48 protein-coding genes and 3 pseudogenes are annotated in these 57,671 nt (G+C 43.9%); 32 read left to right on the top strand and 19 right to left on the bottom strand.

What is annotated here, in order from left to right:
* Positions 1 to 528: 528 nt before the first annotated feature.
* The gene (locus H8S65_RS16005; RefSeq protein ID WP_186930865.1) at positions 529 to 900 is read right to left on the bottom strand and encodes a DMT family protein; all 372 of its coding nucleotides are present in this window, start codon (positions 898 to 900) and stop codon (positions 529 to 531) included.
* Positions 901 to 903: 3 nt separating this feature from the next.
* Positions 904 to 1,650 (bottom strand): tRNA 2-thiocytidine biosynthesis TtcA family protein, encoded by a 747-nt coding sequence (locus H8S65_RS16000; RefSeq protein WP_186930864.1) that lies wholly within the window; start codon positions 1,648 to 1,650, stop codon positions 904 to 906.
* 171 nt (positions 1,651 to 1,821) lie between these two features.
* Here H8S65_RS16000 and H8S65_RS15995 point away from each other — a divergent pair, with 171 nt between their 5' ends.
* Genes H8S65_RS15995 through rpiA form a run of 5 tightly spaced genes read left to right on the top strand, consistent with a single transcriptional unit; the run spans position 1,822 to position 6,403 of the window.
* The gene (locus H8S65_RS15995) at positions 1,822 to 3,261 is read left to right on the top strand and encodes a tetratricopeptide repeat protein (protein ID WP_186930863.1); all 1,440 of its coding nucleotides are present in this window, start codon (positions 1,822 to 1,824) and stop codon (positions 3,259 to 3,261) included.
* An 11-nt stretch (positions 3,262 to 3,272) separates the two neighbouring features.
* Positions 3,273 to 3,743 (top strand): NfeD family protein, encoded by a 471-nt coding sequence (locus H8S65_RS15990; RefSeq protein WP_186930862.1) that lies wholly within the window; start codon positions 3,273 to 3,275, stop codon positions 3,741 to 3,743.
* A gap of 51 nt (positions 3,744 to 3,794) precedes the next feature.
* Entirely contained in the window at positions 3,795 to 4,787 is a 993-nt protein-coding gene (gene floA, locus H8S65_RS15985) for a flotillin-like protein FloA (protein ID WP_186930861.1), read from the top strand.
* A gap of 4 nt (positions 4,788 to 4,791) precedes the next feature.
* On the top strand, positions 4,792 to 5,655 hold the full coding sequence (locus H8S65_RS15980) for a nucleoside phosphorylase (RefSeq protein ID WP_186930860.1): 864 nt from the start codon (positions 4,792 to 4,794) through the stop codon (positions 5,653 to 5,655).
* Between the two features lie 52 nt (positions 5,656 to 5,707).
* A complete protein-coding gene (gene rpiA / locus H8S65_RS15975; protein ID WP_186930859.1) occupies positions 5,708 to 6,403 on the top strand; it encodes a ribose 5-phosphate isomerase A in 696 nt (231 codons plus the stop codon).
* Here rpiA and H8S65_RS15970 read toward each other — a convergent pair.
* Together H8S65_RS15970 and H8S65_RS15965 are read right to left on the bottom strand one after the other, a co-directional pair.
* Positions 6,393 to 7,136: a nitroreductase family protein gene (locus H8S65_RS15970; RefSeq protein WP_186930858.1), complete on the bottom strand. Its 744-nt coding sequence runs from the start codon at positions 7,134 to 7,136 to the stop codon at positions 6,393 to 6,395. The two genes, rpiA and H8S65_RS15970, sit on opposite strands and share 11 nt — an antisense overlap.
* A gap of 32 nt (positions 7,137 to 7,168) precedes the next feature.
* Entirely contained in the window at positions 7,169 to 8,359 is a 1,191-nt protein-coding gene (locus H8S65_RS15965) for an ATP-binding protein (protein WP_186930857.1), read from the bottom strand.
* Between the two features lie 113 nt (positions 8,360 to 8,472).
* Between H8S65_RS15965 and H8S65_RS15960 the strand changes: the two genes are divergently transcribed.
* From H8S65_RS15960 to H8S65_RS15935, 6 genes and pseudogenes are all read left to right on the top strand, one after another.
* Positions 8,473 to 9,594 carry a DUF362 domain-containing protein gene (locus H8S65_RS15960; protein WP_186930856.1) on the top strand — a complete coding sequence of 374 codons (1,122 nt, stop codon included), beginning with the start codon at positions 8,473 to 8,475 and terminating at the stop codon, positions 9,592 to 9,594.
* Between the two features lie 4 nt (positions 9,595 to 9,598).
* Positions 9,599 to 10,999: a tRNA uridine-5-carboxymethylaminomethyl(34) synthesis GTPase MnmE gene (gene mnmE / locus H8S65_RS15955; protein ID WP_186930855.1), complete on the top strand. Its 1,401-nt coding sequence runs from the start codon at positions 9,599 to 9,601 to the stop codon at positions 10,997 to 10,999.
* A 251-nt stretch (positions 11,000 to 11,250) separates the two neighbouring features.
* Positions 11,251 to 12,155 (top strand): annotated as a pseudogene (locus H8S65_RS15950) (helix-turn-helix domain-containing protein).
* A gap of 94 nt (positions 12,156 to 12,249) precedes the next feature.
* A complete protein-coding gene (locus tag H8S65_RS15945; RefSeq protein WP_186930854.1) occupies positions 12,250 to 13,356 on the top strand; it encodes a site-specific integrase in 1,107 nt (368 codons plus the stop codon).
* Positions 13,357 to 13,365: 9 nt separating this feature from the next.
* The gene (locus H8S65_RS15940; protein WP_186930853.1) at positions 13,366 to 13,728 is read left to right on the top strand and encodes a virulence RhuM family protein; all 363 of its coding nucleotides are present in this window, start codon (positions 13,366 to 13,368) and stop codon (positions 13,726 to 13,728) included.
* Positions 13,729 to 13,908: 180 nt separating this feature from the next.
* On the top strand, positions 13,909 to 14,796 hold the full coding sequence (locus tag H8S65_RS15935; protein ID WP_186930852.1) for a mobilization protein: 888 nt from the start codon (positions 13,909 to 13,911) through the stop codon (positions 14,794 to 14,796).
* 153 nt (positions 14,797 to 14,949) lie between these two features.
* Here the strand turns inward: H8S65_RS15935 and H8S65_RS15930 are convergent, their stop codons facing one another.
* Positions 14,950 to 16,815, bottom strand: a complete 1,866-nt coding sequence (locus tag H8S65_RS15930) for a nuclease-related domain-containing protein (RefSeq protein WP_186930851.1) — start codon at positions 16,813 to 16,815, stop codon at positions 14,950 to 14,952.
* Between the two features lie 229 nt (positions 16,816 to 17,044).
* Here H8S65_RS15930 and H8S65_RS15925 point away from each other — a divergent pair, with 229 nt between their 5' ends.
* From H8S65_RS15925 to H8S65_RS15900, 6 genes and pseudogenes are all read left to right on the top strand, one after another.
* Positions 17,045 to 17,410 carry a helix-turn-helix domain-containing protein gene (locus H8S65_RS15925; protein WP_186930850.1) on the top strand — a complete coding sequence of 122 codons (366 nt, stop codon included), beginning with the start codon at positions 17,045 to 17,047 and terminating at the stop codon, positions 17,408 to 17,410.
* A gap of 8 nt (positions 17,411 to 17,418) precedes the next feature.
* A pseudogene (locus tag H8S65_RS15920) lies at positions 17,419 to 18,788 on the top strand (DUF3987 domain-containing protein).
* 77 nt (positions 18,789 to 18,865) lie between these two features.
* Positions 18,866 to 19,852 (top strand): DUF6371 domain-containing protein, encoded by a 987-nt coding sequence (locus tag H8S65_RS15915; protein WP_222616304.1) that lies wholly within the window; start codon positions 18,866 to 18,868, stop codon positions 19,850 to 19,852.
* 5 nt (positions 19,853 to 19,857) lie between these two features.
* Positions 19,858 to 20,166 carry a MobC family plasmid mobilization relaxosome protein gene (locus tag H8S65_RS15910; protein ID WP_186930849.1) on the top strand — a complete coding sequence of 103 codons (309 nt, stop codon included), beginning with the start codon at positions 19,858 to 19,860 and terminating at the stop codon, positions 20,164 to 20,166.
* The gene (locus H8S65_RS15905; RefSeq protein ID WP_186930848.1) at positions 20,156 to 21,085 is read left to right on the top strand and encodes a relaxase/mobilization nuclease domain-containing protein; all 930 of its coding nucleotides are present in this window, start codon (positions 20,156 to 20,158) and stop codon (positions 21,083 to 21,085) included. Before H8S65_RS15910 ends, H8S65_RS15905 begins: the two co-directional genes overlap by 11 nt.
* 35 nt (positions 21,086 to 21,120) lie before the next feature.
* Positions 21,121 to 21,525 (top strand): hypothetical protein, encoded by a 405-nt coding sequence (locus tag H8S65_RS15900; protein WP_186930847.1) that lies wholly within the window; start codon positions 21,121 to 21,123, stop codon positions 21,523 to 21,525.
* A gap of 60 nt (positions 21,526 to 21,585) precedes the next feature.
* Here H8S65_RS15900 and H8S65_RS15895 read toward each other — a convergent pair whose 3' ends face one another.
* On the bottom strand, positions 21,586 to 23,361 hold the full coding sequence (locus H8S65_RS15895) for an SIR2 family protein (protein WP_255489269.1): 1,776 nt from the start codon (positions 23,359 to 23,361) through the stop codon (positions 21,586 to 21,588).
* A 176-nt stretch (positions 23,362 to 23,537) separates the two neighbouring features.
* Here H8S65_RS15895 and H8S65_RS15890 point away from each other — a divergent pair, with 176 nt between their 5' ends.
* The 9 genes from H8S65_RS15890 to H8S65_RS15850 are packed head-to-tail and all read left to right on the top strand — an operon-like array spanning position 23,538 to position 35,476.
* Positions 23,538 to 23,780: a helix-turn-helix transcriptional regulator gene (locus H8S65_RS15890; RefSeq protein WP_186930846.1), complete on the top strand. Its 243-nt coding sequence runs from the start codon at positions 23,538 to 23,540 to the stop codon at positions 23,778 to 23,780.
* Positions 23,781 to 23,808: 28 nt separating this feature from the next.
* Complete coding sequence (locus H8S65_RS15885; RefSeq protein ID WP_186930845.1) at positions 23,809 to 25,641, top strand: site-specific DNA-methyltransferase; 1,833 nt, start codon at positions 23,809 to 23,811, stop codon at positions 25,639 to 25,641.
* Positions 25,638 to 26,720, top strand: a complete 1,083-nt coding sequence (locus H8S65_RS15880; RefSeq protein ID WP_186930844.1) for a virulence RhuM family protein — start codon at positions 25,638 to 25,640, stop codon at positions 26,718 to 26,720. The genes H8S65_RS15885 and H8S65_RS15880 overlap by 4 nt, the downstream gene beginning before the upstream one ends.
* Positions 26,717 to 29,077, top strand: a complete 2,361-nt coding sequence (locus tag H8S65_RS15875) for a DEAD/DEAH box helicase (protein WP_186930843.1) — start codon at positions 26,717 to 26,719, stop codon at positions 29,075 to 29,077. Before H8S65_RS15880 ends, H8S65_RS15875 begins: the two co-directional genes overlap by 4 nt.
* Before the next feature lie 5 nt (positions 29,078 to 29,082).
* Positions 29,083 to 29,301, top strand: a complete 219-nt coding sequence (locus tag H8S65_RS15870) for a DNA modification system-associated small protein (protein WP_186930842.1) — start codon at positions 29,083 to 29,085, stop codon at positions 29,299 to 29,301.
* A gap of 13 nt (positions 29,302 to 29,314) precedes the next feature.
* Positions 29,315 to 31,315 (top strand): AAA family ATPase, encoded by a 2,001-nt coding sequence (locus H8S65_RS15865; protein WP_186930841.1) that lies wholly within the window; start codon positions 29,315 to 29,317, stop codon positions 31,313 to 31,315.
* A gap of 6 nt (positions 31,316 to 31,321) precedes the next feature.
* A complete protein-coding gene (locus H8S65_RS15860; RefSeq protein WP_186930840.1) occupies positions 31,322 to 32,908 on the top strand; it encodes an ATP-binding protein in 1,587 nt (528 codons plus the stop codon).
* Positions 32,909 to 32,934: 26 nt separating this feature from the next.
* Complete coding sequence (locus H8S65_RS15855; RefSeq protein ID WP_186930839.1) at positions 32,935 to 33,765, top strand: AAA family ATPase; 831 nt, start codon at positions 32,935 to 32,937, stop codon at positions 33,763 to 33,765.
* 52 nt (positions 33,766 to 33,817) lie between these two features.
* Positions 33,818 to 35,476 carry an AAA family ATPase gene (locus H8S65_RS15850; RefSeq protein ID WP_186930838.1) on the top strand — a complete coding sequence of 553 codons (1,659 nt, stop codon included), beginning with the start codon at positions 33,818 to 33,820 and terminating at the stop codon, positions 35,474 to 35,476.
* Between the two features lie 313 nt (positions 35,477 to 35,789).
* Here the strand turns inward: H8S65_RS15850 and H8S65_RS15845 are convergent, their stop codons facing one another.
* From H8S65_RS15845 to H8S65_RS15835, 3 genes are all read right to left on the bottom strand, one after another.
* Complete coding sequence (locus H8S65_RS15845; RefSeq protein WP_186930837.1) at positions 35,790 to 36,065, bottom strand: hypothetical protein; 276 nt, start codon at positions 36,063 to 36,065, stop codon at positions 35,790 to 35,792.
* 136 nt (positions 36,066 to 36,201) lie between these two features.
* Positions 36,202 to 36,831: a hypothetical protein gene (locus H8S65_RS15840; RefSeq protein ID WP_222616303.1), complete on the bottom strand. Its 630-nt coding sequence runs from the start codon at positions 36,829 to 36,831 to the stop codon at positions 36,202 to 36,204.
* Positions 36,832 to 36,850: 19 nt separating this feature from the next.
* A complete protein-coding gene (locus tag H8S65_RS15835) occupies positions 36,851 to 38,242 on the bottom strand; it encodes an ATP-binding protein (protein ID WP_186930836.1) in 1,392 nt (463 codons plus the stop codon).
* Between the two features lie 680 nt (positions 38,243 to 38,922).
* On the opposite strand from H8S65_RS15835, the pseudogene H8S65_RS15830 reads away from it, so the two are divergent.
* Positions 38,923 to 39,487, top strand: a pseudogene (locus H8S65_RS15830) (excisionase family DNA-binding protein).
* 144 nt (positions 39,488 to 39,631) lie between these two features.
* On the opposite strand, the gene H8S65_RS15825 reads toward H8S65_RS15830, so the two are convergent.
* From H8S65_RS15825 to H8S65_RS15805, 5 genes are all read right to left on the bottom strand, one after another.
* Positions 39,632 to 40,783 carry a PepSY-associated TM helix domain-containing protein gene (locus H8S65_RS15825; RefSeq protein ID WP_186930835.1) on the bottom strand — a complete coding sequence of 384 codons (1,152 nt, stop codon included), beginning with the start codon at positions 40,781 to 40,783 and terminating at the stop codon, positions 39,632 to 39,634.
* Positions 40,780 to 42,183: a DUF4374 domain-containing protein gene (locus H8S65_RS15820; protein WP_186930834.1), complete on the bottom strand. Its 1,404-nt coding sequence runs from the start codon at positions 42,181 to 42,183 to the stop codon at positions 40,780 to 40,782. The genes H8S65_RS15825 and H8S65_RS15820 overlap by 4 nt, the downstream gene beginning before the upstream one ends.
* Positions 42,184 to 42,226: 43 nt before the next feature.
* Positions 42,227 to 44,524, bottom strand: a complete 2,298-nt coding sequence (locus H8S65_RS15815) for a TonB-dependent receptor (protein WP_255489273.1) — start codon at positions 44,522 to 44,524, stop codon at positions 42,227 to 42,229.
* Between the two features lie 228 nt (positions 44,525 to 44,752).
* Entirely contained in the window at positions 44,753 to 45,082 is a 330-nt protein-coding gene (locus tag H8S65_RS15810) for a hypothetical protein (protein WP_186930832.1), read from the bottom strand.
* Positions 45,083 to 45,388 carry an FtsB family cell division protein gene (locus tag H8S65_RS15805; RefSeq protein ID WP_186930831.1) on the bottom strand — a complete coding sequence of 102 codons (306 nt, stop codon included), beginning with the start codon at positions 45,386 to 45,388 and terminating at the stop codon, positions 45,083 to 45,085.
* 71 nt (positions 45,389 to 45,459) lie between these two features.
* Between H8S65_RS15805 and H8S65_RS15800 the strand changes: the two genes are divergently transcribed.
* A complete protein-coding gene (locus H8S65_RS15800; protein ID WP_186930830.1) occupies positions 45,460 to 47,232 on the top strand; it encodes a DNA polymerase III subunit gamma/tau in 1,773 nt (590 codons plus the stop codon).
* A 71-nt stretch (positions 47,233 to 47,303) separates the two neighbouring features.
* Here H8S65_RS15800 and H8S65_RS15795 read toward each other — a convergent pair whose 3' ends face one another.
* The 3 genes from H8S65_RS15795 to queC form a co-directional block, all read right to left on the bottom strand.
* Positions 47,304 to 48,083 (bottom strand): 3-keto-disaccharide hydrolase, encoded by a 780-nt coding sequence (locus tag H8S65_RS15795; RefSeq protein ID WP_186930829.1) that lies wholly within the window; start codon positions 48,081 to 48,083, stop codon positions 47,304 to 47,306.
* A gap of 137 nt (positions 48,084 to 48,220) precedes the next feature.
* Entirely contained in the window at positions 48,221 to 48,688 is a 468-nt protein-coding gene (gene queF, locus H8S65_RS15790; RefSeq protein WP_186930828.1) for a preQ(1) synthase, read from the bottom strand.
* A 35-nt stretch (positions 48,689 to 48,723) separates the two neighbouring features.
* Positions 48,724 to 49,383, bottom strand: a complete 660-nt coding sequence (gene queC, locus H8S65_RS15785) for a 7-cyano-7-deazaguanine synthase QueC (protein WP_186930827.1) — start codon at positions 49,381 to 49,383, stop codon at positions 48,724 to 48,726.
* A gap of 268 nt (positions 49,384 to 49,651) precedes the next feature.
* On the opposite strand from queC, the gene H8S65_RS15780 reads away from it, so the two are divergent.
* A complete protein-coding gene (locus H8S65_RS15780) occupies positions 49,652 to 51,079 on the top strand; it encodes an OmpP1/FadL family transporter (protein WP_186930826.1) in 1,428 nt (475 codons plus the stop codon).
* 315 nt (positions 51,080 to 51,394) lie between these two features.
* On the opposite strand, the gene glgP is transcribed toward H8S65_RS15780, so the two are convergent.
* Together glgP and H8S65_RS15770 are read right to left on the bottom strand one after the other, a co-directional pair.
* Positions 51,395 to 53,965, bottom strand: coding sequence for an alpha-glucan family phosphorylase (glgP, locus tag H8S65_RS15775; protein WP_186930825.1), 2,571 nt, complete (start codon positions 53,963 to 53,965; stop codon positions 51,395 to 51,397).
* A gap of 108 nt (positions 53,966 to 54,073) precedes the next feature.
* Positions 54,074 to 55,732, bottom strand: coding sequence for a glycosyltransferase (locus tag H8S65_RS15770; protein ID WP_186930824.1), 1,659 nt, complete (start codon positions 55,730 to 55,732; stop codon positions 54,074 to 54,076).
* 127 nt (positions 55,733 to 55,859) lie between these two features.
* Between H8S65_RS15770 and H8S65_RS15765 the strand changes: the two genes are divergently transcribed.
* From H8S65_RS15765 to H8S65_RS15755, 3 genes are read left to right on the top strand one after another with little or no spacing between them, the layout of a single operon-like run.
* Positions 55,860 to 56,144 (top strand): hypothetical protein, encoded by a 285-nt coding sequence (locus H8S65_RS15765; RefSeq protein ID WP_186930823.1) that lies wholly within the window; start codon positions 55,860 to 55,862, stop codon positions 56,142 to 56,144.
* Between the two features lie 10 nt (positions 56,145 to 56,154).
* Complete coding sequence (locus tag H8S65_RS15760) at positions 56,155 to 56,700, top strand: lysophospholipid acyltransferase family protein (protein WP_186930822.1); 546 nt, start codon at positions 56,155 to 56,157, stop codon at positions 56,698 to 56,700.
* Between the two features lie 4 nt (positions 56,701 to 56,704).
* Positions 56,705 to 57,487: an amidohydrolase gene (locus H8S65_RS15755; protein ID WP_186930821.1), complete on the top strand. Its 783-nt coding sequence runs from the start codon at positions 56,705 to 56,707 to the stop codon at positions 57,485 to 57,487.
* Positions 57,488 to 57,671: the final 184 nt, after the last annotated feature.

Genomic DNA, 57,671 nt, shown 5'->3' with positions numbered 1-57,671 from the left:
TAAATCGTGTAATCCGTGCCTAAAATACAGGTTCAGTTTTTCTTAGATTATCCTCTAAATACCCCCTGGTTATTTTATTTAATTAGGGTTCACACTGTTCGGGGGACTCTGTAGATCAGCATGTTGCTGTGAACCCTGTGAATGCAGGATAAAAAAAGGCGGGATCGACCGATAGGATTGGCTGATCGTAAACAGGTTTCACAGCCTTCACAACCTTCACAACAAATCGCTGGCCATTAGCCTTTTACCGCCGTGAACCCTGTTTTCTGTTTTTGTCATATAAGGGATCTGATTGGTTCCTGTCCCGTAAAATATAGGTTATAGGCTAAAAAATACAGCCTTTAGCCTGTCCGGGAAAAGCCTATAGGGTAGCAGCAAAAAGGTAGGCATCTATCCGGCAACCGATACCTGTCTTTTCGGAAAGCGACAGGCATCTATAGGAACAACTTCACAGACTCATATCTTGGCAGATGTGAATCATAAATGATGATTTATCATTCAGACAAAAGACAAAACCTCTTTCCCTCCCTATTTCTTAAACACCAGATAAACCGCCGCCACCAGAAACAGAAAAGCCAGCGCATGGTTCCACTTAAACGACTCGCCTTTGAAGGCAATCGAACTGAAACCGACAAAGACAACCAGCGTAATCACCTCCTGGATCACCTTCAACTGGATCAGGTTAAACGGCCCGCCATTATCGCGAAAACCCATCCGGTTGGCCGGGACCTGGAAACAATATTCGAAAAATGCTAAAAACCAGCTGAACAAGACAACGCCGATCAGCGGCAGATGCTCGAACCAGCTGAACTGCTGCTTCATCTTCAGATGCCCGTACCAGGCACACGTCATAAAGATATTGGATACGACCAATAACAGAATAGTATAAAATCCTTGCATAATTTATTTGAGTTTACGAGGAAGATAATCCTCCTGAATATTCGACATACTGTTCCAAAGGCTATAGCGCGCCTCAGGATTGATCGCCTCCAGACGCGATAACACCTCCTTCATGTCCGAACGGCTGGAGCCGGATTCGTACGGGCAATTCTTGATCTGTTTCCGATATCCCCTCCACACAGCAATCCGGGTCAAGTCTTTCTCCTCCACCAGGCACATGGGGCGGATAATCTCCATATCGAACTTGTCCATCTTCAGGCGCGGCGGCATCGTTCCGATCGCTCCCTGGTGGATCATATTCATCAGAAGGGTTTCGAGAATATCATCCTGATGATGTCCGAAGGCAATCTTGTTGCAACCGTGCCTCTTTGCGATATCGAACAAGGCTTTCCGCCGTGTCCAGGAGCAAAGGAAACAAGGGGATTTGCGGGTATCGGTCGAAGCGTCGAAGCTCGTCTCGTGCACGAAAAAAGGAAGGCCGTGCTCGTCGGCCCGGCTTTTCAGGTAGCCGATATCCGAACGATAAGGAATATTCGACATCACGATATGCGTCACGACCACCTCGAACCGGGGCCGGAATATCTTGGAACGGCGTCCGAGCAGATCCACCAGCGCCAGCGAATCTTTTCCACCCGACAATCCGACCAATATACGGTCGCCATCTGCGATCAGGCCGTATTCGAATATCGCCTTCTTGACTTTCTCTTCTACTTTACGAAACAGGAGTTCTTCTTCTGTCAACTTTGCCATACTTTACTAATTAAGAATTAAAAATTAAGAATTAAAAAATAAGGGTTTTGATTCTTGATTTTAATTCCTATTTTTGTAATCGGACACAAAAGTAATGATTTATGATTTTAGATTTATGAATTATAAACCATAAATCCGAGTCATAGATCATAATTCATAAATCTAAAATCGATGAATTGGTTATCTAACAAACTGTTTTACACAATAGGAATTACGTTACTCTGCGGCGGACTGCATGCACAAAGTCTGGCCGAAGCAAAGAAATTATACAATGAAGGCAAGTATGCGGAAGCCAAGCCCGCCTTCGAAAAACTGGTCAAACAAGCACCAAGCAACTCTTCCTATAATCATTGGTATGGCGTCTGTTGCTACGAAACAGGCGATCTGGTCGGTGCGGAAAAGCATCTGAAAGTAGCCGTCAAGCGCAAAGTGCAGGAAGCATACCGCTATATGTCCGAAGTCTACTACAAGACCTATCGTTTCGACGAAGCCGGTGAAATGTTGGAGGAATATATCAACCTGCTGGCAAAGAAAAAACAGGACCCGCAATTGTTCGAAGCCAAGCTCGACCTGGCAAACAATGCACAACGCATGATGGAAAAGGTGGAAGACGTGCAGATCATCGATAGCCTGGTCGTGGACAAAGACGATTTCCTTTCCGCTTATATCCTGAGCGAAGAAAGCGGCACGCTCGATTCCTACAAAGATTTCTTCCAGACAAACGAACCAGTGAACTCGACCGTATACAAGAACCAGAAAGGCGACAAGATTTATTATGCCCATTCGACGGACAACGACCGCTATTGCCTCTTCAGCCAGTCCATGCTTATGGACGAATGGGGAGACGAAAAACAGTTGCCGATGAATATCAACAGCAACAACGACGACAACTATCCGTTTGTCCTTTCCGATGGCGCCACAATCTATTATTCCTCCAAAGGGAACGGTTCGATAGGTGGTTATGACCTCTTCGTCACCCGTTACAACACCAATTCCGACACGTATCTGGCGCCGGAACAATTGGGTATGCCTTTCAATTCGCCCTACAACGACTATATGATGGTCTTCGACGAAGTGAAAGGATTGGGTTGGTTCGTCTCCGATCGTTTCCAGCCGGAAGGAAAAGCCTGCGTCTATCTTTTCATCCCGAATCCGGAACACAAACGGGTGGAGAGCGAAGACATCGAAATGAAACGGACCCGTGCCGCGATCACTTCCATCCGGGATTCCTGGAAGGAAGGTTCCGATTATGCCGACCTGATTCGCCTGTCCCATACGGAAATTCCCTATGGGGAAGAGAAGATCGAAAAGGATTTTGAATTCATCATAGGCAATGATATCGTCTACTACAAATTGGATGAGATCAACAGCCCGGAAGCAAAGAGCTACTACGAAAAAGTGGTTGCCCTGAACAAGCAGATCAAAGAGCTGAATGAAAAACTCGACGGCCTGCGCACTTCCTATGCCGAAGGCAACAAGGCCCGCAAAGAGCAGTTGAAGCCGACCATCCTACAAGCGGAAGAACAACTGAATGCTTTGTTGGAACAGCCCGGCGAACTGGAAAAGAAAGCTCGTAATGCTGAGATCAATTATCTGAAAAACAAACGATAAAACAAGTGTTTATGATATTCGAAACGCTCATCATCGCTTTCCTTATGGTTGTAGCCATCGTGCTCATCCTGCTGGAAATATTTATGTTACCGGGTATTACGGTGGCCGGTGTCGGAGGATTCCTCTTTGCTGCCGGCGGTTTGATCTACGCCTACTCGGTCAGTACGCCGGTGGGAAATGTGACGTTGGCGGTATCATTGCTTGTGTTCGTGGGCTCTTTCGTCTGGTTGTTGCGTTCCAAATCTTTCAACCGGGTGGCTTTGAAAACCGACATAGATTCCAAACTGGTGTCCAGCCGTGACTTGGGAATCGTGCCGGGCGACGAAGGTTTGACGCTTTCACGCCTCGCCCCTATCGGGAAGGCTCGTATTAACGGGATTACCGTGGAGGCCAAATCGGTGGACGAGCTGATTGACGAAAACACACCGGTCGAAGTTATACGTGTCGACGGTTACAATGTAGTCGTAAGAATTAAAAATTAAAATTGAGAATAGAAAAATAAATCATAATTCATAAATCGTAATTCTACTCACATGGAAATGACCTTTGTGCCTATTGCCCTTTTGGGAGCAGCGATATTGCTGCTGGTAATTTTCTTTTATTATGTGCCGTTCCTCCTGTGGATCTCGGCAAAAGTTTCAGGTGTCAACATCTCACTGATACAGCTTTTCCTGATGCGTATCCGTAATGTGCCGCCTTATATCATCACTCGCGCCATGATCGAAGCCCACAAAGCCGGTCTGAAAACGTTGACCCGTGACGAACTGGAAGCGCACTACCTGGCAGGCGGACATGTCGAAAAGGTTGTCCATGCCCTGGTTTCCGCATCGAAAGCGAATATCGACCTCCCTTTCCAGATGGCAACCGCTATCGACCTGGCAGGACGTGACGTATTCGAAGCCGTACAGATGTCGGTAAACCCGAAAGTCATCGACACGCCTCCTGTTACAGCCGTTGCCAAAGATGGTATCCAGCTAATCGCCAAAGCGCGTGTGACGGTTCGTGCCAATATCAAGCAATTGGTCGGAGGAGCCGGCGAAGAGACAATTCTGGCCCGTGTCGGCGAAGGTATCGTTTCCTCTATCGGTTCGTCCGAAAATCATAAGACCGTACTGGAGAATCCTGACTCTATCTCCAAACTCGTGCTCCGCAAAGGACTGGATGCCGGAACAGCTTTCGAAATCCTGTCTATCGACATTGCTGATATCGACATAGGCAAGAACATCGGCGCATTCCTCCAGATGGACCAGGCTCAGGCCGACAAGAATATCGCCCAGGCAAAAGCCGAAGAACGTCGTGCCATGGCCGTTGCCGTCGAGCAGGAAATGAAAGCCAAAGCGCAGGAAGCCCGTGCGAAGGTTATCGAAGCCGAAGCCGAAGTGCCCAAGGCTATGGCTGAGGCATTCCGTAGTGGCAATTTGGGTATCATGGATTATTATAAGATGAAGAATATCGAGGCAGACACTGGCATGCGCGAAGCAATCGCCAAACCGTCAAGTGCGCCTTCGAAACCATTAAAAGACTAAGACAATGATCGCTCCTTCTGAACTTATCATCAATCCCGATGGCAGTTGCTTTCACCTGCATCTGAAACCGGAACAGCTCGCCGACAAGATTATCATGGTCGGCGATCCCGATCGTGTAAATACCGTCGCCTCCTACTTCGATACGAAAGAATGCGAAGTGTCGAGCCGCGAATTTCACACCATCACCGGTACTTATAAAGGAAAGCGCATCACAACGCTTTCACACGGCATCGGGACGGATAATATCGACATCGTCCTGAACGAACTGGACGCACTGGCAAATATCGATTTTGCCTCTCGTACCATCAAGCCGGAATTCCGGCAACTGACAATGGTACGTGTCGGCACTTCAGGAGGATTGCAGCCGTTCGTTCCTGTCGGGACCTATGTGGCGGCGGGGAAATCGGTCGGGTTCGACGGAGTCCTGTATTTCTATGCCGGCTCCGAGAAGGTGCGCGACAGGGCTTTCGAATCGGAACTGATAGGGCAATTGGAATGGAAGCTGAGCGGCATTCAACCCTATGTCGTTTCAGCCGATCCTTCACTGATCGAACAGATCACGCAAGACGATATTATCCGGGGAGTAACGATTGCGGCTAACGGTTTTTACGGTCCGCAAGGCCGTCAGCTACGCCTGCCACTTGCCGATCCGGAGTTGAACCGGAAGATAGAAGCCTTCGAGTTCAACGGTAGTCGGATTACCAACTTTGAAATGGAAAGTTCGTCCCTCGCCGGACTGTCCGCCTTGATGGGACATCGTGCTATGACCGTGTGTTGCATCATTGCCGGACGGGTGGCCAAAGACATGAATACCGAATACAAAGGTTCCATGACCGGTCTGATCGAAACGGTATTAGACCGGATCTGAGAACCGAAGCCCCTTGCCGGTTGTTCTTTATATATATTAAGGTATACGAATCATGGAATGGGGAAAGACAATATTATCATCTTTAGAGTGGGGAAAAAACATCTCCAACAGAGAAGAGAAAGAGAGAGTGGCGGATATCATTTCCTCGATGGTAAAAGAGGGAGAGATCATCGGGGTAGGTTCGGGCTCGACTGCTTATCTGGCCTTATTGAAAATCGCCGGACGGGTGGAAAACGAACAATTGCATATCCGCGCAATCCCGACTTCGCAGGAAATCCGTATGGCATGCGCCCGTTTGGGTATCCCTGTCACCAGCCTGTGGGAACACAAACCGGACTGGACATTCGACGGGGCTGACGAAATAGACACGGAACATAATATGATTAAAGGGCGCGGAGGAGCGATGTTCAAAGAAAAGTTGTTGATCAGTTCCAGTCCCCGCACCTACATTATTGCCGATCCGTCCAAGATCGTAACCAAATTAGGATCTCGCTTCCCGATACCCATAGAGATATTTCCCGAAGCACTTACCTACGTCGAAGAAGTGCTCCGGGCTTATAATCCTAAAGAAATCAAATTAAGAATGGCCGAAGGGAAAGACGGTCCCGTGATCACGGAGAACGGGAACCTGATTCTCGATGCCTGGTTCGATAATATCCCCAATAACCTGGAAGAATCGATCAAATCGATCACCGGGGTTATCGAATGCGGGCTGTTCATACACTACAACGTGCAGATTATTTCATAAAGCCCTGATCTTTCAAAACTTTCAGTAATACGTCGGAGAAATATTCATTGTTGGCCTTTGTATAACGTACATCCGTAAACACTTGGGCTAATGTTTCCTTATCATTCTCCCGTACGAATTGCTTATTTACTTCCAATTCTTCTTTATCGTGATACAACGCATCAATAGAGGCTGGCGTATAATCCGTATAAACCTCCTGGTGGATAACCGCTCCGAGCGGCAGGCGTTCCACCTGGGCGGGTATTCCGTCGGGATAGCCGACCGTGACCGTCACGATAGGGACAACCAGGCGTGGAAGCGACAAAGCGTCGATAATCTTATCCGCATTATAGGCCGTCGTTCCCAAATAGCAGATTCCCAATTCTTTTTCTTCGGCCGCCGTACAGAAACTCTGGGCAAACAGCATCGCATCGATAGTCGAAGCGATAAAAGTCTGGAAATTGTCGAAACCAGCCACGGCATCGCGCTGCTCCGCCCATTTCACAAAACGGTTGGCATCGGCACAGAAGGTGATCACGACTGGGGCTGTTGTGATCATCGGCTGATTGAAATGGGCGGGAGCCAACTTTTCCTTATTCGCCTTATCGCGGGTAATAACCACGCTATACAACTGCATATTCCCCGTATTTGATGCACGGGCGGCAACTTCCAGCAATTCTTTCAATAAGGCATCCGGAATGTCCTGAGCAGTATATTTACGGATCGTCCGTCTGTTTTTCATATTCTCCAACATAACTCACATATTTAGTTTTACGACAAAATCTATCAATAACAAAGGCCAAGCGCCCAGATAGGCATCTTGTTTCCTACGCTCTTAGGCTGTCCGTGTATGGCGGCAAACGTATTTTCCACATTCTTGATACGTTCATAGTCCATCAGCGGATCACCGATCACGAACGTGTATTTTTCATTCACACGATAATCTCCATTATGCAAAAGTTCTACCGTCCCGCAATTAGACATCTGATCGACAAAGAATGTCTCGCCCAAGTAAATCCGCTCCATCTCCCGGAAAAGGCTTGCCATCAGATTCGTGTTCGCCAGAAAAGAACGATACGAACGGGCCAGTCCGCCGTCTTCTTTCCTGACCTGTAAAAAGCGGAGCGCTCCTATCTCTTTTACATAATCCAGTAACTTGTGCATCTGCGTGTTATCCATCTCGTACTTGGATGTCAACGTTTGCATGCGGGGAAATTCCGGAGCCTCTTTAGCAAGCTGAATCAGCAATTGTTTCATCTTCCGGAACATGGCATTGTTCATCTGGCGAATGGCAGGCAGGTCCACATCGACCGAATCCCGTACCAAATCCTGCAAACGGAAATTGAAGGCATCCGGATCTTCCCAATAGAAAGGATAGCAACCATGTTCCAGATAATTCCGGAAAATGGGGACTACGTTTATTTCGTCCATCACCTGTTGCGTCACTTCCGCATGGTTAAGCAAAAGCTCGTCCAACGGGACCGGTTTGAGATCCAGCGCACCTTCATAGGACAAATATTCACGGAACGACATGGTATGCAACGTATACCAATCGCCTTTCTCACCAAAAGACGGCTCCATCGTTTCACCTTCGACCAGCAAAGGTGCGGCAAACACAATCTGCATATCAGGATAATTCTCTTGCAAACGCTCTATCGCCTGTGTCCAGCTTCCATACCGATGGACATTATCCAGAAAAAGATGTCTGCCCCCCTTTTCATAGAATTGCTTGACCGTTTCGGACAACATACGCCGTTCCTGAAACCATATATTATCGAGCGGCAAATACAGGGCTTCATGAGAATCGCCATAAGCTGATTTGATATGTTGCAACAAAAGCATAGTTTTTCCCACACCTTTCGCACCAAAGATACCGATCAATCTCCTGTCCCACTTGACCTGCCGGGATAAGTAACGTTGGAAACTCAGATTTACGCCTTTAAGTAATTGCTCATGGTTTAACCGAAACATGTCCATAATTTAACTGATTTGACACAAAAATACTATATAAAAGCCAATCTACAAAACCAACAACTCGCAGGAAGAATAGTTTTTTTCGTACCTTTGTCCACATAAAAACCAATAAACAAATGGAAACGTCTAAAGTTTACTTTACCAATCTCCGTACGACCCCATCCAGCAACCTGCTGGACAAGATGGAACGTCTTGTAAAACGTGCGGGCATAACAAACATTGATTTCCAAAATCAGTTTGTAGCGATTAAGATCCATTTCGGCGAACCGGGCAACCTGGCTTATATTCGTCCGAACTATGCTGCCCGAATAGCTACGTTGCTTCGCGGCTTAGGGGCAAAGCCTTTCCTGACGGATTGCAACACCTTGTATTCAGGTCGCCGCGCCAATGCTGTAGATCATTTGGAGAGTGCAATGGAAAACGGTTTCAACCCTATTTCCGCCAAATGCGATGTGATTATCGCCGACGGCCTGAAAGGGACCGAATACCGTGAAATCGAAATCGACGGTGAATATTGCAAAGCTCCTAAAATCGGTTCCGCCATTGCAGATGCAGACATTGTCATTACCATGAACCATTTCAAAGGACACGAGCAGACCGGATTCGGCGGCGCTTTGAAGAACCTCGGCATGGGATGTGCCAGTGTGGGTGGAAAACTCGAACTTCACTCGGCATCGCAACCCCGAATCGACATCGAAAGTTGCAAAGGTTGCAATATATGCGTCAAGCATTGCCGCCACGATGCCATTCATTTGAACGCTTCGCGTAAAGCGGAAATCGACTACGCTAAGTGTGTCGGTTGCGGCCAGTGCGTCGCTCTTTGCCAATACGACGGAGCCGTCATGGGGGAAGGCGACACGTCAGAACGTTTGAACTATAAGATTGCCGAATATTCCAAAGCTGTCTTGTCGGGCAAACCGAATTTCCATATCAGTTTTATCATGAATGTCTCGCCTGAATGTGATTGCTGGAACCATAATGATGCGGCGATTGTGCCTGATTTGGGTATCGCCGCCTCTTTTGACCCGGTCGCATTAGACAAGGCTTGTGCCGATATGGTGATCAAAGCTCCGATCCTGGAGACAGGCAATCGCCTTTCCGACTCTCCCCATCACGAGCACCTGGAAGGTTGCGACAAATTCCATATCATGCACCCCGATACAAACTGGCAGGCAGGGTTGGAACATGCTGAAAAGATCGGCCTCGGAACACAGAAATATGAATTAATAACCGTATAGACTAATGGAAGATACTATCTGCGCCGTATCAACAGCCCCCGGAGCCGGGGGGATTGCCGTCATCCGCGTTTCCGGACCGAAAGCAATCGCAATCTGCAACACGATATTCGTACCGAGTACTGCAGGGAAAGACCTGTTGTCACAGAAGGCCTATACATTGCGTTACGGTAGTATCAGGCGTGGTGAAGAACTCATAGACGAGGTGTTGGTCGCCCTTTTCCGTGCACCTCACTCTTTTACCGGCGAAGATACGGTAGAGATCACCTGCCACGGTTCCGTCTACGTCCAGCAACAGATCATGCAGCTTTTGATTGAAAGCGGTTGCCGATCCGCCCTCCCCGGCGAATATACGCAACGCGCCTTCATGAACGGCAAGATGGACTTGAGCCAAGCCGAGGCGGTTGCCGACTTGATCGCCTCGACCTCAGCCGGCCAGCACCGTTTGGCATTAAACCAGATGCGCGGTGGTTTCAGCCATGAACTAAGGAACTTGCGCGAACAACTTCTGCATATCACTTCTTTGATGGAACTGGAACTGGATTTCAGCGACCATGAGGAATTGGAGTTCGCCGACCGTAGTGAACTTAGCACGTTGGCGGCCCATATCGAAACGGTCATATCACGCCTGGCCAACTCTTTCAGTGTAGGAAACGCGATCAAGAATGGCATTCCGGTTGCGATCATAGGTGAGACGAATGCCGGAAAATCGACTCTGCTGAATGTCTTACTGAATGAGGACAAAGCGATTGTCAGCGATATCCACGGCACGACTCGTGACGTCATTGAAGACACGATTAACATCGGAGGAATCACTTTCCGTTTCATCGACACCGCCGGCATCCGCGAAACGCATGATGTGATCGAAAGTATCGGTATCGAACGAACCTTCCAAAAACTCGACCAGGCAAACATTGTCCTCTGGATGATAGATGCCGCCGATGCATCCTTGCAGATCGCCCAATTATCCGAAAAGATACTGCCCCGCTCAGAAGGGAAGCAGCTAATCCTCGTTTTCAACAAAGCCGACCTGCTCACCGGCACATCCGATGTCATCTCTGTGAGACGCAACGTTGCGTCTCTTCCCGAAAACGTAAAATCCATCTTCATCTCGGCCAAGAAAAGAGAGCATATCGACGAGTTGCAAGATCTTCTGATCCAAGCCGCCCATATCCCTTCTTTATCCCAAAACGACATCATCGTCACCAACATCCGCCACTACGAAGCCCTGACCCACGCCCTCGAGTCCATCCACCGCGTCCAGGAAGGCTTATCCGCCAACCTTTCCGGTGATTTCATCTCCCAAGACCTAAGAGAATGCATCTTCCACCTCTCAGATATCGTCGGAGAGGTCACGACAGACCAGGTGTTGGGGAATATATTTGAGAGGTTTTGCATCGGGAAATGACAGGTGATTACCATCGATTAGCATATGTCATCAACAATTATTAAGGCGTTCATTTTGAACGCCTTTCTTTTTAGCCTTATAAGCGATAGTCATCGTTTATAGAGCTTTTTCAGCTCATTTTTGTACCGCATTTGTTGCTCGCTTATTTGATGCTCGCGATGCCGATGGAAAGGTAATAGAGGGACTTTACGCCATTTTACACGGTTTTACGGGAATTTACAGAAATAACGGAGAAATAAAGGTGAAATAAAATGAGTAGCAACTTGAAAATTAAGCGGATTTGCGCTTGGTGCGGTAAAGAGTTTATCGCCCAAAAGACAACTACTGCGTGTTGTTCCAAACAATGCGCCAACGCTCTTTACAAAAAGAAGAAGCGTGACGAAGCGATTAAGGCAAACAATCAAATCGTGGAGAAGAAGATTGTAGAAAAGCCTATCGAAAAAATCAAAGACAAACCGTTTCTAACAATTACCGAAACTGCAATCTACCTCGGAGTAACCCGACCTACCGTTTACAGTTACATAAAACGAGGTGAATTAAAGGTCATTCGATTAGGCTTCAAATACCTTTGAATAAAGAGGATATAGATGAACGATTCAATAACCCAGTAGAGTTTCATGCTCCAACAAAAGAGAAAGCCCCTATCACTGACTTCTACACCACTGCCGAAGTCAAAGAGAAATACCATGTCCATGAATCGTGGGTATTCGCCATAGCCAAGAAACAAAACATACCTCGCACTTTCAATCGTGGTAAAACCTACTGGAGTAAGAAGCACATAGACTCTTACTTTGCCAAGAAAAAGCCTAATGCAGACATCACAGAATGGTACAGCACCCAAGAAATGCAGGACAAATTCGGCATGACCCTCTCCGCTATCTACACTTTCGTTTACAAGAATGCCATTCCGAAGAAGAAAGAAGGCATCATGGTGTACTATTCTAAGAAGCACGTGGATATAGCCAAAGGAGTTGCTGCGCCCGAAGAACCGCAATATTATACGGTAGCCGAAGCGATGAAGAGGTTCAATCTTACCCGTGACCAGCTCTACCATTATGTGAAATATCATAATATCCCGAAGGTCAAGAAAGGCAAATACACGCTCATTTCCAAGCCCGAACTGGATAAGCTACTCGCAGCTCCAAAGATAGAATAATCCGATGGATGGTTTTTTCTCGGTGAATGTAGCCACCATTGAATCACCCTTTTCCTTTGCACCAAACAATTGTAAAACTCTAAATATAAACAGTATGGCACACACGTGTACAAAAGTAACAGTTCGTCAGAGAGCGATTCGGAATAATCGCATCTCCTTGTATCTGGATTATTATCCGGCAGTCCGTAATCCTGAAACCATGCAGATGAGCCGCCGCGAATATCTCGGTATCTACATCTATGCCCACCCGAAGAACGAAATGGAACGGGAGTTCAACAACGATATGCTGAACAAGGCAGAGGCTATCCGTTGCATCAGAGTTCAATCGCTTATCAATGAGGAGTTCGGCTTCTTGGATAAGACCAAGCAGAAAGCTGACTTACTTGCCTACTTCAAGAAGATGTGCCGGAACAAGGACCAGAAATGGCAGTTTGTCTATCAGCATTTCCACAACTTCGTCAAAGGGCAATGCACCTTTGGCGATGTGAATGTGGATCTGTGCAAGAAGTTCCGTGAATACCTGCTGAACGCCAAGCAACTCAAACATAGTAATCGCCCTATATCCCTCAATTCGGCATCCGGCTACTACTCCACTTTTAGAGGATTGTTGAAGATTGCCTATCGGGACAAATGGTTTCGGGAGAACATCAATGACTACCTTGATAAGATTGAGCCGCAAGATGTGAAGAAGGAGTATCTGACACTGGACGAGGTAAAGCAACTTGCCGCCACTCCTTGTGACATCCCGGTCTTGAAAGCGGCTTCTTTGTTCGCTTGCCTGACCGGATTACGTATCAGCGACATTCTCAACCTGCAATGGGAAGACTTCGCCCTCGCTCCCGACCAAGGCTATTGCCTGCGTATCAGAACACAGAAAACCCAGACGGAAGCTACACTCCCCATCAGCTACGAAGCCTACGAACTGTGCGGCACACCCGGAACGGGTAAAGTATTCAAGGATTTGAAGCGGAGCATGATTAACTATCCGCTGAAAAACTGGCTCAAAAAAGCCGGAATCACCAAATCAATCAGCTTTCATTGCTTCCGACATAGCTACGCAGTTATCCAAATTTCTTTAGGTACAGACATTTACACCGTTTCAAAGATGCTAACGCATAAGAACGTGTCCACGACTCAGATATATGCAGACCTCGTAAATGCCAAGAAACGAGAGACAGCCAACAAAATATCACTCAAATAAATTGTAGCCATGAAGCGAGGAATCATAATAAACTACGAACAAGGCATCCATATTTCTGATGGTGAAGTATGGATGACTGCTTGGGAGATTGCCGACCTATTCTATACAACAGCTGGTGTAATCAACTCCCGAATAAAAGCGATATTGAAAGCCAATATCTTAAAGGAATATGAAGTCTGCCAATGTATAAGGTTAGAGAATGGAAACAATGCCGATGTGTATAATCTCAACATGATTATAGCCCTGTCCTATCAAATAAATACAGGACATTCCATAGCATTCAGAAAATGGCTTATCAGTAGAGTTGCCTCCAAACAGAAAGGCACATCTCTTTTTATTCCAAAAAACGCAGCTAACACATACAATTGTTGATACCCACTCTAAAAGTCCGACTTGGTTTTACTCTATGTCGGACTTTTCTTTTCTATTGTATCACAGTCAACCTGGAATAATGCTACCTATCAGTGCCAAAAGCTGCCACTTCCATGGAAATGTATCTATACACCTTGCAAATGATATATATTTGCACACAAACGATTAACATACATCACTATGGAGCAGAAAAAGATAGAACATATAACTTTGAATCTGATTGTTTTCGGGACAATCGTTATCATTAGTGTTTTAGCCCGTCAGACCGTACTACACTATGGTTGGGATGAGTTCAGCAGCAATCTTATTTTCGTGGTATGCTCCATTATCATAGGAGCAATCTATTTCAATCTTCAAATGATATTCGGACAATTCCTTTCACCAACAATAGAGAAGTACTTTATGAGATTTGAATGCTACCGCAATAAGGCTGTGGTCGTAGAAGCTCCAGCAGTAAACTCGGAACTTGCCGAAAGTGCTATAAATTCAGAACCTATCATTTCTGAACCAGAACCCGAAATTGAAATCGAAACTACATCTGACATAACAGAAGAAGTTTATACTCCATCATGTTCCGAACTCAACGAAGACGTGGCAGAACTTCCAAAGGAAGAAGCCCCACCTTCTACTATCAATAATATACCTATCGAAGAATCCAATCTGCCAACAGAATACGAGGTGTTCCGCGCCAACGCTATGGCTAAAAAGGAACGAGCATCACAAGAAAAGTTAGATAAGGTTCTCACATATACGAAACAAAACTTGGTTCTTTATCTTAGCGAAACTGACCTCAATCGTTTATGTGGATATATTACGGAATACTATCTATCCGATTCCCTGCCTAAAGTAGAACAAATAAAGGTTGATGCTCAATTAAAAAACATTGACATCATGCACTTTGGTTGGAATATAGGTAAGGCATTTGGCAAACCACGCTTACAGACTGCCACATTTATAAAGAGGGTATTCGCTCATACTCTCCGTGATTCAGAAATATCGACCATTGAGCGCAAAATGTCACACACAGAATCTGAGTGCAAGATTAAACTGGATAGAAAAATTGCATAGCAGCAATACCATTAGGCATTATCCATTTCATCCCAGTAGTCCATCGTTTGAGAGTCTCTGACACAGGCTTTATCTTCTGTCCCACATTGAACAATATATCATCTATAAGATCTTAAAAATAACCTTTATGCATTTCACCGAACTCACGCAATTTTACTTCCACCTTTCAATGATATCGCCATTTAATTCATTCAATTCAAAACTTCGTGGATAGTCCGGTATCTTATAATACTTTTTATACTCCAAATCCAATTCGCTTTTAAAGCCAAGTCCAACGTGATAATAAGCATCAAAGATAGCTCCCATATTGTAATCCGTACTAATCACCGTGTCTTTATCCGCATATTCCTTGAATTGTTCACGATCATTCAAATACCAACCACAAATTTCCAATTCATCACCACACACAATGTGCTCTTGTAGTCTTTCCCTGTAATCAAGGAACTCTAAGAAACGTGATGGTGCAATACCCTTAAGAATCTTCTTCATCAATAAGAAAAACGCCTCCAAATCATCAATACAAACCGACCAAGGATATAAGGCATCCTCATCCTTCTCCAGTAAGTTACCAAGGTTGGTTTGAATTGTTCCATACTTAAAATCCGTAACAACAATAGACCATATCTCACTGATATTTCCATTTTTTAAATGGTATAACACCTTTTTCTTGTCATCTGCATCAAGAATATCAACATCTTTACCATCCAAGAGCACTTTTTCAACGCGTCTACATTGGTCATAGCCTAATTGGATAGCATTCTGATAATCCCTTTTTATCCTATCATATGCCTTTAGTGGATCTCGAAATGGTTCACGAAATTTACAATCCTTTATCTCTACTATAATGCACGTGTTTCCGATAATAACCAGCAAATCATTCTCCGAAATACCATCAAGGCTATAGTTGGCAAAAATTTTGGCCTTTTCTGGAAAGAAAGTTCTAAATACTTCTGCAACCTTCTTTTCAAAGGCAAAATCCTTGTTCTGCTTATATTTTTTCGTAGGTACATCTTTAATTAGCATATCATCCAGTCTGAAGAACAACCCCTCAAACAAGAACTTACTACAAGGACAAATATATTTTCCACCCACAGGAATAAGTGGATTTGATTCCGAATGATGTTTGCCGGCATAATAAACAGTCTTACCTTTCTGTGAATCCTTGTCATAAGAAAAGAACTTCAGGATCTGGCACAAACTTTCTGCAGCTATATCTACATTCATCAATTCCTTTGATTCATGAACTGCGACTTCCCCTGGATTTGTAGTTAAACTATCCAGCATGCCCCTTAATTCAGGTTGATGCCACCAATCACGTGGATCATCCAATCCTCTTTCCTCAAACTTTTGAGTCAATTTGTACCATTCCTCAGGATGAGCACTGTAAAAATGTAAGTTATCAGCGAACGGTTGGCAAATACTATTTAATTTACCATTATTCAATTCTCTCACATGCATAATAAATTTCAATGCCTCATCTATTCCAAAACCGCAACGTGATTTGATATATCCGTCATACGGTTTGAGATATCTGACAATTCTATCCAACGTCTGCTCCTCATAACTTAACACAGCATTACTAAAATAGCCCATGAATGTTGGTAATGATACTTCTATCTTTTCATCGCGCTCATCATGGTACAAATCTCCATCATTGGGGAAGCCGATATTAACAAAATAAGTCATTTCTATTTCATCTAGCAAAATGGCAATTCTCTGCCAACGTTCACCATCCATATCAACAGATTCTTCCCGCATATCAATTGAGTAATACACATCTATCAGGTAAAGTGTCTGCCTCATAGGTGATTGCAGATGTGTATATAGAGGCGAATCCTTTTTAGCATCCAGTTCAAGAATCAGCCGCATAGCGTGAATCAGGAAGGATTCCTCCTTCACTGGCACGAGTTCCTTCTTAAGATCGCAGACGATTTCCTCAATTGTTCGATGATGCTCTTTTGCCTCCATCATCTTCAGATAAGCATCCTGAAAATTATAATTATCATCTATCTTCTTCATTATATGTCAGTTTTTACAAAGCCCTCCATCATCTACCTCTAATATATTCAATCAAAGATAAATTATAGCTTAAATAGCCATTGGGTATTCCGTACAACAAAGGTACTTAAATTCCTCGTAATCATCTCTTATTACCTTCAAAAAGTTATCTATCGGTTATATTTTAGTGAATGATTCCACCATTGAATCACCCATTTCCTTTGCACCCGAACAATTAAAAAAGTCGCGTATGCAACAAGAAACAATCACTTTCGATAAGCTGCCGCAAGCGGTGACTTATCTGACCGAACAGGTCGCGGAATTAAAGCAAATGGTATCGGCTCTCCAACCCTCTACACAGGACAAACACGTGTTGGTAGGGATTGAAGAGGCTTGCCGCATTGTCAAGAAAGCCAAGCCTACCGTCTATGCGTTGGTGAGGAAAGGGCTGCTCCCTGCCTACAAGAAAGGCAAGCAACTCTATTTCTATGAGGACGAACTTCTGGTATGGATTGAGAACGGATGCAAGAAAACATCTGAGCAGAATTATGAGGAAATGCAGAAAGCCATGCAAAGCGGTGTGCGCCATAAGCCTAAAAACCGAATCAATTTATAATGCCGCCTATGGAAACATTGTCTATAAATCCGGCATCCATCATTGACAAGGCGATTGACATGAGCAACAGCCTGACGGGTACGCAATTCCCCATCAGCGTATTCCCTGCCAAGATTCAGCGCATTATCAATGAAGTGCATGAATGTCACAGCTATCCGACCGACTACGTGGCCGCATCTATCCTGACTGCCTTTGCAGTGGGGATTGGCAACACGCACCTTGTGCAAATCAAGCAAGGGTGGTTGGAAAGTACCATTCTCTACATGGCACTGATAGGAAGACCAGGAGCGAACAAGAGCCATCCGCTCAGTTTTGCCATGAAGCCGTTCCTCGATTACGACAATGAGCAGAACCAAGAGTTTGAGAAAGCGTATCAGAAGTACGAAATGCAGATGAGCATGAGCCGCAAAGAACGTGCGGAAAATGGAGAAGAGCAGTTTCCACAGGAACCGATACGCAAACGGTTCTTGGTGTCGGACGTAACGCCCGAAGGTTTGAGTTTCATCCATGCGCAGAACAAACGGGGATTGTGCCTGTGGGCAGACGAACTATCCGCTTGGTTCAAGAACTTTAACCGCTATAACAACGGTTCGGAAGAACAATTCTGGCTATCGGTATTCAGTGCCAAGACCACCATCTCCGACCGCAAGAGTACCAAGAGTTCCATCTTCATCAAGCGACCGTACATATCGGTACTATCCAAAAGAAAATACTGAACGAACTGGCAAAAGGCGAGCGTTCAAGCAACGGTTTCATTGACCGTATCCTATTCGTGATGCCTAACCTTCAGCAGAAGGCGAGGTGGAATGACAAGGAGTTGCCCAAAGAGGTGGAACAAGAATGGCAGCGTATCGTTGAGAAGCTCATCCGATTGGAATGCAGCTACAACGAGAATGGAGAGATAGAGCCTTGCATTCTTCTTTTTGCTGACGATGCACGGCAGAAACTCTACGAATGGCAACATCGGTTCTCCGAGCTTTGCGACCGTGAAAGCAATGACACCATCGTGAGCATTTTCTGTAAGCTGGAAATCTACATCATCCGCTTCTGTCTGATAATCCAAATGGCGAGATGGACTTGCGGAGAATGTGAGAAGACTTGCATCGACTTGCTGACGGTGGAACGAGCCATCCGGCTGACGGAGTATTTCAAGGAATCGGCTTTACGGGTGCAGCACATTCTGAATGATGCGACCTTCAACAGCCAGCAACAGGCTGTGGCAAACCAATTACCCCATTCGTTCACCACAGCCCAAGCGATACAGATTGCGGAACAGAACGGCATGAAGGAGCGGACATTCCAACGCTTCTTGAATGACAATATCGGCATCCTGTTCCGCAAAGAGAAACATGGAGAATATTCAAAGATTAACCCGTGACGTTTTTGTCGCTTTTGACACTTTCACCCATGAAAACGACAATAGTGACAATAACGATACATCAAAAATAGAAAGGAATGAATACACATAGATTCATATTAGAGCCGTACAAGGACATCGGCACTCGGAACACCTGTCCGGCTTACCATCGGAAAAGAAGCTTCTCCCGATATATCGACACGGAGAAGAAGATAACGTTTCCCGATTATGTAGGGCGGTGCGACCGTGAACAAAAGTGCGGCTACCATCTTACGCCACGTGAGTTCTTTGAACGGAATCCAATGGAGAAAGAGAAGCTGACCAATGAACAAAGTTTCATGCAACAACCAATGATGGAGATGAGAACGATAAAGGCAAATTCCATTTCATACATCGACACGGGAATAGTCTATCAGTCATTAAAAGGCTATCCGAAGAACAGGCTGTTTCAGTTCCTGACCTCACAGTTCGGAGAAGCCGCTGCCATGAAGTTGATGAAGAGGTATCGTGTCGGTTCTTCCAAACATTGGGACGGGGCTACGGTATTTTGGCAGATTGACCGTGACGAGCGTGTGAGGACGGGTAAGATAATGCTTTACAATTCAGAGACAGGCAAACGAGTGAAGCATCCCTTCAATCATGTCACGTGGGTACACTCGCTTCTGCATAAGGATGGCTTCCATTTGAGGCAATGTTTCTTTGGCGAACATCTGTTGGCAAGCGACCCAACTCGCCCAGTGGCACTTGTCGAAAGCGAGAAGACCGCTCTCTTTGCCTCCTACTCTTTGCCGCAATATCTATGGATTGCTTCGGGTGGAAAGAACGGATGCTTCAACGAATATAGCCTTTCTGTTCTTGTCGGAAGAAACGTTGTCTTATTCCCGGACTTGGGGGCAACCGAATATTGGAAGGGCAAAATCGGACTGATGAAAGGGTACGGAATAGATGTCCGGCTTGGAGCTGGTAAAACGATGGTTTTTGAGATAAGCAAGTTAATGTCGGCGTATTACATTCCCCGACCACTTGCCACCTCAATCCTATCGTTGGCGGCTCCCGATGGTCACGATTATTCAAACTTAAAATGATTCAAATGGAAAAGAAACATACGATTACATTACGCCTTTCAGGAGAGCAATTCGGTTGGCTGGAGGCATTATGCAGACGAAGCAAACAGAGTAAAAGCGAAGTGATCCGCTCACTGCTCGAACAAGGTTCGGTCAGGGAACGGATATCAAAAGAGCACCTGCACATCATACGGCAATTGATTGGAGAAAGCACGAACCTCAACCAGTTGGCAAAGCAGGCAAACACTTACGGCTTCCTTTCGGTCGTAAAGGAATGCAGGGAAATGGCGAAAAGTATTTCTCAACTTATAAGGCGGTTGAAGGATGATAAGTAAAATGACAAAGGGCACTTCGTTCAGCGGTTGCGTCTGTTACGTTCTTCGGGAAGACAAGGCAAGACTGTTGGAAGCCGTTGGCGTGGAAGGCTCTCCCAACCAAATGGCAGAGCAGTTCGAGCTTCAATCCTTACTCAATGATAAGGTAAAGAATATTGTCGGACACACTTCGCTGAACTTCTCTCCGAAAGATGCTGACAGGTTGAGGAATGATGATGCGCTGATGCTTAAAATCGCCCGTGAATATATGGAGAAGATGGGTATTCGGAACACACAATATATCGTTGCCCGACATACCGACCGCAAGCATCCGCATTGCCACATCGTGTTCAACCGGGCGGATAATGACGGTAAAACGATTTCGGACAAGAACGACCGTTATCGAAGTGAGAAAGTATGCAAGATGCTGACGGCTAAATATCGGCTGCATTTTGCCAATGGCAAGGAGAACATCAACGAGGAACGCTTACGACCGTATGACCGTGCCAAGCATGAAATTTACAAGGTACTGAAAGAAGAATTGCCAAAGGCTTATGACTGGAATGAGTTGAAAGAGGCACTTGAAGGTCATGATATTGGCATGAAATTCAAAGTCAACAGGAAAACACGGGAGGTTCAGGGCGTGAAGTTCGAGTATGGCGGATTCACGTTCCCCGGCTCAAAGGTTGGAAGGGAGTTCAGCTACCTGAACATCGAACGGCAGTTTGAGGATAACTCGATTGACTACTCTTATTGCGAACAGCCCAAGCCGCAACATGAGGAAAAACAGATAGAACCACAATCTGACGAATCTAATTTTGGAGGATTAGGATTGTTCATGCCTTCTTCTGGTACTGCTTACGATACCGCAGAACAGGCTTTTGAGAACGAACTGAAAAGGAAGAAAAAGGCTAAGCGCAAGCGAGGCTTTCATTTATAATTCACTATTTATTAACTTTTTAAATTCAATCATTTATGTTACAAAACGATTTGATTCTTGATTTCAATCTCTACTTGTGTGAGAAGTTCGGCTACAGAAACAGTTGTAGCGTGATGCAAAATGCCAATGGCTTTTGTGTGGATGTCCGTGAACGTGAATTAGACTGCTACATCCGCTTTTGGGAGTACAGCAATGGCGTGAACGGTTTTCCTGATTGGTGTATCATCATCGTGCGCAGTAACTTCAAGAAGAACCAAGCCGAAAACCTGAAAGACTTGGCTCGTTTCTTCAAGGAATACATGCCACGCTACGGTTACAAATACCTTGCAACCGAACAGGATGATTACAAGTATTACCAAACTCTTGGTTTGAAAGTTATCCATCAAGACCTGTTCGGACAGTATAATTATGGATTAGCGATGAAAGATTTGGATATCTGATATTCTTGCAACGATACGGAGAATGTGTCAAAATAGGGCACACTCCCCGTATCATTTCTATTAATAACGAGCATATTGAGCAATAAAAGCAGTCGCTTGCTCATTTATCTCTTTATAATTTTCATATCGTCCACCAAACATTCCCTGTTTTATGGGAGGCCATTCATTTTTGAGAGAGTCTGCACTCTCCCAAAATATGATATATGGTTCTTCTCCAGCTCCTCTGAATTTGCATTCTCTTTCACTTCGCACAAATTGTCCTAAAGGTATTGAAAACTCTCTTAATATGTAGCATTTATTATAACCATACACTAACGACTTCAAGCGTTCCCATATATAAAATGTATTTTCATACTCCGAATTAACAACGAAATAATTCTTGAATAAAGGGCGCAGTTCTTCAAGTAAAAAGTGACTGATTGGATAGTAGTATCGTTGCCCAATTAACTCGTTCCATGTTTCATAATTCCAATGAGTACTCCCTAACAAGTATAACAATGGTTCTCTATATGAAACCGTTATAAAATTAGGTGCAGGTACAGATAATTTTAGAATGCAGTCAAGTTCCTTATACCTATTGTATTTTACACAAGTAACACCGATTACATTTAGCAGCAACATCGGAGCAAGTGCATGCAAATACTGAGTTTCTTCACGGGTAATCTCCCCATTCTTAAAAGGCTTCGTACACAATTTTATCAATAAATCACCCAACGGCTTAATATGATACCATTTCCCCCATCTGACCACCAATATCGCTATTTCTAATAGAGGTGTGATTGCACCTTTGTGGATTTTCAAATATCGGGAAAAAGTATCTTGCGTTAGGGAGAAAGCATATTGAGCATGAGCATTTATTTCTTTATAAGCATCATTCCCCAATCTTTCTATTAAATCGGCATATTCTATATCATATTGATTGGATGACAGATATTTTTTACACTTCGCTATCATCATATCATAGCTCATAGTTTTACTGATATGATTCTCATTCAGGGCAGAAACCTGTTCCCATAACTCAGAAAACATCCCGTCAGCACCATTTATGGGTAATAATTCTCCGTTTCTTGAACTAGACAAATCTTGTACAATCTCCTTTGCCGCACCAACTGTTGCAAAAAACGAATTATACCTAGACATAGTTGCTTCGGACATTATTCTAATAAGCCCTTTATCCCATTCTCCAGACCAACCACAAGTTATAAGTCCATAATCTTCAAAAATCCGTTTCAAATATTGCTTCATAACTGGTGGGTATTCATCTAATTCCTCTGAAGTATTCCTAAATTGGCAATCAATGTAATCTCCATTGATTTTCACAATTGTAGGAATTTGACAATGAGCAAGAGGGGTTGCCTGAGAAATAGCGGCTTCACAAGAAATCACTTGTGGGGTTATTCCTTCCATTTCAAACGCTTGTTCCAACAACCTGTCAAAGTTTGTCGTCAAAACAACACGTATATAACCTGCTTTAGCCAACTTAGCAATGGCTTTATGTGCTTTTGTTGGTTGTTTCCAACCTAAACTTTTCTCATCATCTGTAGGTTCAAAAAACTGTTTCATTAATTGTACCCGCTCGGTTGGGGTCTTTACCAACTCTTCCAACAATAATGAGTATGAGGCATCTTTCTCATATTTTTCTTTAAACCATTGGTGAGCATCAGTATTTATCATTTCTCTAGTCGAAACAGCCAACTGTTCTATCAAATTCGTTTCAACTTCCCACCCTGTCGGTATATGCGCCGAACGTGATATCCCAGAACCAAGCAAAAGAGCGTAAGCACCTTTGTTTGAATACATGGAAAAAGCTAATGTCGTCAGTTTTTCTATTTTCATAATTTTACATTCAAATGGTAAGTGCAAAGTTAGTCCTTTTTATTGAGTTCTTGAGCTTGTTTTACCATATATTTGGTGCAATTCGCAATTCTAATGGAAAATCACGTAATCTGAATGATGTTTGGTTGAAATAAATTCATTACTTTTGCAGCATAAGATGAATAATATAATCCAAAATGGAAACTACAAAGGATATAAATCGGATTAAGGTGGTGCTTGTGGAGAAGAAGCGGACTAACAAGTGGTTGGCTGAACAGTTGGGAAAAGACCCTGCCACGGTATCGAAATGGTGTACCAACACTTCGCAACCGGGATTGGAAACATTATTGCAGATTGCCAATGTACTTGAAGTCGATGTTAAAAAGTTGCTGAACTCCTCTTTGGACGAGAATATTCAGACAGTCAGACTCGTTAAATGACAATACCAAACTTTAATTCCCCCTGATAATGAACAAGAAAGAATTATACAATAAGATATTGCAACTTGATGGACTGACCAACGAAGAGAAGTCGGAACTATTGGGATTGCTGCGCAAGCAAAAGAAATATGGTTTGGTGTGGGAAGACAAGCCGGAAAATGTAGAGGAACGTTTGCGAGAGGAACTTCCTGTATTAGTCGAAGACACATCAAAAGCAATCATCAGTACCGAAGCCGATGTACCCAATCATATTCTGATTGAAGGAGACAATCTCGAAGCTCTTACAGCTCTTGCCTATACCCACGAAGGTAAGATTGATGTCATCTATATAGATCCTCCGTATAATACGGGGAACAAAGATTTTATCTACAACGATAGTTTTGTGGATAAAGAAGATTCGTACCGACACTCTAAATGGCTTTCTTTTATGAGTAAACGGTTGCGTATTGCCAAACAGTTGCTTTCAGATAAAGGGGTTATCTTTATTTCTATTGATGATAACGAACAGGCGCAATTGAAGTTACTCTGTGATGAGATTTTTGGGAATAATAATTTTATAACCAATATTATATGGCAATCAACAGCTGGTTCTAATACAGGAAATGAAATCGTAACAATAACAGAATATGTCTTAGTCTATACAGCAAATCGGTCCAAGGCGCATTTTGATGGACAACCCCCTTCAGATGATACGTTTAAACTTTCGGATGAATATGTCAAAGAGAGAGGGCGTTATACGTTAGACAAACTTGACCGAAGACGAGTAGGAGGACATTATTCAGAAGCTCTTAATTTTCCAATTGAAATGCCGGATGGAACTTTACGATACCCCGGTGGGGGAAAACAGCAAAATGAAGGGTGGAACTATTTATGGAGTAAAACAAAAGTTCAATGGGGAGTAGACAATGGTTTTATCGTTTTTAAGAAAAGTAAGAATGAATGGGCCGTATATTGCAAACGTTATCAAAAGGTGGATAATTCTAATAAACCTGTAGATAGAACAACACCATATCGAAATCTAATCACATCTGATTTATTCAATACGGCTCAGGGAACAGCTGAATTAGCTAATATATTCGATATTAGACCTTTTGCTTTTCCTAAGCCATCAATATTTGTAAAATTCTTACTATCTTCAACAGTAATAACAACCCCCAATGCCATCATCCTTGACTTCTTTGCCGGGTCTGGAACCACTCTTCATGCCACCATGCAACTCAATGCTGAAGATGGCGGTCATCGCAAGTGCATTCTCGTCACCAACAACGAGAACAACATCTGCGAAGAAGTAACCTATGAGCGAAACAAGCGAGTGATTAACGGTTATAGCACTCCAAAGGGTGAGGAAATGGCAGGATTGAAAAATAACACCCTGCGCTACTATCGTACAAGTTTTGTTGGCAGAAGCCGAAGCATGAAGAACATGCGCCAGTTGATGAACCTTTCTACCGATATGCTCTGCATCAAGGAAGACCTTTATGCCGAGCAGTCGAAGTTTGGCGAGCAACCGACTTATAAAAATGTGTTCCGTTACTTCGACGATGGCAATAAGCGTATGATGATTATCTATAAAGAAGATGCCGTGCTGTTGTTGGCAGACCTTATCCAAAAGACCGACTATGAGGGCAAGATGCGCGTGTATGTGTTCTCGCCAAGCGAAGACCCGTGGGAAGGTTCGTTTGAAGAAGTGCAGGACAAAGTAGAACTCTGTGCCCTTCCGCAAGCCATATATAATGCCTATCGCCGCATTCTGCCCAAGAAAAAAGAGGAAGCTATCGCGAATGAAAGTACAACCACCGACAACGCGAATCAAGCATTTGACGGTTTGCTTAACTTTGACGAAGAGGAGGCAGCGGAATGAACAAGCAAGACAAGAGCAAGAAAAAAAAGGAACAAGTGACTGTGCGCAGCAGTGCGGCGGAATACTTGAACTATGTGGCAAGCGTGGGCGATGACGAACAACAGATAGAGATTCGTTACGAAGACGAAAATATCTGGCTCACACAGAAACTGATGGCGATGCTTTACGGAGTAGAGGTACACACGATTAATTATCATATCAAAAAGATATTTGCAGACAGCGAGTTGCAAGAAAACTCAGTTATTCGAAAATTTCGAATAACTGCCCAAGACGGCAAACAATATACCACGAACCATTATTCATTGGAAATGATTATTGCTGTCGGCTTTAAGGTAAATTCGGAGAAGGCTGTGCAATTCAGAAAATGGGTAAACGGCATAGCCAAAGAGTACACCATCAAGGGATGGGTGATGGATTCGGAAAGACTGAAACGAGGAACGTTTCTCACGGACAAATACTTCGATGAGCAATTAGAACGTATCCGCGAGATTCGTACCAGTGAACGCCTGTTCTATCAGAAAATAACAGATTTATATGCTACAGCCATAGACTACGATAAAACAGCATTGGCTACACGCCGTTTTTATGCTACAGTGCAAAACAAAATGCACTATGCCGTTCACGGTCATACAGCAGCAGAGTTGATATTAGAACGCGCTGATGCTGCAAAAGAACACATGGGACTGGCCACATGGGCAGATGCTCCGGACGGAAAAATAAAGAAAAGCGATGTGGTGGTAGCCAAGAACTATCTTTCGGAAAACGAAATGGGACAGCTCCAACGTATGGTGACTGCCTATCTTGATTATGCCGAATCAATGACCCTGCGTCATATTCCCTTAACAATGGCGGATTGGGAGCAACGTTTGAACGGCTTTATAAATCTCTTCGAATATGGTCTTCTGAATGATGCAGGACGTGTGAGCGCGGAGATTGCTCGCTTACATGCAGAAACGGAATTTGAAAAATACAGGATTATACAAGACAAATTATTCTTGTCGGACTACGACCGCTTCTTGTTGGAGATGAAAGACGTCGAGAATAAAAATCAAGACAGCAAGAAAGGAAGTGAACAATGAAGAATTTAGAATATCAGCAGAAGGCAGTATCCGAATTGATAGACAAGACCATCCGTCTGTTGAACTTAGGAGAACAACGCAATAAATTAGTATTTGAAGCTACTACTGGTGCTGGAAAAACTGTAATGGCTTGCCAAATGCTGGCAGGTCTGATGGATGAATTGCGCAACAGAGGCGGAAGCCGCTATCAGGAAGTGGCTTTTATCTGGTTCGCTCCACGCAAACTGCACTTGCAGAGCTACAAGAAGTTGAAAGGGGCATTTGAGGAAACACGCACACTACGTCCGATGATGTTCGACGAAATTGACCAAAACGAAGGTATCCGTCCGGGTGAAATACTGTTTGTAAACTGGGAAAGCGTAAACAAGGAGAACAATGTAATGGTGCGTGAAGGTGACAGCTCCCTTTCATTATATGAAATAACGGATAAAACGAAAGAGGAATTCGGACTGCCTATCGTAGCCATCATTGACGAGGAACACATGTTTTGGTCAAAAACCGCAGACAAATCGGCAGCGGTGCTCGACAGAATCAATCCTACTGTTGAGATTCGCATTTCAGCAACCCCGAAAACATCCAACCCCAAAGAAAAGGTCACAGTCTATCGTCAAGATGTGATTGCGGCTGAAATGATAAAGAAGGAAGTGGTACTCAATCCTGAAATAGAACTGAATTTTAGTGACGAACTGGAGCTAAACGCCAACCTTATCAAAGCGGCTCTGGCTAAGCGAAACATGATAGCCGAAGCCTATAAAGAAGTAGGAGCCAATATTAATCCACTGTTGCTGATTCAGTTGCCTAACGATACTAAGGAGACGATGACCGCCGATGATACAGCCGTAGCCGAACAGGTAAAAAAACATCTTGAAGTGATATGCGGTATCACCACCGACAATCATCGGCTGGCTGTATGGCTCGCTAATGAGAAAGAGAACCTGACAGACCTTGAAAAGCCGGACAACCTGACCGAAGTATTGCTCTTCAAAGAAGCTATCGCTTTAGGTTGGGACTGCCCCCGTGCTGCTGTATTGCTCATCTTCCGCAAACTGCAAAGTGACCAGTTCACCATACAAACCGTAGGTCGCATTATGCGTATGCCGGAACAAAAACATTATCAAAAAGAAGTGCTGAACTCCGGCTATGTATTTACTGACATTGCAAAGGACAAAATACAAATCGTAACAGCAGATGCCAGGTATATTCTGAACAATACCATCACTGCACACCGCTGGGAAAATTTGAATAATGTAAACTTACCTTCCAGCTATACAGAACGACCCAATGTGGAGCGTAACTATTTGGGACCGGATTTTCGTAAAGTGCTTTTTGAGGAGGCTCGCAGGTTTTGGGACTTCATACAAGGAAATCTTTTGTTCTCCCTCGAAGAGCTTGCCCAGTTGGATAATGAAGATAACAGCAAGCCATTACCAGATAGCGAAGACCTCCAAATAAACGAAAATCGTAGAAAGGTGTCAAACTCCTTGCGGTTGGATGTAAAAAATATCAATATCGAAATACCGCAAGACGTGCATTTCCAAAACGAAGAACAGACATTGGAAGCCGAGACTATCAAATATGCAAGAAAGGCCACAGAGATAGACCGGGTATTTATGGCCTACATCGCCACTAAAGGACATCAGTTTGAGAACAAAGGAAGAACTGACAAAATAGCAAGTTACCTACTTGAAATACTTGCCGACCTCTTTGGTATCTATGGTACTGATGCCCAAAAAGTAGTACTCTATCACCTGAACCGTCCTAAGTTCGATCGCATCATCGATTCAGCGTTAGAACGATATGCCCGGATTCGTGACAAGGCACGAAAAGAATCGGCTGCAAAAAGGGTGTTCAAGAAATACGGTTGGGAAGTACCCGAAGAACGGACATACGACAACGAAACAAGTCATATAGAAGATTTTGACAATCATGCATTATTGCCTTTTGTACAACTCAATCAGGCTTCTAATCCGGAAAGAGACTTCGTGATCTATTTGGAGCAGAATAGCCAATACATAGATTGGTGGTATAAGAATGGTGATAAAGGCAAGCAACACTATGCTATTGAATACAATGCAGGAGATGAGCTGGCTAAATCGCTCTTCTATGTTGATTTTGTAATCCGTATGAAGAACGGCCACATCTATCTATTTGACACCAAAAGCATAGGCAGTGATGTTTTTGCACCAGATAAGCACAACGCACTGTTGCAATACATCAAGGAGAACACAACGGAAACGCAACCTCTTTATGGCGGTGTTATCCTGCAAAAAGGAGGAAACTGGCTATTCTCTCCCCTTCCCATTGAGAATACCACCGATACGCTGAATTGGAACTGTTTTTACCCACAAAACGCATAAAGATTATGGCAAAAGGAATTGACCCTAAGTTTGTACATTACGGCATCCGAAAAGATGACCTAGCAACGATAGAAGCCATTTGCGAAGTTGAAAAAATCGACTTTGACTGGTTGAGTGAGGAAATATTGAAAGCCTACCACGCAAAGAAAGTGGATGTGATTGAGATGAGTGACAGCGATACGGAAGAGATAATCCGTAACGCGATACAGAAAATACGTCAATAAATGATTATACGCCATGCTCATACAGAGAATTAAAATAAGCAATTTTAAGACCTACTTGTCTCTCGACCTTGATTTGACAGTAGATGACGACCGCCCTATTATACTCATAGGCGGATCGAATGGCGGCGGTAAAACAACACTGTTTGAAGCCATAAGCGGAGCTTTATATGGATTGAAAATTGAGAGCAAGGAGCATTTCTTGGAATTGCTCAATCAAGGTGCCATCAACAAAGTGAAGCCGGAAATCAGTCTTCAAATCACTTTTGTCGGTAAGGTATTGGGGCAACAACAGAAGTACATCTTGAAAAGAATTTACCAGTTGAACCCGCAAGGCCGTCCTTTGGAAAGCGTATCCTTGAATATGAATGGCAATATGTATGTCTATGGCACCATGACTGCCGCAAAGGAGAGGGTTAGAGCTGAACAGGAAATCAGTAAAATCATTAAAGCCAATCTGCCGCAGGAATTGAGTCAGTATTTCCTATTTGATGCCATGCAGTCAAGTGAATTGCTGAAAAAGAATGTATTTCAACAGACCATTCGCGATAATTTTGAGAATGTACTTGGCTTCAAGAAATACTTGCAACTGAAGCGTGCATCGGAAAAATTACAGCAAGAATGGGCGCAGCAACGCCTTGAAGCCGAACAAGAGGCTAAAGAGTATAATGCCTTATGCAATCAAAAGGAACAACTGGTAACTGAAATGAATGCTTGTCTTGCAGAACAGGATAGGTTATACAAATATATGTCGTCAGTTGAAAATGAGTATCAGCGAGCAAAAGAGGGTGCGCAACAGGCAGCCAATCTTAGCAAACGCATACAAGATGTTGACGGAAAAATCCGTTCAATAACGGACGAGGCTGCTAATTATGTAGAAAATCTGAAAGCATTCATTGACAATATTGAAATCAATGTATTCATGCCCAAACTGGCTGCAAACCTATCACAAGAAATTAGCAATATATTACGGGTGAAAGAACAATTACGAAAGCAAAATACCGGAGCATATCCGATAGAAACGCTTCGTGATGTAACGGCAAAGATCATTGAATACCTAAAGGAGCTTTCATTGTGCAGCCAAGCTGTGGACGAAGAAAATGTTGTTGCCCACATGATTGCTTTACAAAATACGACTAATGCCAAAGACCCTTATGATTATTTGGACGATGCCGAGGTGGATGCACTTCAAGAACTCCCCCAAAAGGGTGGTGTCAACCAGTTCGTATCTCTCGATCGCAAAAGGCAAGATATGGAAATACAACTTGCTAATCTTGAAAACCTCAGAACAGAAAAGCGTACATTGGAACAGACACAAGTCGGTGGTAACGGTTTGTTGATTGCAAATTATGAAGAAGCAAAGCGCACCGTGGAAAAACTGACAACACAAGAAGAAACTCTTAAAGGAGAAATTCTACGTCTGGAAAAACGCATACACCAATATGACGTACAGATTCAACAAGAACCGGATGTCAAGTTTGATACGTTGGTAAAACTTCGTCCTTTCTTTGATAAAGTGGCAGACAGTTTACTGAAAAAGAAAAAAGCACAAATTGAGGCGGAAATGCAATCGCAACTCAACCGTCTTCTAGTATCCTATAAAGGGCACATTGGCAAGGTAGAGTTGTCGGACAGTATGGAAAACTTCAATATAAAGCTTTACCACAGCGCCGGGAATGAAATATCATTGAACCAACTGAATGCCGCTTCCAAACAGATATTCATACAAGTGCTGCTCAAAGTTTTGCGCAACCTCGGAGACTACAATCCGCCTGTGATGATAGATACCGTGATGGGGGTACTCGACAATGAGAGCCGTGATGCGTTAATGGAGGAGTATTTCCCCCAGCTGGCAGAACAGACTATTCTGCTCTGCACCACATCTGAAATACGCACGGACAGTGACTATATAAAATTGGAGCCGTTTATTTCAAAGACATATACGCTGCACCGTAATGTAGAGGAACAGAATACGACCATTGAAGATGGTTATTTCGGAATACCACTTAATCAGTAAATAGATATGAGCATAATAAATTTTTCAAATACTCGGCAGATGGAGGGATTACTGGATGAAATTAGTCCGGTAAAAGATTTTGTGGAGCATAAAATCAACTTATCGCGCTGTGCAGACAGAGAGAAGCGGGTAAGCCTGACCCTCAACAAAGTAATGCGCATCTGTTTTATCGTTGGTTTGAGCATTACAACAGAACGCAAAGAAGAGGATTATAAAGATATACAACTTTCCACCAATTCAACACGTATTGTTCCGAGTTTCTTTACAATGCACGATTTATCCACCCTGTATTCGGCATTGTTGAAGTTACGTTATGCCAAATTGAATATAGACTGGTCGCAGAATGCCATCCTATCACGTATCATTGCTGCTGAAATGCTACGTGGGCGTAACTATTTGTTGGAAGAGAATAATTTGGATTCTTTCCTGTATGCAGTTAGCAATAAAGTGGCTATGGCTAAAGACATTCCAGCTCTTAATCTGCTTATCGGGAACTATGGCGATGCTGAAATGGAGGCTACTCTTGATATTAATAGTCGTGAGATAACCAACTCGCAAATCATCATTGCAGGAGCAACTGGTTCCGGAAAAACAAATCTGCTTGCAGTGTTGATGCAACAGTTCAGAGCATTGTCTTCGGAATCCCAATATCCTGTAAACTTCCTATTGTTTGACTACAAGGGTGAATTTAGCGACATACAAAACAACCATTGGTTGTCACATTTCGATGTTGATCGTAGTAGTATATTAGATCCTATAGAACGTCCGTTGCCATTCACTCCGTTTAAAGATTTTTCCGGTCGCCCTATCAATGAAATAAACCTCTATTCCTCGGAAATGGCTTCGGCTCTTTGTTCAATAGACCGGGTGTCAGCCAGTGCAAACATGAACAATAGATTGAGTGAGGCTATAGTGGAAGCATACAAGAAAACAAATGGTGGACCCATCACATTCACCATGATGTTGGAAGAGTATCAAGCTAAGATGACAGATGCAGGAAAAGATGATAGCATTTCATCTGTATTGAAACAGTTGGTACGTGCCAACATCTTTGAGGAAGAAGATAAAGCCGACCTTATCGGAGACTGTTACATCATAAAAATGGACGGTTACCCAAAGGACGGACCAATCGCAAAGGCTATTGTCTATTTTATCATCTCTAAATTGAACAACATCTACGAACAGCTTGAAAAGCAAGCTACGAATGATGATGTGGTACAGATTCGCCACTTCTCCATCATTGACGAAGCCCACTACATGCTGGACTTTGACAACCGTCCTTTGCGGAATCTGATTGCCGTGGGCAGAAATAAAGGATTGAGCATTATCCTTGCTACTCAAAACATGAGTAGTTTCAAGAGTAAAGGATTTGACTTCTATGCCAATGCCCAATATCCTCTTATAATGAAGCAGCAAACAATTGATGACAAAGTAATCAAAGACTTATATGGCGTTAGCGGACAAGAGCTGCAAGAGGTACGTACTGCCATAGCCGGGCTTCAGAAAGGGGAGTTAATCATCAAAGACCAAATGGCCTTTGCGTTGGGTATGGGCAAGAAATATAAGAAGATTAATGTGACACATTTGATATAATCTAAGTCTGACAAACAGATAATGTAATGGAATATACTCATGCAAAAGATTATTTAATAGAGTTGGCAAACGATGCTCAAACTCATGGCTGGTTAAAGGATCTTATCATTAAGATTATTAACACGAATGGACATCTTTCAGATGAAGATATGTCCACTACTACAACACAGTTGAAATCAAACAGTGCAAGTATTTTATCTGCACCAAGTACTAAAAATACAAATAGCCATTCTGACATCCGTTTTATTTCATTAATACATAATGCAGGTGTATGCGCTTTAGCTAATGACCAAAAGATTATTTTTTCCAAAGATATTACACTATTGTATGGGAATAATGGTTCTGGTAAAAGCAGTTACTTTCGTATTTTAAATGAAATTATTGGAGGAAACCAGAAAACGGAGCTTCGTCCTAACATTTATGCAAGTACAGATAATCCTATAAATATACGATTGACCTATGCAGAAGGAGACTCTATTAAAGAACTATTGTGGGATGGAACGACAAGAGCCGTAAGTCCCTTGAACTTATCAAGCGTATTTGATTCAAACTATACGATGGCCTTTCTTCAAAAGAGAAGCGCAGACACTGCGATTGTACTGCCATACGGATTACATTTATTTACTTCCCTAACTACAGCTATGGATAATATTAAGGGAAGGATACAAACTGAAATAGACGGAATTTTAAGCTCTTTACCGCAAATTAATACAGAAGGATTGTCTGATGATGTTAACACAAAGAACATATCGTACATCTCAGAAAAAATATATCCAAGAACGATATACACTTTCTATAGAACAGGAAGCGGAATTAAAGCAGCAAAAAGAACGATTAAAAGCATTGTAAGAAACTAATTTTGAAGACAGAATTAAAATTATATCCAATGAATTGTCTCAATATGAATCTTTGAAAAAACATTTATCAGAAACAAAAAATCTTCTTCAAAAATACGAGTCAGAAATAAAATCAATTACAAATTTAATTCTAACAAGTAAGAAAAGATGCGAGGAGGTTAAGCTTAAAATAGCCGTTTTAAGTGAAATTGGCAATACTGATTCGAAAGAGTGGAAAGCATTTATAGAAACTGGAGCAACTTTTATTCAAAAGACCGACTTTAATAAAAAGATATGCCCATATTGTCGTCAACCACTCATAGACAATGCTGTCCGTATTCTATCCGCTTATGAAACATATTTGTCTGATAAAAGTCTCTCTGAATTAAAACTGGCATTAAAATCAAAAGAAAATCTTCGCCAGAAGTTGTTGACCATAACGACTAATTACACAATTTCAGAGCAATTCAAGGCACTTATAGATGCAAACACAAGTATTCCTGTATTTTTCGACAAAGTTTCAGGAATACTTCAAATGCAAAGCGAACAAAAAAAATCACTCATTAGCAGTATAGATGCAGAAACAGATAATGCCCCACTGCTTTTTAAATCAACAGATGAGCTGATATCTTGTATAAGCTCTATATGTGATGAATACCAAAAGAATATAGTCCATCTTCGTGATGAACAAGCAAAGAAAAACCAAATGATTGCAGAGTTATCATCACAAATGAAGTCATTAATTGAACAGAAAGCTATCTCAACCCAGAAAGAATTATTTTTCGACTGGTTTGAGAAAATGAGAGTTGTAGATGAATTAAAGAAATGTCAAACAGAATTATCTACTAGAAGTATATCTATATTAGCTAAAACAGCAAGTCAAACTCTTGTGACCGAAAACCTCAAAACCAAATTTCAAGAAGAATTGGATGCTTTAGGATTAAAAAAATTAAGCGTTGATTTATCGGAGGCAGGAGTATCACGTGGGCAATCTTTTATGCAACTAAAGCTCATAAATAACAATTCTGTAACTGAGATATTAAGTGAGGGAGAACAAAAGGGAGTTGCATTGGCCTTATTTATTGCAGAAAGAAGAATGCAAATATCGAAAAATCCTATTATTTTAGATGATCCCGTTAATAGCCTTGACCACTTTATTACAGCAAAACTAGTAGAACGTTTATCTTCATTAGGTAATCAAATAATTATTTTTTCGCACAATTTATTATTACAAACATCTTTGACCAGCCTTCGAGGTCTTCATGAGTGTGGAGCAAATCAAGTATCTTCTTGTAAAAAGTCAACAAAACACCTATTTATGTATTCAGTAAACTCCCACGGACGTGATAAAAAAGGTGTAATAGTGGAGATGAAGCAAGATAATGTTGCCAATAATTTATTGGTTGCCCATAAACGTCTTAAAGAAGAACCATTTAATAGGGAATGCAGTATTATGGTAGGTGCCATCCTGCGACATACAATTGAACTCATTGTTGATGAGACAATTTTTCGCAATCAGATTCCAGTTAAATTCCATGGGAAAAAGAATTCCATTCAGTGGGATCAATTAAAAACACTTAATCCCGATGTGACCATCATAGATAAATTGAATAACCTTTTTAGTCGTCTTTCTGGTGGCGATTTGCACTCTGGTGTTGAACAATCAGATAATCCTATGGATTATGAGGAATTGGAGGGTATCTATAATGAATTAGTCACATTAATAGCATAATATCATATTTATATGAACATATTCAAAAATACCTAAATGACGAAAATACAGAAAAACGTGAACGTGCCCAGTTATGGAGAACCTCTATTGGATTACAGGCGGTTGATAATTTATGTGTGTCTAACTTTCTTGTTGAAATAGCACGTAAACATATAGAAGGAGAAATATCAATGGATGAAGTTAGCAGAATGATAGATGAACATTATAGGAAGCCTAAAGAACCATAGTTCTCTATCACTTTGCTAAACAAAAATTTATACGAAATTTGGGACTGAATCCATGTTATTAATACACAGATTCAGTCCCCATTAAATTAGTCCATTGATTCCCGAATAATACGCAAAGTTTCTTTCTTATACTCCTTGCGGTCATATTCAAACCCTCTACACATCCAACAGCTACATGGAGTACCTGTAGTTTTGTAAACTTGCGCCCATTTGTCTTTTGCCAACTCAAACCAATGAGGATGCTCATAATAGCTTCCGTCTTCACGGATAATACAATGTCCATAAGCGGCATAAAGAATCATACGAGCCTTAAATACACGAGCCATTTGCTGGCGTCTCCAAAATTTGTTTCTTTTGTCCATCGTCTCTTTCTATTAAAGCTAGGATGAACAATGATACTATTCTGGCGAAACTTAATGTGTCCATAGAATTTTAAATTAAAGTAAACTATTATCTATCACTCTTTATTCTAATCTTTCCATTTTTAAGCATATCTGATTAGAGAGATTCCTCGTCTTCTTCCTCCTCAAACCCTTCCGAAGCATTTGCTATCAACGCTTTCCCAATCTCCAACTGTAAGAACTTAGGAAGACGAAGCAGCTTCGCCATAAGCTGGCTATAAGTGAACTCTACTTTTGTATCCAGTATGGGTTCTTCTTCAATGCTCGTATCAATCTTCTCAACGGTTTCAGAATCTTCAATGAAATCGGAAAAGTCCGGACTTTCAGGCCAATTCTCTATTGTACCATCATGATGGATTCTTAGACGGATATAATCGCCACAATCATCTGATTCTGGAATTAAACCGTTAGGTACATAATCGGCAATTTTACATATTACCCGTTTATCTTTATCAAGCAAGAAATATGTTCCGCTATCACATACTTTGGCTTGAAGATACATATTTCCGTATTTCGGCTTCCAATTTAGAAGTGTACGAGTATTCAGATTGATTATTCCCGACCACATTCCTTTTGAAACCAACGGGTACTTGTTTTCGTATAGTTCACCCAGCCATGCATCGGTATAGCTACACATTTCTTCGTTGTACGGAAAGTATATCATAAGGTAGTGAGCCACCTCATTCAAATTCTGTTCTTTGATTCCAATCAATATCTGTTTTGCCATAATACTTTTATTTATAGGTTTAAATAGTAGTTAATGAACTCAGGTCAACATCGGGAATAATAGCATCTGCGAGTTTGTCCTCGACAAGGAATCCCATGTAAAGCGGAATAGTGAGTATACCTCCCTCACGCCCTACATTATATTGACCTAATTTGATTGCATTCTTGACATGATATACATCTTTGTTCTTAAGAACCGTAGTCATGCTTTTTGCCTTACCCGTCTTTGCCTTGATTTCAAGTATAACACATTCACCCTTGAATCTGACCAAGAAGTCCAACTCAAGTCCACTATCCTTATGGAAATAATATAGCTTTTGCCCAGACTTGCATAGGAAATCAGCCATCAGGTTCTCGAAGATGGCTCCCTTGTACCCAAGAAGATTGCCCTTTAAGATATCCGCCTGAGTACCATAGTCGAGCATGGCCATAAGGATACCTATATCGGTGGTGTACACCTTGAAGCAGTCTTTAATGGAATTGCCCTCTAACGGCAGCTCCGTAATCTGCGTGTTGTAACACCTCCGGACTATCCCTGCATCCTCTAACCATTGGATGCTGCCGATGTATTGCGAAGCCCGTCCTCCTTTCTTAACTACGGAATACTGGAACTTCTTATTTTCTTTGGCCAGTTGTTTCGGAATGGACTCAAAACATTCGCGGATATGCGGTTTGTCTGCATCATCTGCATATTTGATCATGTCCTCTTCATATTCGGCTATGAGATTACGCTGTACCTTATATATAAGTTCGATATTCTTCGTTTCAAGAAAACAGTTCACCACTTCGGGCAGTCCTCCGACAATGACATATCTGTACAGCAACTCCATCATTGCCTTATGAATCCCATCTGGAACAGCTTTCTCGTTCTCGAAGGATGATTTGACAGAGTCTATGACCGTATCACTGATTCCGTTTGCCCATAGAAATTCCTCAAAGTCCAGCGGATACATATCTATCACCGTTTCATATCCTACGGGGATAGAATCCTGTCCTTCCTCCTCCTTTTTCTTCTTGCTTTTGCCGTAGCCTTTCACTCCTAAAAGAGAGCCTGTGGCGATAACATCAAAACGACCATCTATATGGAATGACTTCAAGGCTGTCCTTGCCTCCTTGCACTCCTGAATCTCGTCAAGAATAATGCAAGTGTTCCCATCGATGAAACGACTGCTTGGAATCAAAGCTGAGAGGTTGAGAATAATGGTATCTACATCTATATTGCCTGTAAAGGCGGACTTCTTATCCGGTTCAAGAATGAAGTTCATATAAACCACACTCTCGTAATTCTCCTTTGCGAATTTCTGGACAATGTATGTCTTTCCGCATTGGCGGATACCTTTTATCACAAGGGGCTTTCTGTCCTCAGACTTCTTCCACTTGGCTAAAACTGTTTCTATTTTCCTCTTCAGCATAGCTTTCTTTTATTTGCTCTTTGCAAAACTACATTTTTTCAAGCGAATAAACAAAACATTCTACATTTTTTCCAATGAAAATAACATTGAAAGCCACATTTTTCCAAGCTAATCATATATTTCGATGCAAAAAACACAGAAATTCCACGAAAACCACTACCTTTGTATCCAGCAAGCGTTCTGTAACATCCATGCGGAAATGCCCTATCATTCAACACATTGTATCTGATAGCGAACATTCCACAAAAGGGCTGAAAGAAAGCGGTACAACACGTATATGCAAAGCCATGAAACACAACGGTTTGCATTTGTTCCTACATTCTGTGTACTTGTGAAAACAGAAGTTGTACCGATTAAAATGAATTGTCGCTGATAATCAGTGATGTCAATATGCTGCATCGGCAAGTGATGGCTTGGAAACACCGTAACCAACCATAATTATTTAGAACAAAGTTGCTGTATATCAGCGACTTTTATGTTTTTAACACTTTCCAGTCACTATTTGGAAGTAACGGTTTTTATCCATATTTTTCTATCATATTTCTACCGCGACAGAAATTCACGGTTAGCTCGAATGTCACAGTGACGCATTAGTTGACGTGTGTTGACAATGGTTTACATGTGTTGACAAAAATCGGGAGAAATAAGGCGAAATTACCGCCAATGTAAACGAGGAAAATATGGAAGTAAGAAAGATTTGTCAATGATGTGGAAAGCCATTCGTAGCTCAAAAGACAACGACCTGTTATTGTAGCCACCAGTGTTCCAATCTTGGCTACAAGGAACGCATCCGAGAACGTAAGCGACAGTTGAAACGGTCGCAAGAATTATTGCAAGCTCGACAAGCTGCCGAGGGGCAGGATTTCTTCTCTTTTGCCCAAGCAGCAAAGTTGATGGGCGTAACCAGACAGTACATATATTAAATAGGTAAAGGAATCCAAACTTCGGGCTTCATGCATCAGTGGCAAGAAGTCGCTCATCCGCCGTGCGGACATTGAACTGATGATGAAAACTAAACCTTATGAGCGTGTCATGCCCAAAGAGGATTTCGACCTATCCAAGACCTCAGAGCAGGAGAGTAAGGCAGAATACTATGCCGTCAAGGAAGCGATGGAGAAATTCAAGCTCTCTCGCGATTCGGTTTACGGTATTCTGCAATTCCATCAGATCAACCGTGAAAAGAACGGACGGTTCGTCAGATTCCTGAAAGTGGAGTTTGACCGGGTGATGGGAATTCACAAATAGTCTAACTTGTCGCTATTGAGACGCATTTATATTACATAAGTAATCACGAATAATTTTCGAAGATTGCATTTTTTTATTGAAGTGTTGGGAAAGGGAAACCGTGAGGTTTCCCTTTTTGTTGGGTTCGCCCGGCACGAACATATTCTAACCTTTCCGTATCTTTTTTTTGATCCAGAAATAGTAACCCGTTATGGCAAAGACTGCTCCGAGTAATGAAACCAGGCAACTTAATATCCGGGTGGTCATGCCTCCCCAGGTCCCGGCGTGGACGGAATAAATCCACCCTCTTATTTTACCGGAATCAGGAAGATCTTTATATAACTGAGTTCCAGTGATCTTTCCGGTAGCCGGATCAAACGAGTAACGGTCACTACCCCTTGTATTTCCGTAGTCGGCAGTAGAAACGGTAGCCGCTCCATCCTGAATGGTGATTGATTTATATTCTGGATAACGGCTTTGTAAATCGGACAGGACTTCGGCCCATTGGGTATAGTCTGTCCTTTTTTGTTGTTTCCCTTTTCTTTCGGCAGAGCCGGAACGTCCCTGGGAATCCTTTTCACCGGATGTTTTGGCGGAAGGCGAAGGAGCTGCAGCATGAGCTTGCGGCTGGTTCGTGCTGACGCCGAATGCTGTGTAGAAGGCGTTACGATACCAACCGAACGACCAGGTCAGACCGGTTAACGACAGGACAAGCAGGAGCAATGCCGCGTAAAAGCCTCCGGAAACGTGCAGGTCATAGAGAAAGCGGAACCAGCCGGATTTGGTTTTTATTTTTAACCGGTTCTTCAAGACCTTCTTGTTTCGCGGATACCAGATGACAAGCCCGCTGATAATGATGATCACCAGTGCCAAAGTGGAATATCCGACAATCGCTTTTCCCCAGGCAAAACTGCCATCCCGTTTATACTCGTCGAGTAGCCAGCGATGGAGGCGCATCGTCTTCATGAAGAATCCTTTTCCATCGTCTATCCCGGTTATTCCGGCTGTATATGGATCGATGAAACAGGCCGCCTTTTTCCCCGGTAAAACGAGTTGATAAGTCCGCCTGGGATCGGAAGAAACCCGTATGCCGTTTATTTTAATGGAATCGGGCAGTTGTTGCCGGGCAGCCTCCATCAAGGCTGCCGGCGGGAGCGGTTCGCCTTTCATCTCCTTAACAAAATAACGGGAAGGGTAGCAAAGCTCCAGTATCTCCGTTTCGAATACCAGGATTGCCCCTGTCAGGCAGACGATCGCAATGATGATACCGAAAGGTATCGATAGCCATACATGTACTTTCGCAAAGAACCTTTTCATTGTACCGTCAGTTTTCCGATGCCAGTTATCTGGGTCGCTTCGACTGTAACACCTTTCGTTGCACTGGCGTTAGCCGGGTCGATCTTGTAGATGGCGGGATGGCCTTCGGTTGTCGTTACGGCCATGTAAGCCTTACCGTCTTCGACATGTATCGTGTTGCCGAAACCGGAGATCAGGTCTGTCGAAGGAAGACCGGTTACGTAAGTCAGCTTCTTGTCTTCGGCCTTGAATACGGCCAACTGGTTAGCTGTATAACCGGTTTGGCTGAAAGGACGGTCGTACATCAACAGCAGGAAATAATCTTCCGTGATATGCCAGCTGCGCAGGAAAGAGTTGCCATTGCTCTGTTCCTCCAGGTTGCAATAGTAATCGTCGAAATCTTCGCTTCCGTTCGGGATGCGTACTACACCGGCCGGCAGGTTGGTCTGCTGACGCGGGTCGGTCATTGTTTTGGCATAAGAGGGCGAAAATACATAGATGTCGCCATTGCCGGCAGCCCAGATCATCTGGTAATATTGCGATTTGAAACGTCCGCAGGCGTAACTGATTTTATCGGTCTTGACGATTTTCTTATTTGTAAATGTTTCGTCGTCGAAGATTGTTACCCAACAGGAATTCGGATATTGTGTCCACAATAGCTCGTCTTTTTCGTAAGCGCTGCTATTCGAACCTCCGGATTCCGTTTTCACCAAGTCTTCGTTGCCCGGCAGAATCCATTTCCCGTTTCCGTCTTTTGTCCCGTACTGGCTTAATCCCATCGGAACGGCTACGCTATAGATCTTGCTGTTGTGTTCCAAAATGCCTGCCAGCGTTACATATTCGCCATTGCCTAAGAAGTTTTCAGACAGGTAGGATTTGTTCTTCGTGTCGTTGTCCGTTTTTGTTTCGGCTGCAACATCTAAAAGAGAAACGAGGAATGACTGGGGAACGTAGCCGTTTTCGTCTGCCCATTCCGTTGGACCGTCACCTGAAGAAAGAGTCATGATATATTTGTCGTAAATGCCGTAAGTTGTGAAACGTTTAACCTTATAGCTCTGTGAACGGGTTTCGAGTTCGCCGTTTGCATTCTGGATATACGAACGTGTATCTCCTGCATTTCCCTGATTGTAGGTCAAGCCGTACAGATATTGATCTTTATAGAATACCCATTGTGTTGCCCCGTCATTTACAAGACCGTTATTCAATGTTGTCACGGTTCCTTCGTCCACGCGTTCAGCTGTAAGCAGCACGTTGGTCGTATTTCCGGATGCTGTGGTCGATGCCGGGATTACGAATGTACTTTTTACATCGTTTGTCCCACCCCCGTCCGGTGTCGGGATATCGTTGTCGCTACAGGAAGTAAACAGTCCACCCGCCAGCATAGCTGCGGCAATGCCGGTTAATAAATGATTCGTTTTCATTTTGTAATGCATGTATTTATATTTAATAACTATGATAATTGAATTAATTTCCGAAATAAACTCTCACTTTGCCGTAGAAGGCGCGTCCTGCCTTCTGTAAGCTAAAGTTGTCGTACAGGTCTTCATCTGTAAAGTTGCGGCACTCGAACGACACGTTGTACCGTCCGTTCTGAAGACTGTAAGAAAGAGATAAGTTATGAGAAAACTGGTTCGGTACGACATAGTCGTTATTTTTCGATCCGATAGCAGACGAATAATAAGTAAAGCTATGTAGGTACTGATTGTCGTAAGTCACGGTCAGCACATTGCCCTTTTTCCAGAGGTTGCGCCAGTAGAACGACAGGTCGGAATCTGCAAACCGGTAGGGGAGGTTCGGCATCCGTTCTCCATAGGCCAGGTTTTCGGCACTGCTGGTAATAGAGGTCTTCATTTTGTCGCGTACGTCCATCTGGGTAAAGTTACCGCCTACGCTCATCCAGTTTGCAAAGTTGTACCGGACGGACAGGTTAAATCCTTTTGTCTCGACTTTACCGTAGTTGATATAGGTTGCAGCCTGTTTGCCGCCACTCAGATCGGTGATGTTGCGCTGTATGTAATCCTTCGTATTGCGATAGACCACTCCACCTTCCACATACAAGGTATGCTTCCCGAATGTCTTGTTGTAGCTCAAATTGAAGTTTATGTTGTCGCTGTTTTCCGGACGGATGCTCAGTTCACCCATTTCCAGGTCTTCGTCACCAAACATCTCTTCAATTGTCGGCAGGCGATAAGCCTTTTCGTAAGACAGCTTTGCTTGCAGGTCTGTCAGGATGAAATAGGTCCCGGCTGCCCCGTATCCGAACGAGTTGACAGAACGTGTTTTGCGTACATATTCGTCCTGCGTGCTCGAAGTTGCCATCGGGCCTGCTACAAACTGGTTGTAGTATTTTCCGAAAGCGGAAAAGTTCCAATGTTCGGATGGCATCAACCGGTAGGAAAGGCCTGAAATGTTTTTACGGGTTTCTTTGGCAATGGCGCTTTTCATCTCTTCGGCTGCAAGCAGGGATGTATTGGAACGGTGGAAAGTGTTCAATACATGATTGAAGGTGAATGTGTGCATTTTACCGACCCGGTAATTGAGTGTCAACGTGCCGTTCCAGTTATTGTTGTCTGCCCGTGAATGTTGTCTTGACTGTTCTCCGGCAGAGTTCATCAGGTGCTTTTCTCCACGCCAGTTATATTCATAAGAAGAGGTGTCCACGTTGGTCGTAAGGTTTTTATTGTAGTTGGCGGTCAGTACCATGTCCAGGTTTTGGGTAAACAGGTCGCGTTTGCCATATTCCAGCGAAGGCATCAGCGAATGCCCTTTGCGGTGCTTTTGACCGTACACGATTTCCTGGCGTACGCCTGTCTGTATGTCCTGGTACATATTGGAATAGGTGAAACCCAGCAGCAGGCGGTCTGCCCATTTCTTGTCTACGATACCTAATTTACCGATGACAGCTTCGTTGTGGTAGGTATCGTTAAAGCGTTTCACACGTTCTTTCTTGCTTCTGTCGATACTTCCTGTTTCGAAGTTTTCCACCGGAGCGTTCACATGGTAGTCATTGTCCGAATAGTTCTGGAAAGCATTGATTTCGTAGGTAAAGCCGTTCTTGAACGTCTGTCCGAAGTTCACGTAAGATTTGTGCGTATTGAAGGAACCATACGAATAGGATGCGTCTAAAAACCATCTGTTCCGTTTCTTTTTAGTGATGATGTTGATCACGCCTCCGATCGCATCCGTACCGAAGCCTACCGGGACCACTCCTTTATAGATTTCGATGCGTTCGGCAAAGTTTACCGGGATGTTGTTCAGCCCGAACGAACTTCCCACACCTTCCTGCGGCACACCGTCGATAAATATTTTCACGTGCTTGCCACTGAAGCCGTCCAGCGTAAGTTGCATATCCGAACCGACACCGCCGGATTCACGCACTTTCATCCCCGGAGCTTTAGCCAGTGCCTCGCTCAGGCTTCTGTTGGAATTTTGCAGTTCTTTCGTATCGAGTGCTACGGCATTGAATGCCGAACGCTTCAAACGGCTTATTCCGTTTGAGACAACGACCACTTCGTCCAGCTCTGTCGATTGCGGAGTAATGGTTATATTCTGCTTGGTCCTTTCCCCTCTGGTAAGTTTAACCGGTTTTTCGACAGTCTTATAGCCGATGGCTGATACGACTAATGTATAGTCGCCTGCCGGAGCTTTCAGATGGTAAATGCCTTGTTCGTTGGTTGTTCCGCCGTACGTGGTTCCTTTCAGGTAGACCGTTGCGAAATCAACGATTTCTTTTTCCGTAGATATTATTTTACCTGAGATCATCGCTCTGTCCTGTGCAGAGGCGGATATCGCAGCCAAGAGGAATATGAATAAACCGGAAATTTTAAGAATAGTCGCTTTCAATTTATAAAGAGTTTTGTATCGTTAGTAAAACGATGCAAAGGTCTTTATAAATGGAAAGCGCATCAATCGCGGATTTTAGGTAATTTTATTGTCCCTGTAATTGTAATATTGACAATACCTCTAACTATATGTAGGTATTTTTCATCTTTAGTTTTCTTTTTTAGGAGCGACAAATGCCGTGTATAACTGGAGCAAGGCTGAAATGGTCAGGCAAATCACCCATTCTTTCCGTCCGCTGAACATCAGGGCGGAGGCGAATATGCACAGCAATCCGGCAAATATATTGTAGCGGTGCAACCTGCGTCTGCGGAAATCCATTTCTTTGGTAGGCATCGTCAGGTAACTGACTGCGACGCCGGCTGCTCCGACGGCAAACAGGTAAGGGGCTACAACAGGCAATGCCAGATATAATCCCGCACCGGCGAGCAACAGCAGGGCGGAGATATTGAAAACTATCGTTCTTGCTTTTTCGTTCATTTACTTGTTCTTAATAATGTAAACATCTTCGTTCGGCTTTTTCATGAAATATTCTTCACGGGCAAAGCGTTCGAGACCTTCCTTGTCCGTATGCAGGTCGTTCAGCTTCTTGCTGTTGACCTCGATCTCTTTCTGATAATGCTTGATCTCTTTTTCCAGGCTGCGAATCTTTTCATCGTATGTATAACGCTTGTACAGGCTGCTGTCGCCCAACACGAAAGTCAGAGCGAAGAACACTATGGTTACCAGCCAGTAGGCATTGATCCTGGACAGATACTTGTTGTAAAAGTCTTTTATGCGTGACATCGGAACTTCGTTTTTGCAAAGGTAAATGAATTATTTTGTTTATCTTTGTCTTGTTAATAAAAAAGCAGAGAATGGATAATTATATTGTATCGGCAAGGAAATACCGTCCTTCTACTTTTCGTAGCGTGGTGGGACAGAAATCCTTGACAACTACACTTAAAAATGCAATACAAAGTAACAAGCTGGCTCATGCCTACCTCTTTTGCGGTCCCCGTGGAGTGGGTAAGACCTCTTGTGCCCGTATCTTTGCCAAGACGATCAATTGCCTGAATCCGACTGCCGACGGGGAAGCCTGTAACGAATGCGAATCCTGCAAGGCTTTCAACGAACAGCGTTCCTATAATATCCATGAACTCGATGCCGCCTCCAATAACTCGGTTGACGACATCCGTGCCCTGATCGACCAGGTGCGTATTCCGCCTCCTATCGGAAAATATAAGGTCTTTATTATCGACGAGGTGCATATGTTGAGTTCGGCGGCTTTCAATGCGTTTCTGAAAACGTTGGAGGAACCGCCCCATCATGCCTTGTTCATCCTGGCTACGACGGAGAAGCACAAGGTGCTGCCGACCATCCTGTCCCGTTGCCAGATATACGACTTTTCGCGTATCTCGATTGCCGATATGGTGGAACATCTGGAATACGTCTCTTCCTGCGAAGGGGTGACGGCGGAACCGGAAGCCTTGAATGTGATTGCCCAGAAAGCGGATGGCGGTATGCGCGACGCGTTGTCCATCTTCGACCAGGTGGTCAGTTTTACGAATGGGAATATTACCTATCAGGCTGTTATCGATAACCTGAACGTCCTTGATTACGAATATTATTTCCGTCTGACGGATGCAATGCTTTCCGGCAACGTAAGATCTGCCATCCTGATCTTGAACGATATATTGGGCAAAGGCTTTGACGGGCAGAATATCATAACCGGCTTGGCGTCGCATTTCCGTGATTTGCTGGTATGCAAGGATGAGGCTACTTTGATCCTGTTCGAGGTAGGAGCTTCTATTCGTGAACGATATAAGGAGATGGCGAAGCGTTGCTCCGACGGACTGTTGTTTAAGGCGATCGAATTGGCAAATACATGTGACCTGAATTACCGGGCCAGCCGGAATAAACGCCTGTTATTGGAGCTTACGCTTATCCAGCTTTGCCAGTTAAGCAGCGCCGGGCAACCGGCTGATGATAAAAAAAAAGGGCTGATTGAACCGATCGCATCCAACGGGCCGGGACAGGCTCCTGCCCAACCAGGGCAGGCCGTAGCGACTCAGACTTATACCGTACAGTCCGCTCCCCCTTTGCAACGCCCGGTACAATCTCCGCAGGAAATGACAGGTGCGACTGCTATTCCGCAGGCTCCTCCGGCATCGACGCCTAAGAGAGTGGCGCGTCCGCCCCAGTTCGGCACTTCCATTAAAGAGATAGGAGTGGAGCACCCGAAAGCGCAGGCTACGGCGCAAGCTGCTACCGTGGTACAGGAAATACAGAGTCCTTTTAGCCAGGAAGCATTGGTGCATTACTGGGATGCTTATGCATCTGCGATCGATAAGAAGGTATATCTGAAAAATACGATGATCAATTGTAAGCCGGCCTTGCAGGATAATTATTGTTTTGAAGTCTGTGTGCATAACCCAGGCCAACAGGATGAATTGACGAATAATTGTATCGATATATTGAGTTATCTGCGGGTGCAGTTGAAGAATACCCGTATTCAGATGCGTGTCCGTATAGATGAAACGAATCAGAAACATTTGGCCTATACGTCGACAGAGAAGTATGAACACTTGCTGAATATAAATCCGGTTTTGGCCAAGTTGAAGGATGAGTTTAATTTAACGCTCGACTAAATAGTTGAAAGGTGAAAGTTAAAAGGTGAAAGTTCAATTTATATTTTTCAACTTTCACCTTTCAACTGACTTTACATTTCCCTGATCCAGATATTACGGAAGCTGATCGGTTCGCTGGGGTCGCCATGAGACTGCAAACGGATCGGGCCTGCACCATGTTTTACTACTTTCGGGAAACCGATATATTCTGTAGTACCCAGGATAGTCGTATTATTCTGCAATACGATGCCATTCTGAATGACAGTAACGCGCGGCGGAACACGATAAGTTCCGTCTTCTTTGAAGATAGGAGCGGAATAGATAATGTCGTAGACATTCCATTCACCCGGTTTACGCATGGCATTTGCCAGAGGAGGCGTTTGTTTGTAGACACTACCGGTCTGTCCGTTTACATAGGTTTCGTTGTTGTAGCAATCCAGAACCTGGATCTCATACATATCTTGCAAGAAGATACCGCTGTTGCCACGTCCTTGGCTTGTGCCGGTGATGTTTTTGGGTACGCACCATTCGATATGCAACTGGAAATTCTCGAACTTTTGTTTTGTCTGAATGTCTCCTTTCTTTTTGTCAACAGTGAAAACTCCTTTCTTTACAATCCATTCAGCCGGTCCGCCTTTAGGTGTTTCCCAAGCTGAGAGATCATTGCCGTCAAACAGGACGATAGCGTCGGAAGGGGCACTGTTTGTTTTGATGTCACCCGGAGTAACTACTTTCGGTTGTGGCGTCCAGTATTCGGACATCCCTGGTTCCATTTTTTTCTGTTCGGGGTACTGTTTTTGTGCGCTTGCACTGATACAGGCTGTACAAGCTAAAGCTGCCAAAGCAGTCTTCATTGTAATGCTTTTGTTCATGGTCTAAATTTTTTTATTTGGTTTAGAATTTACTACCTGCAAAGGTAGTTGATTAATTGAAAATTGAAAATTGAAAAATGAAAATTTAGCTTCGCGTCGCAGTTAATTTTCAATTTTCAATTTTCAATTTTCAATTCTCAAGCTGGCTTGTGATTGAAAAGCCGTTGTTCTGCCAGTTGTTCGTATTTGGAATCTGGCCGGCCGTAATTGCAGTACGGGTAAATGCTGATTCCGCCGCGCGGAGTGAAGATACCGGTGACTTCGATATATTTGGGGTCCATCAGGCGGATAAGGTCTTTCATGATGATATTGACACAATCCTCATGGAAGGCTCCGTGATTGCGGAAGCTGAACAAATATAATTTCAAGCTCTTGCTTTCCACCATTTTTACATCGGGAATATAATCTATGTAGATGGTTGCAAAGTCCGGCTGGCCGGTGATGGGGCAGAGGCTTGTGAATTCAGGACAGTTGAAGCGTACCCAGTAATCGTTATCCGGATGCTTATTGGTAAAGGCCTCCAGCACCTCCGGAGCATAATCTTGTTTGTATACGGTTGAACCGCCTAACAGATGCAGTTCGTTTTCTTCTTTTCTTGTATCCATGATGTCTTTTTGTTATTCTTGTAAACGATGATTTATCAGCGTCTTTTTAAATATTTCTCCAGCCCTTCGCGGCGTAGTTTACAGGCGGGGCAATGGCCGCAACCTTCGGCTATAACGCCATTGTAGCAGGTGAGGGTCTGGGCCCGTACAAGGTCGAAGACTCCTAATTCGTCGGAAAGTTCCCATACTTCGCTTTTGTCCCGGTCCATCAGGGGAGTGTGGATAACGAACTGTTCGTCCATCGCCAGGTTCAGGGTGACGTTGAGGGAGCGTACGAATGTATCGCGGCAATCGGGATAACCGCTGAAATCGGCTTCCGATACGCCGGTTACCAGGTTGAAGATCCCTTTGCTGCGTGCCAGGATCGCGGCGAAGGTCAGGAATACCATGTTACGCCCCGGAACGAAGGTGTTCGGATAGCTGTCTGCCGGTTTTTCCCGGTCCATCGAAATGCCGGTATTTGTCAGCGAACAGTTCGGATCGAGCTGGCTGATCAACGACACGTCCAACAGTTGGAACGGAACGTGGGCATCGGCTGCGATCTTTCGTGCAACCTCTATTTCCTGGGAATGTTTTTGCCCGTATGTAAAGCATACGGCTTCTACACGAGAAAAGTGCTTCTTTGCCCAGAACAGGCAAGTCGTGGAGTCTTGTCCGCCGGAGAAGCATACCAAAGCGGCTTCTTGATGTTTCATATCTTTCTTGTTTTTAATACGTGGTTTAGCAAGCACACGGAAAAGGAGACATTCCTTATTCGCCTGCAAAGATACTTTTTTAATTGAAAATGGAGAATTGAAAACGGAAAATAGGAGGAATAGGGGAAGATGAAATTGCACAACCCTAATTAATTTGTGCAGCACATTTCTGTCAAAAGTGTGCAATATTTAAAAAAAGTATTTATCTTTGCCGCCGTTTATGTCCGGGAAGGCATAATAGAAATAGGTATTAACAAATAAAGTTTTTATGAAGAAAGTTATCGCGTTAGCATGTCTTTCCATGCTTCCAATGACGTATGTGGCCGCAGAAGGTTACCAGGTAAATGCACAGAGTACGAAGCAGGCCGGTATGGGTCATGTAGGTGTCGCAATGAAACTGGGTGCGGAAAGTATGCATTTCAATCCTGCCGGATTGGCTTTTATGGATCGTAATGTCGACCTGTCGGTAGGTGTTTCCGGTGTGTTCGCTACTGCTAAATATAAATCATTGACAGACGATTATTCTTTTGAAACGGATAATAAAGCCAGTACTCCCTTGTATCTTTATGCCGGTTTTAAAATATATGATAATCTGGCTGCCGGTGTAATGGTAAATACTCCGTTTGGTAGTGGTATTCATTGGGGAAACGATTGGAGAGGTTCCCACCTTATCCAGGATATTTCTTTGAAGGCATTTAATATTCAGCCTACGATTTCCTGGAAAATTATAGATCGGTTGAGTATCGGTGCTGGCCTGATGATGGAGTTTGGCAATATCTCTTTGAACCGTTCTTTGATTGCTCCGGGTGCTATGAGCGGATTGGCTGGTAAGCTGACTGCTGGAAATCCGGCATTGGAAGCAATGATTCCTCAGCAATTGAAAGAGGTTATGGCTAAATATGATAATGTGTCGGCAGCTTCTGTCGGTTTGAAAGGAGATGCAGGCGTGCGTCTGGGATATAATATCGGTGCGATGTTCGATGTGAATGAAAAGGTTACGATCGCTGCTTCTTATCGTTCGAAAGTAACAGCAAAGGTAAAAGAAGGGGATATTGCATTGGATTATGCCAATGAATTGGAATTCAAAGGTCTGTTGCAACAGGTAAACGGGCTGTTAGGTCAGCTTCAGGGGCTTCCGGGTGTACCCGAAAAAATTGAAATTCCGGAATTGGATAAAGGAACTTTTTCTGCCGAATTGCCACTACCGAGTGTATGGAGCGTAGGCGTTACTTATTGTCCTACTACTCGTTGGACACTTTCCGGTGAAGTTCAGTTTGTGGGTTGGGGAGCGTATAAATCTTTGATTGTCAACTTTAGCCCGGCAGAAGAGCTGGGTAAGCATGATATCAATGCTCCGAAAAGCTATAAAAATTCTCGTATTTACCGTATCGGCGGTCAGTTTGCAGCCACAAACCGTTTGGATGTGCGTCTGGGAGCTTATCTGGATGAGTCTCCGGTTAAAGACGATTACCTGAATCCTGAAACTCCGAGTATGAACAAGCTGGGGATTACAGCCGGTTTGAGTTTCCGCCCTTTGACAAACTTTTCCGTAGATGTGGCTTTCTCTTATGTAACGGGTTTCGGACGTGACGGTTCTTATACCGATCTGGATCTGGTGGGGCAACCCCGTACTTTCGGTGGGCATTATGACACTGTCGCCTTGATGCCTGCGATCGGCGTATCTTATGCTTTTTAACCTAACAATATCATATATCAGTAAAAAAGGGGGGCTGCCTGTGGCGGTTCCCCTTTTTATTTGTGTGTAACCGTATCAAAATGTTCTTCCTCCAAATCACCATTCGCAGTAGTGACTGAGCGAGGCCACTTCGGCTTCGGTAAAGCTATGCTTTATGCCTCCTAACCCATAGCTTTGCACCTTCTAATGCTATGGGTTACGGAACGTAAATAATAGCGGAAACCTCAATTTGGCTACGGTTGCCTTGATATATAAAAAAAGGTTGTCCCCCTTTCGGAGAACAACCTTTTTTGTGATTGATTTTATCAGCTTCGATTACAACTGGATCCAGCGAACGAAAGCGAAGTCCATACGATGAGGCAATTCTTTGTTTACAGGGTAAACGCGGAAGCCCATCTTGTGAAGGCCTGCTTCACTCGGAGTCGTTTTCAGCTCGAAGAACAGTTTGGAACCTTCTTCTTTCATCAGCTTGAACTGTTCTGTTGTCAGTAATTCCAACTGATGATTGTCCGGGTTTTCTTTAGTTACAACCATTTCTACACCCAACATGCCTTTCAGCTCGTGGCGGTCGATAACCAGGTTGAACTTATATTCTTTGCCGACAACCGGGCCGTCGATAGACAAATCCTGTGTGCTTGTAAACGATTCTACCTGGAAACTATCCCAATGTTCAGCCACTTCTTCTTTCCATGCAGCGATAGCTTTTGCTTCGGCAAAGTTGTTTTCACGCAGGTGAGAGGAGCGGTTCGCCAATTTGTTGTAGAAACGATTAACATAATCGTCCAACATACGTTTCATCGTATAGTCGGGAGCGATTTCAGACATCGAGTTCTTGATATACTGGATCCATTCGGGAGAGTAGCCCTTGCTGTTTTTAGCATAGTAAGCCGGGATAATCTCTGTTTCCAGTGTATGGTAGATAGTAGCGGCATCCAACTGATCCTGATATTGCTGGTTTTCGTAAGTACGCTTGTCGGTCAATGCCCAACCTGCACCCGGTTTGTAACCTTCATACCACCATCCGTCCAATACGGAGAAGTTCAGAACACCGTTCATTTCTGCTTTTTCGCCAGATGTACCGGAGGCTTCGAGAGGACGGGTCGGAGTGTTCAACCAAACATCGACACCGGCGATCAGGTGACGAGCCAGACGCATGTCGTAGTTTTCCAGGAAGAAGATCTTGCCTAAGAATTCCGGACGGCGGGAGATTTCGACGATGTGTTTGATCAAGCCCTGTCCGCCACCATCGGCCGGGTGAGCTTTACCGGTGAATACGAACTGGATCGGATATTGTTCGTTGTTTACGATCTTAGCCAAACGATCCAAGTCCGTGAACAGCAGGTGAGCACGTTTGTAAGTGGCGAAACGGCGACCGAAACCGATCAGCAGGGCGTTCGGGTTGATCTTGTCCAGGATGGAGACAACCTTTGCTGGGTCGCCCTGGTTCTTCAGCCAGTTTGTCTTGTACTGATTCTTGATATATGTGATCAACTTGTTCTTCAGAGTCTTGCGGATAGACCAGATGTCTTCGTCCGCAACGTTCTGGATGGCTTCCCAATATAACTTGTTCGACTGGTCTTTGAAGAATTTCTTATTGAAGTTTTCTGCAAAGAAACGTTTCCATTCGGTAGAAGCCCATGTCGGCATGTGTACGCCGTTGGTAACGTATCCTACGTGCAATTCATCGGGGAAGTAGCCTTTCCATACCGGAGCGAACATGCGCTGGGATACTTTTCCGTGCAACCAGCTTACGCCGTTTGCTTCCTGGCAAGTATTCAAAGCGAATACACTCATCGAGAACTTCTCGTTGGAACCTGGGTTTTCACGTCCCATGTCGATAAATTCCTGCCAGCTGATACCCAGCTTGCCGGGGAATTCGCCCATATAACGGCCGAACAGACCTTCGTCGAAGTAGTCGTGACCTGCCGGAACCGGTGTGTGGACGGTGTACAAAGCCGAAGCGCGTACAACTTCCAAAGCCTGGTTGAATGACAGGCCGTCGTTCTGGATGAAGTCTACCAGACGCTGTGCGTTGATCAACGCAGCGTGTCCTTCGTTGCAGTGGTAAATCTGTTTTTTGATACCCAGCTTGTTCAGCATCAAGATACCGCCGATCCCCAACAGGTATTCCTGTTTCATACGGTTTTCCCAGTCACCGCCATACAGCTGGTGAGTGATGGAACGATCCCATTCGCTGTTCTGAGGAATGTCCGTATCCATCAAGTATAAAGGAACGCGTCCTACGCTTACTTTCCAGATGTGCGCATAAACGGTGCGGCCGGGGTAAGGGACTTCCAATACCATCGGTTCGCCGTTAGCCTGCATAACTTGAGTAAGAGGCAGCGCGTTGAAGTTTTGCGGTTCGTAGTTGGCAATCTGTTGTCCTTCCATAGACAGAGACTGAGTAAAGTAGCCGTAGCGATAGAGGAAACCTACTGCTGTCAGGTCGATGTTGCTGTCGCTGGCTTCTTTCAGATAGTCACCTGCCAGTACGCCCAGTCCGCCGGAATAGATTTTAAGCACGTTTGTCAAACCATATTCCATGCTGAAATAGGCAACAGACGGTTTTGTCTGATCCGGTTTAACATTTACATAATCCTTGAATATTGAGTAAACAGCTTTGATTTCGGCCATCAGGACGTCATCAGCCAGAATTTCTTCAATACGTTTGTAGGATAGGCTTTGAAGTAAAAGAACAGGGTTACCTTCTGTTGAGGCCCAAAGTTCAGAATCGATCTTACCGAATAATTTGGCTCCTTCATGGTTCCATACCCACCATAGGTTTGTAGCCATTTCATATAACGGCTGTAATTGCTCGGGGAGCATAGAATGGGAATAAATATCTTTCCAAATCGGGCTGTTTGCGTTATTCGCTTTGATTTTCATTATTGTGAAGTTTAAAATGTTTCAATTACTATATTAATATTGTATAATCTCTTCTTTTGCTTAAAACGGTGCAAAGATAGGGATTATCTGTTTTATTATGAGCGTATTTTAATTATTTCTTTTGTCTGCGCTCTCCAAAGCGATCCTGAAAGCTTCTTCATAATAGACGATGAATTTGCTCCATTCCGCTTTTGCCGCCAGGCTGAAACTGCGTTTCCGGATCTCTGCCGCTTCCTTTTTATCCTTTCCGGCAAGCGTCAGGATCGAGGATGTGATGGCATCTGCTACTTCGAAATAATTGAAATCGTCGCGGTTCACGACGGCTACGCCTTCGCTGATATTGCTACCTGTCACATGCTTCTTGGCCCATAGGCCGAAACCGGCAAGGTCGGTAGTAATGGTCGGAATCCCGAATGCGATACTTTCCAGCGGAGTGTATCCCCAGGGTTCGTAGTAGGAAGGATAGACGGTTGCATCCATACCGATCAGCAGATCGTAGTAGGGTTTGTTCAGGATGCCGTCGCGCCCGTCCAGGTAGCAAGGCACGAAAATGATTTTCAACTTGTCGGTTGCCGAATTGGTGAAACCGGCGTGAGAGATATAGTTCAGCACCTTGTCCTGTTCCATCAGGTTCAGCCAGTGTGTTACGAATGGCATTTGCATGGGGGAAGTGGTGCGGATATTCTTGTCGATGACTTCTTTCAGGTCTGCGCGCGCATCGCGTACCCAGGCCGGAACCATGATGAAAGCAACGACTTCACGTTGGAGCTTTCCGGAAGTGCGTACCCGGTTCATCGCTTCGATAAAGACGTCGATACCTTTGTTACGGTATTCGTAGCGGCCACTCGTGGACACCAGGAAAGCATCCGGTGAAACGGGACATCCTAACAGTTTCTCAGCTACGTTGAGCAGGTCGTGCCGGGCTGCCGTACGCTTTTTCTCGTATTCCTTCTTGGCGGGGACGAAGTTTGGTTCGAAGCCGTTCGGCGTGACGATGTCAGGCGCTTTGTCCAGCAATTGTTTGCACTCGCGAGCTGTGATGTCGCTCACTGTTGTAAAGCAGTCCACATGCAAGGCTGTCTGTTTTTCCAATGAATGCTTCGCTTCCATGTTCAGTTCCTTCGCCATCTGGTCCCCGTTATAACCGTCCATGTAAGCATACAGGGCTTTGTTGTTTCCGGCGATGGAACGGCCGATAGAAGTAGCATGTGTCGTGAAGAGCGTTGCTATGGCCGGGATTTGCTTTTGGATGTAAAGCGCACCCATTCCCAGCATCCATTCATTGAACAGAGCGGCAACCTTTTTGTTTTCCAGCTTGTAAAAATGGTAGAAACTTTCGATGACCTTGCCTACCGCGTAAGCGAAGATACAGGATTCGTCGTAGTCGCCGTATGCATGGATCGAGTCCACGCGGAAACTTTCCCACATCGAGTAGAAAAAAGAATCTCTTTCTTTGAAGAAAGGTTTAAAATCTACCAAGATTACAGGAGGCATTCCCGGAACATTCCATCGGCCTACTTTTACTTTCAGATTGTCTGTGGTCTTCGTATAAGCTTTCCAGTCAGCAAACAGAACATCATCTTCAATAAAGTCGGGAGCATTGGTGTTAGCCCACACATCGGGTCCTATAAAGATCAGTTTATCTTTAAAAAACTGTAGCAACGTATGCGCTTTCGTTGAAAGAACAGTATAAATACCTCCTACTTTGTTACATACTTCCCAACTGCTCTCGAAAAGATATTCCGGCGTTGTTGTTATATTATCCATAAACGATTTTGTTTATAATCAGATATTTTGAGGGGGCAAAGATACGAATTTTTGTCTTTTTTTCAACTATAGGGCTTGTTTAATGAATGAATTATGTAGATTTGTGGATATTTTAATGTAAACAACTATGGCTAAAAGAAGGATTTTAAAGAAAGACATCAGCTATGTGGCTGGCGATTTGTTTTCAGAAGCATTGGTTTGTATGCTGTATATCCCAGGAGTCGATTCAGGGAAGGCTGACGTGGTGATGGCGAGAATACTCGATATGCAGGACGAGTTTATTCGTCGTGCCAACCGTCCGGACGGAAAAGAAAACAAAAAACGGGTGAAAGAATATTACCGTAAACTGCGGGCGGACCTGCAAACGGAAATAAACGCAATAGCAACTGAAATCGGAGAGTTGAGCAAATAGAAAGGAAAGAATGAAGAAAGCTATAAGTAAGGCGCTTCTTCGCCTGGCCGGCTGGAAACTGGGATCGCTGGTCGAAGATGTGCCAAAATGTGTGATATGCGTAGCTCCGCATACCAGTAACTGGGATTTTATCGTGGGAAAACTGTTTTATACCTCGATTGGCCGTAATGCCAGTTTCCTGATTAAAAAGGAATGGTTCTTTTTTCCGTTCAACCTGTTGTTTGACTGGTTGGGCGGCGTGCCGGTGGATCGCCATAAACGGACCTCGGTGACGGATCAGATGGTGGAACAGTTTAATCAACGGAAAGAATTTCAACTGGCCGTGACTCCCGAAGGTACACGCAAACGGGTGAATGACTGGAAAAAGGGGTTCTACTATATCGCACAAAAAGCCAACGTGCCTATCCTGATGGCCTATTTCGACTACAAAAAGAAAGAAGCCGGTTTCAAAGGAGTATTCTATCCCACGGGTGATGCGGATAAAGATATCCGTGAGATCCGTGAGCATTATAGGGATGTGACAGCTTGTCACCCGGAAAACTTTGTTCAAATTTAATATTATGGCAGACAATTTGCGTATCAGTATGGTCCAGTCCCATATTATCTGGGAGGACAGAGATGAAAACCTGGGGTATTATGGAGAGTTGCTTCGGCGTGTCAGTGGTAAGACGGACATTGCTATTTTGCCGGAAACGTTTACAACCGGTTTCTCCATGGAAGTTGAAAAACTGGCAGACACGATGGACGGGCCGACCATCCCCACTATAAAAGGATGGGCGAAGAAGTATAAGCTTGCTGTGGCAGGCAGCTTCATTGCGAAAGAAGACGGGAAATATTTTAACCGCGCTTTTTTCGTAACTCCTGAAGGTGAAACTTATTTGTATGACAAACGGCATTTATTCCGGATGGCTGGCGAAGACCAACATTTCACTGCCGGGGATAAACGGACGATCGTACGGTATAAGGACTGGAATATCTGTTTGCAAGTTTGCTATGATCTTCGTTTCCCGGTTTGGAGCCGGAACGTGAACAACGAATACGACCTGCTGATCTATGTCGCCAACTGGCCTGAGGCCCGCAAGAAAGTTTGGAAAACGCTGCTCCAGGCACGTGCTATGGAGAATATGGCGTATGTCTGCGGAGTGAACCGGGTAGGGATCGACGGCAAGGGGTTTGTGTATCGGGGCGACTCCATGATCTTCTCTCCGAAAGGCAAAAAGCTGGCGGATGCCGGCAAGCGTGAGGAAGTGACGCGTACCTGTACGCTTACCCGTGCGGACCTGGAAGAGCTAAGGGCTAAGTTTCCGGCATGGAAGGACGCGGATCAGTTTGGAATCAAGTGATATTTTCCTGATAAGACTTCGGATTTGAACCCAACAAAACGAAGGTGTCTGAAAAGGATGCCTTCTTTTTTGTTATGCCGCCCGTTTATTATCCATTTTTATTTTTAAAACATCTTTGGTCTTCTCAATTGTCTCTCTTCGGGAAGTAATCCTACAGAAATAAGTAAAAAATAAAAGAGAACTG

The sequence above is a fragment of the Parabacteroides hominis genome, from assembly GCF_014287585.1.
GTDB classification, from domain to species: Bacteria; Bacteroidota; Bacteroidia; order Bacteroidales; family Tannerellaceae; genus Parabacteroides; species Parabacteroides hominis.
The sequence above is the reverse complement of the archived record's forward strand: the minus strand, read 5'-3'. Positions and strand labels throughout refer to the sequence as shown.

Coding starts and splice junctions, on each gene's coding strand:
- H8S65_RS16005 (WP_186930865.1), bottom strand. CDS start 900: ATGCAAGGATTTTATACTATTCTGTTATTGGTCGTATCCAATATCTTT.
- H8S65_RS16000 (WP_186930864.1), bottom strand. CDS start 1,650: ATGGCAAAGTTGACAGAAGAAGAACTCCTGTTTCGTAAAGTAGAAGAG.
- H8S65_RS15995 (WP_186930863.1), top strand. CDS start 1,822: ATGAATTGGTTATCTAACAAACTGTTTTACACAATAGGAATTACGTTA.
- H8S65_RS15990 (WP_186930862.1), top strand. CDS start 3,273: ATGATATTCGAAACGCTCATCATCGCTTTCCTTATGGTTGTAGCCATC.
- floA (WP_186930861.1), top strand. CDS start 3,795: ATGGAAATGACCTTTGTGCCTATTGCCCTTTTGGGAGCAGCGATATTG.
- H8S65_RS15980 (WP_186930860.1), top strand. CDS start 4,792: ATGATCGCTCCTTCTGAACTTATCATCAATCCCGATGGCAGTTGCTTT.
- rpiA (WP_186930859.1), top strand. CDS start 5,708: ATGGAATGGGGAAAGACAATATTATCATCTTTAGAGTGGGGAAAAAAC.
- H8S65_RS15970 (WP_186930858.1), bottom strand. CDS start 7,136: ATGTTGGAGAATATGAAAAACAGACGGACGATCCGTAAATATACTGCT.
- H8S65_RS15965 (WP_186930857.1), bottom strand. CDS start 8,359: ATGGACATGTTTCGGTTAAACCATGAGCAATTACTTAAAGGCGTAAAT.
- H8S65_RS15960 (WP_186930856.1), top strand. CDS start 8,473: ATGGAAACGTCTAAAGTTTACTTTACCAATCTCCGTACGACCCCATCC.
- mnmE (WP_186930855.1), top strand. CDS start 9,599: ATGGAAGATACTATCTGCGCCGTATCAACAGCCCCCGGAGCCGGGGGG.
- H8S65_RS15945 (WP_186930854.1), top strand. CDS start 12,250: ATGGCACACACGTGTACAAAAGTAACAGTTCGTCAGAGAGCGATTCGG.
- H8S65_RS15940 (WP_186930853.1), top strand. CDS start 13,366: ATGAAGCGAGGAATCATAATAAACTACGAACAAGGCATCCATATTTCT.
- H8S65_RS15935 (WP_186930852.1), top strand. CDS start 13,909: ATGGAGCAGAAAAAGATAGAACATATAACTTTGAATCTGATTGTTTTC.
- H8S65_RS15930 (WP_186930851.1), bottom strand. CDS start 16,815: ATGAAGAAGATAGATGATAATTATAATTTTCAGGATGCTTATCTGAAG.
- H8S65_RS15925 (WP_186930850.1), top strand. CDS start 17,045: ATGCAACAAGAAACAATCACTTTCGATAAGCTGCCGCAAGCGGTGACT.
- H8S65_RS15915 (WP_222616304.1), top strand. CDS start 18,866: ATGAATACACATAGATTCATATTAGAGCCGTACAAGGACATCGGCACT.
- H8S65_RS15910 (WP_186930849.1), top strand. CDS start 19,858: ATGGAAAAGAAACATACGATTACATTACGCCTTTCAGGAGAGCAATTC.
- H8S65_RS15905 (WP_186930848.1), top strand. CDS start 20,156: ATGATAAGTAAAATGACAAAGGGCACTTCGTTCAGCGGTTGCGTCTGT.
- H8S65_RS15900 (WP_186930847.1), top strand. CDS start 21,121: ATGTTACAAAACGATTTGATTCTTGATTTCAATCTCTACTTGTGTGAG.
- H8S65_RS15895 (WP_255489269.1), bottom strand. CDS start 23,361: ATGAAAATAGAAAAACTGACGACATTAGCTTTTTCCATGTATTCAAAC.
- H8S65_RS15890 (WP_186930846.1), top strand. CDS start 23,538: ATGGAAACTACAAAGGATATAAATCGGATTAAGGTGGTGCTTGTGGAG.
- H8S65_RS15885 (WP_186930845.1), top strand. CDS start 23,809: ATGAACAAGAAAGAATTATACAATAAGATATTGCAACTTGATGGACTG.
- H8S65_RS15880 (WP_186930844.1), top strand. CDS start 25,638: ATGAACAAGCAAGACAAGAGCAAGAAAAAAAAGGAACAAGTGACTGTG.
- H8S65_RS15875 (WP_186930843.1), top strand. CDS start 26,717: ATGAAGAATTTAGAATATCAGCAGAAGGCAGTATCCGAATTGATAGAC.
- H8S65_RS15870 (WP_186930842.1), top strand. CDS start 29,083: ATGGCAAAAGGAATTGACCCTAAGTTTGTACATTACGGCATCCGAAAA.
- H8S65_RS15865 (WP_186930841.1), top strand. CDS start 29,315: ATGCTCATACAGAGAATTAAAATAAGCAATTTTAAGACCTACTTGTCT.
- H8S65_RS15860 (WP_186930840.1), top strand. CDS start 31,322: ATGAGCATAATAAATTTTTCAAATACTCGGCAGATGGAGGGATTACTG.
- H8S65_RS15855 (WP_186930839.1), top strand. CDS start 32,935: ATGGAATATACTCATGCAAAAGATTATTTAATAGAGTTGGCAAACGAT.
- H8S65_RS15845 (WP_186930837.1), bottom strand. CDS start 36,065: ATGGACAAAAGAAACAAATTTTGGAGACGCCAGCAAATGGCTCGTGTA.
- H8S65_RS15840 (WP_222616303.1), bottom strand. CDS start 36,831: ATGGCAAAACAGATATTGATTGGAATCAAAGAACAGAATTTGAATGAG.
- H8S65_RS15835 (WP_186930836.1), bottom strand. CDS start 38,242: ATGCTGAAGAGGAAAATAGAAACAGTTTTAGCCAAGTGGAAGAAGTCT.
- H8S65_RS15825 (WP_186930835.1), bottom strand. CDS start 40,783: ATGAAAAGGTTCTTTGCGAAAGTACATGTATGGCTATCGATACCTTTC.
- H8S65_RS15820 (WP_186930834.1), bottom strand. CDS start 42,183: ATGAAAACGAATCATTTATTAACCGGCATTGCCGCAGCTATGCTGGCG.
- H8S65_RS15815 (WP_255489273.1), bottom strand. CDS start 44,524: ATGATCTCAGGTAAAATAATATCTACGGAAAAAGAAATCGTTGATTTC.
- H8S65_RS15810 (WP_186930832.1), bottom strand. CDS start 45,082: ATGAACGAAAAAGCAAGAACGATAGTTTTCAATATCTCCGCCCTGCTG.
- H8S65_RS15805 (WP_186930831.1), bottom strand. CDS start 45,388: ATGTCACGCATAAAAGACTTTTACAACAAGTATCTGTCCAGGATCAAT.
- H8S65_RS15800 (WP_186930830.1), top strand. CDS start 45,460: ATGGATAATTATATTGTATCGGCAAGGAAATACCGTCCTTCTACTTTT.
- H8S65_RS15795 (WP_186930829.1), bottom strand. CDS start 48,083: ATGAACAAAAGCATTACAATGAAGACTGCTTTGGCAGCTTTAGCTTGT.
- queF (WP_186930828.1), bottom strand. CDS start 48,688: ATGGATACAAGAAAAGAAGAAAACGAACTGCATCTGTTAGGCGGTTCA.
- queC (WP_186930827.1), bottom strand. CDS start 49,383: ATGAAACATCAAGAAGCCGCTTTGGTATGCTTCTCCGGCGGACAAGAC.
- H8S65_RS15780 (WP_186930826.1), top strand. CDS start 49,652: ATGAAGAAAGTTATCGCGTTAGCATGTCTTTCCATGCTTCCAATGACG.
- glgP (WP_186930825.1), bottom strand. CDS start 53,965: ATGAAAATCAAAGCGAATAACGCAAACAGCCCGATTTGGAAAGATATT.
- H8S65_RS15770 (WP_186930824.1), bottom strand. CDS start 55,732: ATGGATAATATAACAACAACGCCGGAATATCTTTTCGAGAGCAGTTGG.
- H8S65_RS15765 (WP_186930823.1), top strand. CDS start 55,860: ATGGCTAAAAGAAGGATTTTAAAGAAAGACATCAGCTATGTGGCTGGC.
- H8S65_RS15760 (WP_186930822.1), top strand. CDS start 56,155: ATGAAGAAAGCTATAAGTAAGGCGCTTCTTCGCCTGGCCGGCTGGAAA.
- H8S65_RS15755 (WP_186930821.1), top strand. CDS start 56,705: ATGGCAGACAATTTGCGTATCAGTATGGTCCAGTCCCATATTATCTGG.